The sequence below is a fragment of the Rhodococcus sp. IEGM 1379 genome (assembly GCF_030056815.1).
Classification (GTDB): Bacteria; Actinomycetota; Actinomycetes; order Mycobacteriales; family Mycobacteriaceae; genus Rhodococcus_F.
This window is the reverse complement of sequence record NZ_JASHKR010000012.1, coordinates 1-57,367: the sequence shown is the minus strand read 5'-3', so window position 1 is coordinate 57,367 and position 57,367 is coordinate 1. Positions and strand designations below refer to the sequence as shown.

The following is a 57,367-nucleotide window of genomic DNA, read 5'->3' as shown; positions in this document are numbered from 1 at the left end:
ACCAGGCCTCGAAGAACTCGCGTTGAGTGATCACTTTCCAGACTTTGTCGGGAGACTGGGGGACGGCTAGTCGAAAACTGAGCGCCACCCGACCGTCGTACGTCAGGCTGATAATGCCGTTGTCCATCGGTGCCTCCACTTGTGTTGGAACCCGTGAGGTTGACACCATCGTGCCATTTTTGCGGCGTGTAGGGAATAACTGCAGGTCAGATCGTTACTTGGTGGTGGGTTGTAACGATTCGCTGTCTGCGTTGTCCTCATCGATCACGGGTAGCTGCGGTCCCATCCCAGGTGTCGGCAGATTTGATCGAACGAGTCCCGAGAGGGTCGTTGATACGGCGAGACATTTGGCTCTAAGGGCACTGCATCGACATACAGCGTGGTCGCGAATCGGCCGTCGGACAGATAGCACGCGGTCTTGCCGGTAGTGCTTTCCGCTTGACGCTGGAGTGCGTCGACCGCCGCACCGCACCACCGAGGTTCTTTCGGCGCCAGAAGTGCTTCTTCGCGTTCGCGCCTGCGAGTTTCTTTCACCACTTCGACCGGAATCGTTCCGCCCAGCTGGTCCTTGGGGATTCCAGTAGTCGGGTCGAGTGGTGCTACCGCCGGCCGTGGTTGGTCGGGGTCCATCCCGAGCGCGATGGGTGGCCACTGCAGCGGCCCGGGCACGGAAACGCCTGCCTCAGTCGCTCTCTCAGTGCTCTGCCGGTCAAGTTCCGCTGTTGCCTCGCAAGAGAGGGCGTGAACACGCTGCGGGACAACTGGGGCGTCCGGGACACCTGAGACGGTTAGCGCGTCGGGCGTCATGCTGTCACTCGGTGTAGCGCTACTGGCTCCGGAGAACAGGATGGCCGAGGCGCCCACCGCAGCTACTGTCGCTGTCACGACGCTGGCCGTTCCGCGATGTGTACGCATGGGACGAGACGCTACCGAGTTTTCGCACATCCGCCGGGGTTTCCAGCCGCATTCGTACTTTTGGTGGATGCCGGCGGTTCACCACGTAATGGACGTCATCCGCCCGCAAAGAAGATGTCTACGACGAGTTGATCCGGCAACTCGGTTCCTGTCGCCCGAAATTCGGGACGTGCGGCGGCCGTGCCGATGAAGGACTGGACGATAGAACTGCTCACCGATGCAGTCTCGACTGCCATGATGGTGCCGTCCTGTGCAGTGATCGGTGGAAATGGTTGCGGCGCTGTAACTCCCATGAGGTCGATCTGGATGATGGATCGGCCGCCCACATCGACTACTTTGCTGTCGCCGCCGCGAACGGCTTCGCTCACGTACTCGACTTTCCATGCCACAGTGCCGTTTCCGTCGAGTTGGTACGTCACCCGAGAGCTGTCGTACAGGTGTTCGGTAGTCACACCAGTGACTTCGGCGAGTGGACTGGGTGAGTTTGTGTCGGTGTCGGTTGAGGGCGTATCGACAGGCGGAAGAGTGATGCTGGGAGGTCCCGCTATCGCAGGATTCCCGACCTGAATTGTTCCGGTTTCGGTTTCTGCATTGCCGGAGTTGTCAACTGTCGAAGTACTGGATTCGGCAGGTGATTCGGGATTGGACTGGCACCCGACAAGTGCCGTGAAGCACAAGAGTGTTCCACCGAACGCGATCAGCCGACGGTGCCGCATCAACCGAATCTAGCGTCTGCTGGTCTCCGTGTACGGAATTTGCCGAATCATATCGGCGGCAGCCACGTCCTTGTAGCCGTGACAAGCGCGCAGACTCCGATATTCAGAGTCGGTTCGATAACGGGCGCGTAGTGCGGCGAGTGATTCGACGGCACGGTCCGTAGGGCGGGATCGGTCATGTCGCCGGTGGTGAACAGGGATGGATCGGTGCCGCCGAGTAGCCAGTATGACAATTGCGCACCCGAACTGGTCGCGAGAATGCCGACGTCCTCGCTGCCGGCGCCTGCCCCCGGATCGAGAATGTTCTCTTCGCCGAGCCAGACGGCAAAAGCGTCGAGGGTTTTGCCTAGTGCAGTCGGGTCGTTCACCACGATCGGGAATCGCTCGATCTCCGTGATGGTGGGCTCCTCCGGGGCTCCGGCCGTCGCGGCTTCGCCTCGCACGATGCGATCCACACTTTTCAGGATGCGTTCGCGGACGGCTGAGTCGTAGCTGCGGATATTCAGCTGCAGTTCGGCTTCGCCGGGAATGACGTTGGCCGCGTCGCCCGCATGGATGGAACCGACGGTGAGGACAGCGATTGCCGTGCTGGGGACTTCCCTGGAGATGACTGTCTGCAGGCGCATAACGGTTTCCGCCGCCATCACCACCGGATCGACGGAGTTCTCGGGCATAGACCCGTGAGCACCCTTTCCCACCAGGCGTATGCGCAACGAGTCCGACCCTGCGTATGAGGGGCCGGCGTGTCCGGCGATCTTCCCGGCAGGCAACGGCGCGACGTGCTGGCCGAGCACGACGTCGGGTTTCGGAAACTTGTCGAAGAGCCCATCGTCGACCATCGCTTGCGCACCGGCGCCGAGTTCTTCAGCTGGCTGGAAGACGAGAAGCAGGGTGCCAGACCAACTGGCGGTGTCTTGGCTGAGGATCTGGGCGGCACCTAGCAGGCACGTCGTGTGTAGGTCGTGGCCGCAGGCGTGAGCGAGCGGAACGGTTTTTCCGTTCTGGTCGGTGCCTGTGACGGTGCTGGCGTAGTCGAGGCCGGTTTCTTCCTTGACTGGAAGGGCGTCCATGTCTGCGCGCAAAAGCACGGTCGGACCTGATCCGTTCTTCAAGATGCCGACGACTCCGGTCTTCCCGATTCCGGTGGTGACGGCGAATCCCAGCGCCTTCAGGCGTTTGGCCACGATGTCAGCGGTGCGGTGTTCCTGGAACCCGAGTTCCGGATGGCTGTGGAGGTCCTTGTACAGATCGGTGAGTGTCGGATCTACGGTGATGTTCTCGTGCGCGGCATCGGACATGAGCATCCTTTCGATCGAGTGATCCGGACGAACCGGATCATTCCGACGTTAACAGGGAGTGGCTGTCGGTGCCTGCGGTCAGCTTCGCACTTCGTGGACTGCGATCATCGATGACCGTGAACTTCCGCGCTGTTGTGTCAACCGGTGGCGAGGAATACGTCAATGATCAATTGGTCCGACGACTCGGTTACTGATGCACGGGATCGATCCCGATATTAACGAAGTTCCGGTGATGGATGCGTGCGGCCACGACATGCACGTGGTTGCACTGCTGGGGGCAGTCCAGGTTCTCATCGGGAGCGTTGCTTGGTGATCCGGCGCTCTCGAGGTTCTGTTCCAGCCGGCTGAGGAGCTCGGCTCGGGTGCCACAGCGATGGTCTCTCGCGAGATTGCAGGCAACGACACCGCAGTAGTCACCGTCGGTCAGTTTCACGCGGGTACCAAGACGAACAACATCATTTCCGACCAGGCGGAGTTCGCGCTGAGTATTCGGACCGTCAACACCGATGTTCGGACTCGTGTCATGGATGCGATTCACCGGATCGTCCTAGCTGATTTTCAGGCTTCCGGCGCTGAGCGTGATCCGGAACTGATTGCGCAGGAGTCGTTTCCGGTGTTGATCAATGACATCGCGGCCGGTGCGCGGGTATTGGATGCGTTCAACGGAGCATCCGGAGATGGCGCAGTGATCGATCCGGGTCCCGTCGCTGGCAGTGAAGATATCGGAATCTTGGCTGACGCCGCCGGAGTGCCGTTGATGTACTGGCTTCTTGGCTGACGCCGCCGGAGTGCCGTTGATGTACTGGCTTCTTGGTGGCGCTGATGCGCAGACATACAGGGCAGCGGAGGAGAAGGGAACTGTCGATGTGGACATTCCATCGAATCATTCGGCCCGATTTGGGCCGGTGATTCAGCCGACTTTGGACAATGGGATCACAGTGCTGACGACTGCGGCCTTGGCGTGACTACCCCGGGTCAAGCAGTGTGGGACACAGCGATGTCCTGAGCTCAAAGCAAACTGCCGCCGGCATCGGCTTTCCACACCTCGATCAAATATCGTTCAGGGACAGTGGGATTGCTGACGCCGACATTCCCGATTCGGCCACTGATGTAGATGCGAAAGTGATAGCGCCCAGGACCGTCAACCGTGACGGGGTCGGTGAACGGATTCTCCGATGAGGGACCGCCACCCGGCCAAATGTAGGTCTCGCCTTCGGGAGAATCGATCGTGGCCTCGTAGAACTCTTCCCAGTCGGTATGTCGACGGGGAGGTGGACCGGTCAGTGATATCGCTCGAATCGAGGCCTCGCCGAACTGATTTCGGGTCAAAATGGCGATGGTGTCTTCGCTGACAGCCGGTATCGAGGTTCCGTCGGGATTTGTCATGACTTCCGGCCAGTCGGGAACGTCGTCCTCCATGATCACGATCAGACCCGCTACCTCGACGGTTGCTTCGTGGAATCGGACTGGCTTGACGCTGTCGTATTGACTGGTGGGCATTGGCTTTGTTGTTGTGGGCACGCGGGGTGCAGCTCGCAAATCGACGTTGGCGGCAGTGATTGCCATAGCAAGTCTGGTCGCCAATTCTTCGATGGTCACCAGCGGATTTCGGATTCCTTCGAGGGATAGGACACGCGTGTCGATTCTAAGTCGAAGGATCCGATCATCTTCAGCGTCAGGATCATCGAGTGCTCTGCGGCCGGCTTTCGCGACGGCCAGGCATGCGTCGTCGAGGGAGTATTCAATTCCGGCCTGAGTGCCGATGAGTCCGGAACTCGGATCGGAACGGGTTACTTCCCAGTGGATCACGCGAAGGAATCCGAAGTGCAGGCAATCAGCGAAGTGCGTTGCATAAATCGAACATAACGTCCGATGATCGTGGACGTGGCCGAACGTCGACAGTGTGTCGGTGCCGCCTTTCGGCGGCTGACGCAAATGGTGCCCTCGGTGAGACTCGAACTCACACTGGACGGGTTTTGAATCCGTACTTCCTGGGAAAAGCAATCGATCTACCTGCATATATCGAGGAAAATTGATCAGTTTTGAACCGTGCTGCGGACTGTAGCGGACTGGAAATGTATACCCAATGGGGGTATCGAATCATGGACGTGTCAGTCGGCATTGCGAAGGAATGCGGTGACATCAAGTTCAGTTCGGGTTAGGTCGATCAGCTTGTCGAACGCTGCGTCGTTGTCCTTCATGGAGGTGTCACGTACTGATTTGAAGTCAGTATCCGGCGAAGGGAGTGCCAACGATCGTCGTAGTGACTGGTTTGCCTCTTCGAGAGCCTCCAAGAGGACTGGATTTGTAATAACCGATTTTGCACGAGAAATTTCCGTCACTGTCGAGACGAAATCACTGACGAAATTTCCATATGGAACTGGAGTCGCAGTCCCTTCATGTGCATCAAAGTAGCTCATTCGCAACACCTGGTACTTGTCGATAATCGCAAGTAGTTGGTCACGTTGCGTCGTTGCATGCTGGACAAGTATCTCTCGCCGAAGCCGGGATTCAGCTGCCATTCGATCTGCTTCGGACTCTTTGCGCGAGTGTCGCAGTGTCAGCACCACACCGCCGACTGTGCCGAGAACGCTGACGATACCTGTCACTGATGCCAATACGATGCCCCACGCGGGTGTCCAGTACATCCCGTACTCGTACAGGAGTCAGCGAATCCAGTCAACGTAGACACTGATTCCTGCATCACTGTGAGACCGTACGGACACGAACAGGGCAGCGGTGTGTTCCAACTACCCTGTTCGTTTTCAATCGCTTAGAAACGAATTACGTTTTGCGAACTGGCTCGTACTCAGGGAACTTCGTCGTTTCATCGAGTGATTCGGTGCTGGCGAACCTGACTCGGTAGACCTTCGCGTACACATGACGCAGACCTAGGTACGCCCGGTACCGCCCACATCCTGCATCTTTGATCTGCTGTACTACGTCTTCGAGTTCTGCGAAGAGTCCATCTAACTCATCTGATCTTGTTTGTGTCATATTCTTGCTTTCATACTAAACTGGCTGCATGCAACCTTAGCGCGATCAAAGTCGCGTGTAACTATTATCATTCAAAGTGAGCGGTAATAGCAAATTCGTGATTAATGGGAAGTCTGGCTAGGGTGATTTACGGACAGTTCAAATTTTTGCACGGTAACTGGGAAAACATATTCTGGGTACTTCTGTAAGAGTTCAGAATATGTTTCATAGCTACGCGATTCCCATCTGCCGGCCGATTCAGGTACGTTGTATCTCTCGACACGTTCGACAGTCATATATGAATGCACATCATATTTAGGTAGCCTGTTGACCCGTTGCCGAAGCGATTTTGGCATCTTCTCCGAATCTTCCGATGACTGTATCCATTGCATCAAATCGTTGAACGTCTTAAGTTGAGTCTTCTTGAGATTTAGAAAATAGTCTTCGATGGTCGTCAGATATTCAACGGAAGTAGTTTCTGTTGGAAACCCGTATTCGTTGCCTTTCAAGACTAGCTCGACTTCACGATCTGGCGAGTTTCTATACTTCTTGGTTTGCTGGTGTTCGTGAAGATCATTCAGCTTCCATTCAAGTCGATTTGCGTACCATCGTGGATTCTTTCCTGGGTGTTCCCTCAGGAATTCTGCATATTTTTCGTTTGCCCAACTCATATGATCGCAGACTACTGAATATGGCAACCTTCGACCTAGTAGGCGTTTTCTAAACAGATTCATCGTCAGGTTGTAGTCGGTTTCTTTACGGACTCCCACGATTGTGCATGCAGAAGAGTTTTCTTCTTCTATGTCCTCAAAAAGTGTGCCGTTTATGGCACTTTTCCCTTTATATATAGTAGATGAGGGGGAAATATCTATATTTTCAACTACTGCATCCCTGAATCTGATGAAGCTGTTGTTCTCTGTTCGATAGTCAGACTCTCTGCATGCATCACGATCTGCAAATGGGATATGAGGATGAACGAATGCAAGGAATCTGTTCAACCATTCTGTTTCCTCGGATTCAGACTGAGGTAGGTCGCTCAGATGTTCGTCGTATGCAGCAGTGATGAAGTTTGCAAAGTTCTTATCCCGCTTACTGTCACGTGGTTCATCGACAGTGTATGAAAATCCGTATGCAATTCGAATGTCACTTACGTATTCCTGAATTTTGTTGATCGCTCTTGTCGAGCTGTAGGAATCTTCATCGCCCCAGCTCCATTCTTGATCGTCGTGGTCTATCGGGGTAGCTGTGTCCTCGAACTCGTAATCATCGAATTCATCAACATCCGGTTCGGAAGCTCGTTTATCCTCAGCCGGGTACTCAGCTTCATCCTGATATTCAGAATCCCATCCATCAGAAATGCAGCTACGACTCCATTCAGGAATCGGGCTTGTAGAGTAGGCAGTACCATTTATCAGTCTGTTGTTGACGTGATTCAGTGCATTGTCAATCCAGTAGCAGTAGAAGGTGTCATCCGAGTATGCAAGCAACGCATCTTCAATCAGCTGGGGAACGTCATAAGTCGCTTCAACGATGAGTTCTGCAAGTGAATCTTTCATTTCGAGCAGATCATCAGAGTGATCATTATATAAATCTCTATCCGACTTCTTTAGTCGGTTGAATATTGCATTCAAGTATTGAATCTTGTTCATTATTTCTCCTATTAGTGTAATGAAAAGACCGTACTCAGCTGACAATCTGAATACGGTCTTTCCGGTTTCTCTACACTAATAGAAAATATGCGGGTAAGATTGCTCCAATCGTTGTCAGACGAGTCGAATCCTTCGTCTTCTATTATGCCAGATATGACGATATATCGCAACTTTAGCTGGTTAGGAAACAAAGATATAGATCAATATTTTACTAACGAATTCGGCCAGGTAGAGAATGGTTAGCAAAGCTACGAATAATCGTTGTACCTCGTTTTGTAACACATCGGTTGCGGCCCTCGATACCCTCGCAAACGGGGCAACATCAACTGAGGGGGAGCAGTGGCAGAAGGTACTTGCAGCGCATGCGAGGCAGAGGGCTTCGTGCAGTTCAACGGGGTATGCAGGAAGTGCAACAACAAGCCTGGACGGGTAGTCCTGGGGATTCTCGGGTTGCCGCTGATCCTGGCGGTATTTGGTGCAATCGTCTGGCTGGTGAATACCTACGGTGACGCAGTGCTGGATGCAATGGGAACTCTTGCAGTAGTAATCATCGTAATTCTGGTGATACTAGTTCCATTCGTTATCGCTGCACTACTGTTCAAGGCAGCAAAGTAATACGTGCTCACACATTTTATGAATATCTGAGTTTAGAAGAAGATTTCATGCTAGCCTCAGCGGGCCAGGCAAACCAACTACAGAAAATGGTGCAACATGTTCGATACCGTTCTCCAATCAATCATGCTTCCAATCCTGTATCCCTTTGGTCTCCTCCTGGGATTCATCATGAATATCGGCTTCGGACTGTATTCGTAGATTCTTAGCCAAAGGAGCGAGTATGTGGCTCTGCTAAAGATTCTTTAAGATGCAGCATGTTATAATAAGAATGCACGAAATCCTACCCAAACGAATACCCCCGATAACTAGAACAGTTGTCGGGGGTATTCGTTTGTATGGATATATAATTTGACTGATACAACATTCTGAGACGACGGAAGATGAGCGTTATCCCATATAGAATTATATCATAAAAGGTGATATAATTTAGGTACTCATTATTTTTATAGCCCTTTCCGAAAATACCTCAGTTTCTTGTAGGATGCTGAGGTATTTTTGTGTGCAGATGCGGCCGGTAGGGTTGATTATCTACCCCATTAGTCTAAAAGAAATATAAAGCAATACATGATAGAATATAAGTGAGTCACTAAATTATAGCGACTCAGGAACTAGTATGAATAAAGAACTCAAATATACAGTAAACGAAAACAAGTGTTGGATATATGCAGGTGCCAAAGACCGATCAGGTTACGGCATTATCAAGCATGCAGGAAAGACGGTAAAAGCGCATAGATACAACTTCGAACTGCATAAAGGTGAAATCTTGCCCGGTCTGGTCATACGCCATACATGCAACAACCCTAGTTGTATCAACCCAAAACACTTACTGCAAGGAACGCAAAAGCAGAACATGCAAGACAAGGCAGAATCGAAGAAAATATTCTGCACCAACAAGCATGAACTGAACCACTCGAACAGCTACATATTCAATAATAGAAGAATATGCAGAATCTGTAGATCAACGAATGAAGTGTAGTAGGTATTGGCTTCGGCCGCCTGCACTTAATCGAGTTTGATTTTCAATACACAACCACAGAAAGGAATGAAATTGGTTGGCTAAATATACTTATGATGAAAGAAAGAAAGCAGCTGAAATGGCTGGTGACATCGGCATTGCTGCAACGATGCGAGAGTGTCAGTACCCGAAGTCCTGGGCAACGCTACGAGACTGGTGCAACGAGTTCGGCGTGGAAATCGTGCTCGATGAGCTGAAATCCAAAGCAGCTCAGTACAACTCGTTCTACGAAGAGACTGAACTGCGCATCGTTCAGCAGGAAATCATTGCTCGTAGCCGTGACCTGATGGAGTCACCGACGCTGACACCTGCCGAGATAGACAAGTTGGCAGCAGCGATCAAGAAGGCAACCGACAGCATTCAGATGCTCAGAGGCAAGGCAACGAGTCGAACAGCAGTTGAGGACACCACGGATGCTGATGCATTGAAGTTGTTCGATCAGTACAGAGCGGATGCCGATGGAACTCGCTGAGGTACTGCGATCAGTTCCGCGTGGTCTGTTGGCAACTTCGGCGGGCAGAAGGCTGATCACCAAAGACGATCCGATGTTGTTCGCTGTCATCTACCTGCTGGATCACTTGAAGTTCGAGGATGAGCAACCGTCACTGTCTGAGTTCCATGTAGCTCTGGCAGAGTACGGCAAGTCCTGGACGGCAGAATCGGCCGGCAAAGACTGCTTCATTGCACCACGCAGTGCAGGCAAGACAACTTGGTTGTTCCTGATCCTGACACTCTGGGCAGCAGCGCACGGACATTTGAAGTTCATTGCAGCGTTCAGTGACTCGGCAGCTCAGGCAACGCAGCACTTGCAGACGTTCAAGCATGAACTCGACAGCAACGAGTTGCTTCGCAAGGACTATCCAGAGCTGTGCAAGCCGATGATGGGCAACAACGTCAAGCGTCACATTGCACAGTCGAACGAGCAGATTCAACAAGCGAACGGGTTTGCCTTCGTTGCCAAAGGTATCGACGCTAAGTCTCTCGGTATGAAGATCGGTAACCGTAGACCTGATCTGATTCTGCTTGACGATATCGAACCACCTGAGGCGAACTACTCGGCAAGTGAAGCTGTAAAGCGTCTGGGAACAATATTGAATAGTGTTTTTCCGCTGAGTATCAAAGCTCGAATTGCAATCGTCGGTACGACAACGATGTCCAACAGCATCATCGATCAGCTTCGCAAGGTCGGTGAAGCACGATTCGCATGGCAGTTGTCAGCAGATCGAAGAATGCAAACAAAGCCTGGTACAGAACGTGCCGATAATACCTATTATGTAAACCTAGATAAGGGTATCCTAAGTGAGTTTTCTGATGAAGATGCAGCCTCTGGTGACCGTAGAGACGTTGAGGGTATGTCGGCGGTAGGGGAGCTTCAATCTTCTATCAACTCCATTAGCGTTGAAGGTAGACCAGAATCAGCAGATTCGTTGAATGAAGCATACAGCGAGAGCATACACAGATCGGTTGAGGTGAAATTCGATCCTATTGATAGGGAAATTGAATCTGTTAGCAACTCTGTGAAGATAGGGAAGCAGGGCGAATCAGACCTTAGCTTGACAGTCCAGCAGCAGTCTGGATCGGAGTCGGAGCAGAAAAGCGATGTTAAATCAAGTTCTGAAAATATCGCTACATCGACACGATTAAGCTGTGTATCAAATTTTGATAATTCAAAATCACCAGCATCCAGGTATGCAAAAGAACTAGAAAAACTGATCGGTAAGTCTCAACCAGCACTGCAAGAGTTCGATCAGCAGCATGTAGTCGAACCGTCAGACTTCTACGAGTCACTTGACCAGGCGTTACGTTGGGTCATTGACGAACAGATCAACGTTCACTACTTCCCTGCAATCATGGTCGATTCTGCTGGTACAGAGCGTTCGTTGTGGCCTGAGTTCTGGTCCCTGGATTATCTAAATGGCATCAGGCATACCCGAAATTTCTATATGAACTATCTGAACAAGCCTACAAGTCTCGATGCTGCATATTGGTCTGAGTCAGATATTCCAGTCGCACAGCTCGATAGCTACAGGTACACAATGATTAGTGTTGATCCGGCTGTGAAGACAAAAGCGTCGAACGACTACACAGGAATTGTAGTTATTTCTTTCGGTGAAAATGGAAAATGCTACGTACGCCATGCAGAACAGTTACGTATTGTATCTACCGACTTGAAGCAGAAGGTTACCGATCTGATCGAGAAGTTTGATGCACGTCTGGTTTATTGCGAAGTGAATCAGGGCGGTGACCTTTGGCGTTCCGTCTTCGACGGTATACCGGCAAAGTTCAAGTCGGTACATCAGACGGAGAAGAAAGAACTACGTGCAGCACGAGCGTTGGACTACTACAAGAAGAATCTAGTCTTCCATACAAAGAACTTCGCTGATCTGGAAGAGCAGATGTTTGCATTTCCAAAGGTTCCACATGACGATATTCTTGATGCGTTATCTTCTGGTGTTCACTATTTTCTAGGAAACAGCCGGAAGTCAACTGCACGCAAGCGAAGTTACCTATAAAAATGTTATTATCAATACAAAGAAAAGGAGATTTATAGCAGAGATATGAATTTAGATGACCAGTTGGTTGAGTACAACCTCGAGAACGATCTGGCTTTAGCCGTCCAGACGATTCTCGACCGACAACAAGAGTACGAAAAGGCTGAAAAGTATTACAAAGGTGAAGTTGATGAGATATTCGCATCACCTTCGGTTCGCAGAGCACTGAGCAAGATCGGTTCGGACTTCCGCATCAACTTCGCTGCAATGCCCGTCGATGCCGTTGCAGCACGTCTCGAGATTGACGCTGTGAAAGCTGTATCCGCTGAGGGTGCAGACGTGCTCGATGCAGCGTTCGAGGACGCAGAGCTGGAACTAGAGCTGAAACTCACCTTCAAGAACGCTCTGATGTTCGGTGATGCCTACATTTTCGTGTGGCCTGACAGCTCAGGGACAGTGCAGGCGCATTACAACAGTCCGAAAGGCGCTGTGGTTCTTTATGATCCAGAGAATCCGCGTGTCGCAGCAGTGGCAGCGAAGGTCTGGGTTGTGCAGGTAGCGGGGGAGACTAGACACAGAGTCAACCTGTACTACGCAGATGCGATCTACAAGTTCATCAGCACAGCGCCACGTCTACCGATGACAGTGCAAGCAACGGACTTCGTTCCAGTCCTCGATGCAGACACAGACGAAGCCGGGTATGCGCGGAACCCGTATGGACAGATCCCGATCTTCCACGTTGCAACAGATCGTCCGTTCGGCACTCCCGAGCATAAAGCTGCATACGGACCCCAGGACATCATCAACAAGCTGGTCATCACTCAAATGGCATCAGTGGAGCACTACGGGTTTCCAACGCGTTACGTGCTCTCTGAGAACCACGCGAACGTAGCCAACGACTTTGACGATGACGACGATTCCGCAGACCTGTCGGGTAACCCTGGTGATCTGTGGATGCTGACGAATACCAAGCAAGTCGGACAGTTCGATGCAGCGAAGCCGGATACCTATCTGGCTCCATACAAGGAATACATCAGAACTATGGCAAGTGTGACGAGCACTCCGCTGCACTACTTCGAGAACACCCAGACGAACGTCTCCGGTGAGGCTCTACGTGCCAGCGAAGCAGCTCTGATCAAGAAGGTACGAGACAGACAACTGTCATTCGGTACTGCCATTCGATCAATGTTCGTGTTCATCTTGAAGCTGCACGGAATCACGTCAGACGTGCAGTTGCACTGGGCACAGCCCGAGTCGATTGACGATAAAGAACGATGGGAAATTGCGTACAAGAAGGTCCAAGCCGGCCTACCTGTTAAGCAGATGTTGATTGAACAGGGTTACGACTCTCAGATCGTAGAAAGCTGGGATCTGCCGGTACTGAATCCGCAGACCAGCCAGTTAGAACAAAATACAGAAAATGAAGGAGAAATAGCAGCATGACAGAACAAAATATCGAACAGGTAGAAGCTCAGTTGGACGCAGAGATTGAACAGGTGCGTGCAGCGTTGAAGAATGCAAACAATGAATCTGCAAGTCATCGTCATATGGTGAAGGACTTGCAAGGTCAAGTATCCGAACTGAGTGCAATAGCCGAACGTGTGAAGACTCAGTTTATGAATTCACAGATGAATCTTATTCTCGAACGCAACGGCATCACTAACCCGAAGGTGGCTAAATTGATTGACCACGAAGGTCTGTCAATTGACGACAATGGAGATTTGACAGGGGCAGTCGAGCAGATTGACAAGCTCAGAGAAGAGTTTCCTGAGCTGTTCGCGGTACAGCCGAAAATTCCAAGTGTGGATGCAGCGGATAAAGTTGCCCCTAAAGCATTCAAATCAAGCGCCGAGAAGTTACTCAAGAGCGCGAAATAGAAATATCCTATATAATAGGATAAACGGATTGAGATAATCCATCGAGTCAACAGTCGAGATGATTGGAGGTTCTAATTAAACTAAAAGAAAAGGATTGATTAAAATAGTAGCAATTAATGCAAATGCATGGATTCCTGAAGAGTTCGGCTCAGAGGTAATCGCAGCATCGGAACAAAATAGCGCCGTTGAAGCATACGGACGCAAGGTTAATATGAATACCGATACGTACAAGGTTCCACGTATCGGGGAATCCGCAGTATCAGTTATCGGAAAGTCTCAACCATACCCAGAAGACCCGGCAAATCTGGACACCGTATTGCTTGATACTGTCAAGTTCGGTGGGCAGAATGTGATTGCCGAAGAAGACTTGGCTGATGCCAATGTGGACGTTATCTCTGCATTGCAGAAGTCTTGGGCACTGAGCTATGCAAAGACATTCGATAACGCTTGTCTTGGCACAACAGCAGTAGGAAACGGTACAACCGTACCATTTACTTCGGTGTACAAGGAAGTTAGTGCTGGGGCAGCAGCTCACAAGATCGCTACTGCTGGTGCAGTGACCTACGATAAGGTTTCACAGACCTTCGGTAAGGTTGAGCAGGGTGGATACTTTTCCGATAGCGATATGATCGTTATTGCTCACACCAGCATGAAGGAATCGTTACGCGGTCTCGTTGACGTCAATGGCAGACCACTGTTCATCGAGCAGGTATCGGCAACACAGCCAGCAACTCTGTTCGGCTACGCATTGCAGTTCTCTGACGGAGCGAAGACAAGTGCAACGAATCAGCAGAACCCAAACGGTAATGCACTGTTGATTGTTGGCAATCGCCAGCATTTGATCGTTGGCCAGCGTGCGCCGATTGAATCAAAGCTGAGTATTGAGGCTGGTTGGAGCACTGACGAACCACACTTGAAGATGCGCGCACGTAGAGCCTTTGCTGTCGGTAGAGCAAAAGCCTTCGGCATCCTCGAAGTAACAACTTCCTAATTAGGTGACAGGGTGCGTCGATAGTGGCGCACCCTGTCTTCTATGACAGAACAATTCGAGTTCAATGTAGTCCTGCCGACAATCAACGAACTCTCAGTACAGCTAGGCAACTCGGCGCATGAAGTGCAGCTGCTTGCATTCGTCTATGAGGCGAAGATTGCGAAAGCAGTATGAAGAACTTCTACGTAGGTCAACGACCAGCAGAATCAGTACTGTTCAAAACAGTGGACGAACGAAGATTTACGAAAAGAATTCTCGGTACCTACCAGCAAGCGCAGGTATTTATTCGCAGACCTGATGGAACTCTATATTCCGAAGGTTCTGCAATGATCGTGTCGAATCCGGTAAATGGAGTGATCTACGAGTTTGGCATTACATCGCCGTTCACAGTAGCGGGGGAGTATTCGATTCAAATCAAGCTCACAAGACGTACAGGTGAGTTCGACTACACAGACCCGATATTTCTCGATGTGTTCGAGGCGTACGGATGAAAGGAATGATGAACAATTTTAGCTACAACAAGTGACGTATTCGATCTGACAGGAATAACAGTTAATTCCAGTCAGATCAGACAGGCTCAGGCGATAGTCGAACTATGCGCCGGTAGACCTGAATCGTTAGTTACAAAAGATATAGATAAGCAGTGGATGAAGTATGCCGTTTGCTGGCAGTCTGCATATATCGACAACACTGAGGTATTTCAGCAAGCGAACGTGCAGCAGGTAAAACAGGACAACTCGACTGTGACGTTCGGAGACAGAGTTTTTGCAGTCTCTCCATTAGTTGTTGAGGCTGTGAAACGACTCAGTTGGTACAACAGTAGAAAAATCAATCTGAAAGGGTTCAACTTCGAGGCTTCGAAGATGCCTGAATGGTGGCTGTGGTAATGCAACTGATGCCAAAGACATATCCAAGTCTGATTGATGTCTACACGCAGTCTGTACGTATCGATCCCAGGACGAACGAGACGATACGTGAGTGGAACTACCTGGATCCTGAAACAGTGCGATGCAATGTCGTCGCACTCAAGCCGAAAGAAACGTTGGAAATATTCGGCAAGCTGTACGAGAACAAGAAGTTTATCAAGATCGAGACTGCAACGAAGTTCGATCTGTCACAGCAGGCCGGTAACATCAGATCGCGACGCAGCGCACCATACTTTCAGCCTTACGACGATCCCTACGTGTTCAACATCAGCAACGTGAACACGCAGATAGATCAGCTAGGCAACATCGTCTGCTTCGAGCTGTACTTGGAGTACTTTCGTACGATGTCTGAAATTGCTCGGTAAACTCGATATCTGGCTAGCCTTCATCGGGACTTCCAAGTAATGATCCTGATTGGTGTAGCCTTTTTTCCGCACTAGATTCGATTTTCCGTAACAGGCTCTTACAGATATTATCAGCCAGAGTCTGCATTCTTGTTGTAGTGTTGGTTCCTGTGTTCGGGAAGCAATCTTCCATGCGGAGTCGAATGTATCCGATCCTGCTGCGCTGATCGGTGTGCGTTGTGGGCGTTGCTATGAGGGCAAACGGAAATCTGTCTGCGCCATTTCTTGCTGTTCCGATTGCCAGATTGACTGAGGCTGATATATCGGTCTGTTTTTCGTCTTTTCTTATATATATACCCCTTGCTACTGGCTGCGAAAAGCTATATGGGAGTCTGTCGTACGGCAGTTTTGTGCCATCTTCTGTGACGTACTCACCATTTGTCGCGCTACTCATATCGTATGTTTCGTTGAGATGGTAAGAGGTATATTCTGTTTTGTCAAAGATTAGTGCACCGTTGCTATTGTCTGTCAGTGACTGAATTTTTTGATCTACCTCCGATACGAACTCGCTCATAACTCTGCCAATAATCTCCTTGACATTTGCAAACTCAACTCCTGCGTGGTCATCAACCAGCTGCATTAGTTTGGAAAGGTGATTTTCGCTAGTGGGTCCTCGGTTGGACTCGATGCTCTGAGCAAGTTCTGCAAGTGTTGCAGCAATTCGGTCGGTGATATTTTGGATCAGTTGTCCGTAGTCCTTGTTTTCTACTGCTTCAAGTGCCTGAAGGTAAGTTTGCTTACGATCAGAATAGACAACAAGCGGAACGCGGTAGGTCTGCATTAGTATCATCGAGGCAACTATTCGGGAGACTCGGCCGTTTCCGTCCTCAAAAGGATGAATTTGTGAAATACAGTAGTGAACGTATGCCGATCTAGTAATTGGCGGAATATGTTCGTATATCGGGGACCGAAGTTGTTCGCAGAATTTATCCATTTCTGCTTGTACGCTATCAGGGGGGCAATAGGGGTGAATTCTTCCTGATCTTGTCTGAACAAAATTGGTATCTGTCTTGAATTCCCCGTGGCGTAGTGCCTTTGTTCCCCTCTGGTTCTTTCCACCAACGCTCCTTGTGACCTCAAAAGTTTTCTGAGAATCACACGCGATTGCATGTAAATCTCGAATAAAATTCAAAGTGATTGGACGATTAGAATCAACCCAGTCTGTTGCATAGTTAAGGGCCTTCACGAGGTCTTCGAATGAGCGGCGTTCCGCTGTGTTTTCGTCCTCGCCCAGAATTGACTCCCAACCCTCGGCTTCGGTCGCAATAGTTCGACTTTCTCCGGTTTTGAGTTTGTATAGATCCTCAAGAGCGCCTGATTCTGCGGCTGATTCTCTGAGGACGCGTCTTATGATTGATACCTGCTGGTCGGAATTGAGTTGGTCGAAATGATAGTTGAAATACGCGTAATCGATGTCAAGTTGGGACGAATCGACTTGAATCTCTGCCCACTCAGCTAGTGGCATGATCGGACGGTACGGCTCAGGATCATTCGCAGACATAGATGGACTGTACACAGTTGATCGTGATCGGCCTGTTGGTTGTTCGTAGTTGCTGTGTCACAGCAGGTTTGACCAAATCAGATTCTCGAGTATGTTCGCCCGATGACTGCTGTGAAGCGCAATCGTCGTTCAGGTGTTGCAGATCGTTGGAAGAACCGAGACGGATCGAAGTCTGTTCGTCACGGTCAGGGCAAACGTTGGTTGGCTCGTTACGTCAACGATGAAGGGGAGGAGGTCACTGCAAGCTTCGACTTGAAGGATGACGCTCAGGCGTTTCTCGATGAGCAGGTGTCAGACCTTGTGACAGGTAGGTATGTCAACAAGCGTCGTGCTAGTCGAACTGTCGGTTCGTTGGCTGAGGAGTGGATAGCTCACAAGCAACATTTGAAGCCGAAAACCGTTGCAGGATATAGAAGTTTGCTCGATACGCAGGTGCTGACGAAGTTCAAAGATCGAGCAGTTGGAGATATGACGTTCAGCGTTGTCCGCAACTGGGTGTTGGAGCTGCAAACTGCAACCGACGACCACAAAGCGCTGTCAGCTTCCCGCGTGATCCAGGCATATCAGGTACTCAAAGGCGTACTCGATGACGCGGTGAAGCTACGGCTGATTCCATCAAATCCCTGTTCAGGGGTTCAATTGCCACGCAAGCAAGAGTCCGAACGTCGGTATCTCACACATCAACAGGTTGAAGCTCTGGCAGCTCAATCAGCAGGTCTCAAGCCGATGGTTCTGGTGCTTGCCTACTGCGGTCTGAGGTTCGGTGAAGCAGCAGCATTGAAGGTCAAGCAGGTTGATGTCAAGAACAACCGTCTGAACGTGCTGTCATCGGTGACGTTCGTATCCGGCACCGGCTTCGTGGAAGGCACTACGAAGGGCGGTGAGTCTCGTAGCGTCCCGGTGCCTCAGTTCCTCTCAGAAGTCCTCAAGACGCACACCAAGGGGATGAGTTCAGATGCACTGGTGTTCGGTGGCAAAGAGGGTTGGCTGACACCGGGTGAGTTCCGATGGAAGTTCGATCCCGCAGCGACAGCGGCAGACTTGCACGGACTGGTTCCACATGAGCTACGTCACACTGCTGCATCGTTGGCAATCAAGTCAGGTGCGAATGTCAAAGTCGTTCAACGGATGCTGGGGCACAAGAGTGCAACGCTGACATTGGATCGATACGGACATCTGTTCCCTGATGAGCTTGATGCTTTGGCTACTCGGCTTGATCAAGATCGGATCAAAGCGCTAGCGGACTAGTCCGAGTTTTCAGATGAACTGCGGACTACTGCGGACTGAGTTCCTAGTACCCCATTGGGGTATAAGCCTAAAAACTTGCTCTAGCCTGCACCTTTCGGTGCCCTCGGTGAGACTCGAACTCACACTGGACGGGTTTTGAATCCGTTTCCTCTGCCAATTGGGATACGAGGGCTTGTTGCGATGACTACATTAGAAGATGCGATTTCAAAGTCAAACACCGGTACCCTCTTTATGTTCGCGTCTCGTGTCGGGGCGGTTCGACAGAGGAGGATGGTGGCCATGAATTCGCCACAGCCGCAAGGTAATCAGAGCGCGCCGCGTCGTGTTGTTGTTGCCGAGGACGAAGCGTTGATCCGCATGGACCTGGTCGAGATGCTCCGCGAAGAGGGTTACGACGTTGTCGGCGAAGCCGGTGACGGTCAGGTTGCGGTGGAGTTGGCGGAAGCACTCCGGCCGGACTTGGTGATCATGGACGTGAAGATGCCCAGGCGGGACGGGATCGACGCCGCTTCGGAGATCGCGGCCAAACGAATTGCTCCTGTTGTCATTCTCACAGCGTTCAGTCAGCGTGAATTGGTGGAGCGGGCTCGCGACGCCGGCGCGATGGCGTATCTGGTCAAGCCTTTCTCCATCACCGATCTGATGCCGGCAGTCGAACTGGCGGTCAGCAGGTTCCGTGAGGTGACGGCGCTCGAGCGTGAAATCGTCGACCTGTCGGATCGTTTGGAGGCTCGTAAAATCATCGAACGGGCCAAGAGTGTGTTGATGGTTCGTCAGGCGCTCACCGAACCGGAGGCGTTCAAGTGGATTCAGCGTGCTGCGATGGACAGGCGGTCCACGATGAAGGCCGTCGCCGAGGTGGTTCTCGAGACGCTCAGCGGCGAGCCGAACGCCTGAGCTGGGTAAACCTGGTCGGGGGTATCGATGTCAGTAGGGATCCCTAGACTGATCAACCGTGAGCCCCGCAACCGCAACTCCGTCCAGTACCTCCGCCGTCGCAATCGGATCGGGGGAAGAACGTCCGCTCCTGATGCTTCTCGACGGGCATTCCCTGGCTTTCCGTGCGTTTTACGCATTGCCGGCGGACAACTTCAAGACGCATAGCGGCCAGGCAACCAATGCGGTGTACGGCTTCACGTCGATGCTCATCAACCTTCTTCGCGACGAGAAGCCGACGCATCTCGCGGCTGCCTTCGACGTTTCCCGTCAGACGTTCCGCGCGGAGCTGTTCCCTGAGTACAAGGCTCAGCGTGCCAAGGCTCCGGACGAGTTCAAGGGCCAGATCGACATCACCAAGGACGTCCTGGGCGCTCTGGGTATCCCCGTCATGGCGGAAGAAGGTTTCGAGGCCGATGACGTCATCGCCACGCTGACCACTCAAGCCGAGGCCCTCGGGTATCGCGTACTGGTAGTCACCGGAGACCGGGACGCACTGCAGTTGGTCACCGAGAATGTCACGGTTCTCTACCCCAAGAAGGGTGTCTCGGAGCTCACCCGCTTCACCCCGGAGGCCGTCGAAGAAAAGTACAACCTCACGCCGGCGCAGTACCCGGATTTTGCGGCGCTGCGCGGAGACCCGAGTGACAACCTCCCCGGCATCCCCGGCGTCGGCGAAAAGACGGCCACCAAGTGGATCCGTGAATACGGCGATCTCCAGGGATTGGTCGACAACGTCGACAAGGTTCGTGGCAAGGTCGGCGATTCGTTGCGCGAGAACATCGCAAACGTGTTGCTCAACCGTCAGCTCACCGAGATGGTTCGCGACGTTCCGCTGCCGTACACGCCAGAGCAGTTGATTCTGTCGCCGTGGGACCGCGAGAAGATTCATGCACTCTTCGACGACCTCGAGTTCAAGGTTCTCCGTGACAGACTCTTTGCGACGCTGTCGTCGTCCGAACCCGAAGCCGAAGAGGGCTTCGAGGTCAGCGGTGACGCTCTCGAGCCAGGCTCGGTTGAGGCGTGGCTCGACGCGCACGCCCGCACCGGGGAACGCCACGGCGTAACAGTTATCGGCACTCGGACGCCGTATGCCGGTGACACCACTGCTCTTGCGATTGCGGCATCGGACGGGGAGTGCGCATATATCTCGACAACGTCTGCCACTCCGGAAGACGAAGCAGCTCTGGGTGATTGGCTTGCGGATGCAGGTCAGCCCAAGGCGATTCACGAAGCCAAGTGGGCCATCCATGCCCTCCGTGGCCGTGGATGGACACTCGGTGGACTCACCAGCGACACCGCTCTTGCCGCGTACCTTGTACGCCCGGGGCAGCGCAGCTTCAACCTCGATGACCTCTCGCTCCGATACCTCAAGCGTGAACTGCGGGCAGAAACGTCGGGGCAGGAACAGCTTTCGCTGCTCGACGACACCGATCAGTTGGATGCGGAAGCCGCTGAGACGGCGATGCTCAGCGCTCAGGCCGTTCTTGATCTGGCGCGCGCCCTCGACACCGAACTCGAATCGATCGAATCGAAGTCGCTTCTCTCCGACATGGAGTTGCCGTTGACGGTGGAACTCGCCAAGATCGAGGCCACCGGAATCGCCGTCGACAGTGCGCACTTGCATGATCTGCAGAGCCGGTTCGCTTCGCTGGTCGCAGCCGCTGCCGACTCCGCGTACGCGGTGATCGACAAGCAGATCAACCTCGGTTCGCCGAAGCAGTTGCAGGTCGTGTTGTTCGAGGAACTCGACATGCCCAAGACCAAGAAGACCAAGACCGGATACACCACCGACGCCGAGGCGTTGCAGGGCCTGTTCGACAAGACCGGACACCCGTTCCTCGAGCATTTGCTTGCACACCGCGACGCGACGCGGATGAAGGTGACAGTGGATGGTCTGCTCAAGGCTGTCGCCGACGACGGTCGCATCCACACCACGTTCAATCAGACTGTTGCCGCAACGGGGCGCCTGTCGTCCACCGATCCGAACCTGCAGAACATCCCCGTCCGCAATGACGCCGGCCGGGAAATTCGCGACGGTTTCGTAGTTGGCCAGGGATTCGATGTCCTACTGACCGCCGATTACAGCCAGATCGAAATGCGCATCATGGCGCACGTGTCCGGTGACGAAGGGCTGATCGAGGCCTTCAACACCGGCGAGGATCTTCACAGTTTTGTCGGTTCACGCGCGTTCGGTGTTCCCATCGAAGAGGTCACGCCGGAACTGCGTCGTCGGGTCAAGGCGATGTCGTACGGGCTCGCCTACGGGCTGAGCGCCTACGGCTTGGCGTCGCAGCTCAAGATCTCCACCGAAGAAGCGAAACAGCAGATGGATGCGTACTTTGCGCGATTCGGCGGAGTCCGTGACTACCTCCATGCCGTGGTCGAGCAGGCTCGCAAGGACGGTTACACGTCGACGCTGTACGGCCGCCGTCGCTACTTGCCGGACCTCAACAGTGACAACCGTCAGCGTCGGGAAGTCGCTGAACGTGCGGCACTCAATGCGCCAATCCAAGGCACTGCCGCGGACATCATCAAGGTTGCGATGATCAACGTGCAGAAGGCTCTCGAGGAGGCAGGGCTGAAGTCGCGGATGCTGCTGCAGGTTCACGACGAATTGGTGCTCGAAGTGGTGGAGTCGGAACTCGAGCAGGTCACGGCTCTGGTCAAGGACAAGATGTCCACCGCAATCGAGTTGTCGGTCCCACTCGACGTGTCGGTGGGAGCGGGACGCAGCTGGGACAGCGCAGCTCACTGAGCTGCAAACAAAACAAGGCGCGGCGGAAATCGAATTCGATTTCCGCCGCGCCTTAGTTCGTGGGGTGGACTACACGGCAGGAGCGTTCTGGGCGGCGATTTCCTTGCGGACCTCATCCATGTCGAGTGCCTTGATCTGAGTGATCAGATCCTCGAGTGCGGGAGCAGGCAGTGCGCCCGCCTGGTTGAACACCAAGATGCCTTCGCGGAACGCCATGATGGTCGGGATCGAGCGGATGTTGGCTGCTGCCGCAATACCCTGCTCGGCTTCGGTGTCCACCTTTCCGTGAACGACGTCGGCATGCTTCTCGGCCGAGGCTTCGAAGGTGGGGGCGAACTGGCGGCACGGGCCGCACCAAGAAGCCCAGAAGTCCACGAGTACGACATCGCTGCCGTTGATCGTTTCGTCGAAGTTCTGCTGGGTGAGTGTCTGGGTGGCCACAGGGGTCCTTTCCATAGTTCGGGCTGTTGGAGTGTGCAACGCCCCGGGACCCGTCATTCTTCCCTGCCCCGTCGCGGGCCATTGCAGTGCTTGCTCTCAGACAGGCGCAGAGCGCAATCCCGGCAACGGCCGAATTACCCGGATAGGTACCTACGTGTACCCGTCCGACGCCATGTTGCGGCGCTTTTACCTGCAGAAGGCTGATCAAAAGCGCTTGACTGCGCCAGTTCATGCCTCCTCGTAGGCCTCGGAGACGTACATCGCATGTCGGATTCCAGTTTCGAAAGCGCAACAAGAAATAGGTATGTCCCGGGTCATTCGGCCGAAGCCACGAGAGCAATCGGACGAAAGAGTTGTGGACATCACCGACTCGATCCGAGCCGGAACACCCCGAAAGGAAATCCACAGCACCATGTCGAACCGCAAGTCCACACGAACCACCACGCTGACCCGCACCGTCCGAGGCGCCGTTGTTGTTGCGGCACTGACTGCCGGGGCCTTTGTCTCGGCCACCGCCGGTGCGAGCGCCCAACCGCTTTCGGTCCCGGGGATCGACTTCACGATCCCCGGTCAGTCGAATCCGATTCAGACTCAGAACGTCGCATTCTCCACTTCCACAGCCGGAAATCGTGCGCTGGCCGCTGCCGAGTCCAAGATCGGGTCGCCCTACGTGTGGGGAGCAACTGGACCGAGCTCCTTCGATTGCTCGGGTCTGACCCAGTGGGCCTATGGGCAGGCCGGAGTTTCGATCCCGCGTACGACGTACGCCCAGGAGTCCGGTGGCGTCCCGGTATCGCGAGCAGATCTGCGACCGGGCGACCTGGTGCTCTTCTACGGTGCTGACCATATCGGCATCTACGCCGGCAACGGCCAGGTAGTCCACGCGCCCACGAGCGGTCAGTCCGTCACGCGTACGTCGCTCGACTCGATGCCATTCCACGCTGCCGTCCGGTACTGACGGACAGGGATTGAACTAAGGCGCAGTCAATGATAGAAAGTCGACGTCTCACAATTCTGCACTGTGCCGGGTGTGGCAGGCTCCTGGCTCCGATGACAGGATCCTGCCCTGAATGTGGAGGCGTGCGATTCGAGGTGGTGCCCTGCTGTGGGAAGGGCACCATTGTTTCCTGCCGTATGTCTGTTGAAGGTGTTAGTGCACAAGGTGATTCGAAGATCCAGTACATCGCTATCGTAGAACTGGACGAGGGCCCGTGGTTGTACACACTGATCGATTGTGCGCTGCATTCGATCCCGGTCATTTGCTCACGAGTGATGTTCGGGTTCAAGGTGCCAGGGGACAGGCTTCCGCACTTCTCTCTCGCGTGATCATTATCTTGACTGCGAGTTTTGTGCTTGCTCGACGACCCAGCCGGCTATTTGAGCACGCGACGTGAACCCGAGTTTGGTCAGGATATGTTCGACGTGTCCTTGTGCGGTGCGCTGAGAAATCACCAATTTGGTAGCGATCGCTTTGTTCGTCAGTCCGGTGGCGACCAGGTCCGCGACCTCACTCTCACGTTTAGTCAAGCTCGCAGCGTTATGGGGCGGTGGACTTGCGACGAATTGATCTTCATCCAACGCCAATGCCGTCGCGTCCGCGGTTTTCAGCTTCGCGCCTTTCTTGAACTCCGTCTCGAATACTCGATGACCGAGCCCGAGACGGGTCTGTCGCACACATTCTTCATGGTTGACAGTCATACCGAGAACGCTGATCGCCGGACTGTCGATTTCGTGCAACAGGGTCTCCGCTGCGCCCATCAAAGCTGCGGCGTGCCGGTAGCGATTAGCATCGGCCGCGATCCACGCCAGAACTTCGAGGCACCAAGCCGAGCCGAACGGATCATCCACGTGTCGGGCAAGTTGTAGGCCCTTCTTCAGAATGGATTCTGCCCGAGTGGGATCGCCCACCTTCCACAGTGTCAGCCCCAAGTTCCAGCAAGACCGTCCCCGGTAGACGTACTCGCCGAGCGGTTCGGTTATCGCGAGGGCCTTCTCGTAGCTCTCGATGGCGCGGGTGAAATCACCGGTCAAGTGGTAGGCCATTCCGAGGTGGTTCAACGCCCAGACCCGACGGAGTGGGTTATTCTCCCGCTGGATGACATCGGATGCGCTTTCCATGTTGGTGACTGCACGATCCGGATGGCCACTGGTCAGGGCGAGCACTCCGTCAGCGTATGAAGCGAGGGCATCGGCATCCGAACTTCCCAGAGCGTCGGCAGTCGTGCGCACGTCCTCGAGGAGGGCGGTACCCGCCGAAATGTCGCCCTGCATCGCAGCAATCCGACTAGCGGCATAGAGCACCTCCAACCTAATTGTCGTTGGGCGTTCGTACTCGCATCCCAGGATGCGGTCGAACCAGTGCCGCGCTTCGCTGAACAACCCGCGGGAGAACCAGAACGGAAACACTGCGCCCGCTATCCGAAGTCCAGCTTCCGTTTCGTCCGAACCAGGTTCAGTGATGCAAAACTCCATGGCTTCGTGCAGATTCAGCTGCTCGCGCCCGATCCGAGCGATCCATTCCAGCTGCCGAGGACCGATCCACTCGTTCGCTGCCTGCGACGCCAGTCCTTCGAACCATTCTCGATGCCGACGCCGCAACTGCGTGGCTTCACCGGAGTCGGTCAGCTTCTCTCCACCGTATTCCCGCAGAGTCTCGAGGAATCGGTATCGCACCACGGATGTCGGCTCTTCGCGGATGAGGATCGACTTGTCGATCAGCGACGCCAGCGCATCCAATACGTCCGCCGACGTCAGGTCCGTGGCGCAGATTCCCTCCAAAGAGTCCAACTCGAAGCCACCCGCGAATACCGACAACCGCGCCCACAACTTCTGTTCGAGAGGTGTGCACAGTTCGTAACTCCAGTCCACGCACAACCGCAGCGTCTGCTGACGTGACGGTGCAGTGCGGTTGCCACCGGTCAGAAGTTGATACCGATCGGTGAGATGTTCGAGGATCTGCGTGGTGGACATCGAACGCAACCGCGCCGCCGCCAACTCGATGGGAAGTGGCAGACCGTCGAGGCGATGGCAGATTCGGGTCACCGAGATCCGGTTGTCCTCGGTGACCTTGAAGTTCGGCACTGCTGCGCAGGCGCGTTCGCTGAACAACGTCACGGCGTCGTAGCCCGACAGACTCAGTAGTGACGGAGGCTTCTCCGGATCGGGCACGGCCAAGGGAGCGAGTCGCAGGACCGTTTCTCCTCCGACACCCAGCGGCTCCCGGCTTGTCGCCAGAATTCGCAGCTCGGGGCAGGCCCGCAGCAGCGACTCGGTGACCGCTGCGATGGCATCCAGCATCTGCTCACAGTTGTCCAGTACCAGCAGGATTCGACGAGAGCTGAGGTGCTCGATCAACATTTCCAATATTGGACGCACAGACAAGTGCCGCAGTCCGAGCGTGATAGCCACTTCTTCGGCCACAAGAGAATCGTCTCGGAATTCGCTGAGTTCAACCAACCAGATACCGTCGGGAAATGCCCGCCCGGAATTCCTGGCAACCTGCAATGCGAGTCTTGTTTTGCCGACGCCACCGACCCCGGCGAGTGTCACCAACCTGGACGTGGACAGTACTTTCTTCGTATCCGCCAGCTCTCGGCGCCGTCCGACGAAACTGGTCAGATCCAGAGGTATTTGCCCAGTCTGACCTTGTTTGCGTCCCGACCTGTTACTGGATCCGATCGAATCCGGGGCGTTGACTTCGGCGTTCAAGGCCATCTTGTCTACCAGCCATCCGCGATTGCGCTGGGCTTCTCGAAGTTGCTCACCGAATTCTGCAGCGCTGGCGGGACGATCACTGGGACGTTCGGACATTGCCCTTTCGAGAATCATCCGCACGTCGTCGGGGACACCTGGCACGTTCAAGTCCGGGACCCGTCGACCGATGACGGAGGAAAGGAGCGTGGCACCGAGACTGTAGATGTCTGCGGAGACCTCCGATGTTTCACCGTGCAGAACTTCAGGTGCTGTGAAGGCTGGGGAAGCGGTAATGATGCCCCTGGCAGTTTCGAAGGCATTTCCGCTGTCGGAGATTTTGCTGGCGGCGAATCCCGTTGTCAGATGGGCGATTCCGAAATCGGCTAGTTCTGGTTCGCCGTAGTCGGTCAGCAGAATGTTTGCAGGTTTCACGTCCCGATGGATGATGCCCAGGCGGTGTGCAGTCTCCAGAGCGCCCGCCACCTTGACACCGAGTCGAAGTACCGCGCCGCAATCGAGCGGATTACCGCTGAGGGTCCGGGCTGCCAGTGAACCCTGCGGGTGGTAGGGCATCACGATGTACGGCCGACCACTGCTAATCGCGCCGACAGAGAGGACATGGACAATGTTCGGGTGCCCTGTCAGCCGGCCCATAGCCCGCTGCTCACGGAGGAATCGAGCGAGGTTCTCGCTGTCGAAGTCGCCGGTCAGTACTTTGACGGCCACAATTCGGTCAAGGGAGCTCTGTAGGCAACGGTAGACGACACCGAACCCGCCCCGACCAATCTCCTGGGCGTCCTCGAACCCGGCGGCCGCCAGTTCTGCGCTGATGGTGGGGACAGCGTCGCGCTGTGTGGGAGGTAGATCAGTATCGACCATCAGCTGCTTCGATCCTGTGCAGCACCAAGTGACAACCAGCGATGCACGTCTCTTCTCGGCGTTTGTTCCAAGGATAACGCGGCCTGTCGATTGTGTTGAAAGTCCTCGCGAGACGGCCATGCCCAGTGGATATCAGTCAGGGGGAAAATGGTCGATCAGGGTTGATCAGTTGTAGTGGCTCGTCACGACGGCGGCGTCAATAGCCATTCCTCCTTCTGATCACCGTCCCAACGCCTGATCGGACCGCACTCGCCGGCTATCACCGCGCTCCCGAGTAGCGATACCGCATAGCCCAATTGTTCAGGGGTAATTCGCCGCGCCACAGTCACATGTGGCGTCCATGAACCGGGTTTGATGTGCGCAGAAATGCCGCTCGATCCTGTAGTGGCTTCGAAGACATCGCGTTGAAGTCGCAGAAGTGCTCGCGACGGAATAACCGAACGAGCCAACACAAACTGCTTGCCACCGAAAACGATGTAACCGCCCAGTCGAACCTCGAAGGACGGCGCCGTGAACCGTCTGACCAGGATTTCATCGACGTCCGCTGGAATGCTGTGGGCAGCGAACAGTGTGATGTGTGGACGATTGGATGCGCTGTGACGACTGGCTTGATTGGGTAGTTCGGCATCTGCGAGCGCAGTCCACAGCGAGCGAATCGCAGATTCGCTCGACGCGTCGAGCAACAACTCCACCGACTGGACCATCGTGAGCAATGATTACCCGATGACAGGTGCGAGCGCAATCACTTCTCCGACACTGCGACTGGGACTCATGCACGGCGACGGAATAGGCCACGAGATTGTCCCCGTGGCGCGGCAGATCGTCGACGCGGCAATGTCCGCGGTTCACGCGCCACCCGTGGACTGGGTGGAACTTCCGCTCGGACGGGAAGCGATCGAGACACACGGGACGCCGATTCCCGACAAGACTGTCGTAGCTCTCGAACAGCTACCCGGATGGATTCTCGGACCCCACGACAGTGCGTCGTACCCGAGCGAGTTTCGTGGACAGCTCACGCCAGGCGGTGTGATTCGCAAGAAATTCGAGCTCTTCGCGAATATCCGACCCGCGTTCGCATTCGAGGGAGTGAAGGCTGTCGTCCCGAAGATGGATCTGGTCATCGTCCGCGAGAACACCGAAGGGCTGTATGCCGACCGCAACATGGCGGTGGGCAGCGGAGAGTTCATGCCGACGCCGGATCTCGCTCTGGCCGTCGGCGTCTTCACACGAGCGGCATGCGAGCGAATTGCTCGGACCGCATTCACGCTGGCGACGCGTCGACGCAATCACGTCACCATCGTGCACAAGGCGAATGTCCTGACGCTTACCACCGGACTTTTCCGGGACGCCTGTATGAGCGTCGCTACCGAATTTCCACACGTCGTGGTCGACGACCAGCACGTCGACGCCATGGCCGCACTGCTCGTCCGCCGCGGCCGAGACTTCGACGTCGTCGTCACGGAGAACATGTTCGGAGACATACTGTCCGACCTGACCGGAGAACTGTCCGGCTCACTCGGCAGCGCGCCGTCGATCAATGCCTCGGAAACCAAGGTTATGGCTCAAGCCGCACACGGTGCCGCGCCGGATATCGCGGGAAAGAACCGGGCCAACCCCACCGCGTTGTTGCTGTCGAGCGCGATGATGCTCGACTGGCTCGGCGAAACACACGGAGACAGTGCGCTCACACTTGCGGCGAGCCGCATCACGAACGCCGTTCGAGGCACCATCGCCGCGGGAACGGCGACAGCTGATCTAGGCGGATTGGCCTCGACCAGTCAATTCGCCGAAGCGGTGTACGCACGCACAGTTCGTCGCTGATTCTGTGATCGCCTTGCCGGAGATTTCGCCGAATCGGTGCTGGAGTAACTCCTGCCGTAACCTACCGTTCTATCGAATTTCGAATGAACGTTGCTCGGTGCGGCGATCGACGAGTGGAGAGCAGAGTCGTGGTCGGTGAAAACGCGCAGGTGCAAGTGGTTCACAAGGTTCGTCGCCGGGGAGTGCGCGCAGACATAGTGCGACTCCTCTTGGTCGGGGTGATTGTCGCTCTCTGCGGTGGATGCGTCGTCAACGACGAAGGGTTGGTGCCGGAGGGGCCGGCGATCAGTGTGCAGAAAGTCCCCGAGATCGCGGCGCTCCTGCCACCCAAGGTCGCAGAATCCGGGAAGCTTCAGATCGGCGTCAACATCCCGTACGCACCCAACGAATTCAAGGATGCGTCCGGAAACATCGTCGGATTCGACGTCGACGTGATGGATGCAGTCGCTGCCGTACTCGGTGTCGAGGCCGTCTTCAATCAGGCAGATTTCGACAAGATCATTCCTGCAATTCAGGCCGGTACCTACGACGCTGGGATGTCCTCGTTCACCGACTCCAAGGAGCGGGAGAAGACCGTCGATTTCGTTACCTACTACAGTGCCGGAATTCAATGGGCACAGAGGCCGGACAACCCGGTTGACCCGAACAACGCCTGCGGGTTGCGAGTTGCGGTGCAAACCACCACGACGGAAGACATCGACGAGGTTCCGGCCAAGAGCGCAGCGTGTGTTGCCGCCGGCAAGCCACCGATCGACAAGGTCAAATACGACAGTCAGGACGACGCGGCCAACGCCCTCATCCTTGGACGTGTCGACGCGCTGTCCGCCGACTCACCGGTCACCGGATACGCAATCAAGCGCAGCAAGGGCCGGATGGAAGCGGCAGGTGCTCCGTTCGAATCTGCGCCGTACGGCTGGCCGATCGTCAAGGGATCAGGTTTGGGCCCTGCTCTGCAGCAGGCCATGCAGTATCTGATCGACACCGGGGTCTATCTGCAAATCGCCCAGAAGTGGAGCGTCGAGGCAGGCGTGATCGAGGTTTCGAAGATCAACGGTGCGGAGAGCTGATGAACAATCAGCAGCCACAACGACTATGGACAAGCCCAGTATCAAACGGGGAGAGGCGTCAACGATGACAACAACGGGCAGTGCGGACCCCGAAAGTCGGCAACCCGCACCCATCAAGGCGATCCCGCTCCGCCGGCCAGGGCGATGGATAGCGGCAATCGTTGTACTGGTCCTTTTTGGACTTTTTCTCTATGGCGCAGCGACCAACGAAGCGTTTGCGTGGGGCACCTATCGTCAGTACCTGTTCGACGCGCGCATTACCGAGGGCGCATGGAACACCATCAAATTGACGGTTCTGGCGATGGTCTTGGCCATCGTTCTCGGCGTAGTTCTAGCAGTGATGCGGTTGTCGCCCAACCCTGTTCTCAGATCCGCAGCCTGGGCGTACCTGTGGGTTTTCCGTGGCACGCCGGTCTACGTTCAGTTGGTGTTCTGGGGACTTTTCCCTTCGATCTACAAGAGCCTCGATCTCGGAATTCCGTTTGTGCATCAGTTCGTGCACATCGAACTGCAAGGTTTCCAAGCTGCTTTTCTCTTCGCAGTCATCGGTCTAGGTTTGAACGAAGCCGCCTACATGTCCGAAATTGTCCGCGCCGGAGTCAGTTCGGTCAACGAAGGCCAGACGGAGGCGTCGGTCGCGCTGGGTATGACGTGGGGCCAGACCATGCGTCGCACGATTCTGCCGCAGGCGATGCGTGTCATCATCCCGCCCACGGGCAACGAGTTGATCAGCATGCTCAAGACGACGTCGCTCGTGTCGGCGGTGACTTTCACGGGGGAGATCTACGGGCGTTCCCGAGATATTTCGGGTGCCAATTTCGAGCCGATTCCGTTGCTGATGGTCGCGTCGACCTGGTATCTCGCAATCACGAGTGTGTTGATGATCGGTCAGTACTACGTCGAGCGTCATTACTCGAAGGGCGCTACACGGGCGCTTACCACTCGCCAGCTTCAGGCACTTGCCGACGCACAAGGTAAAGAGACGGTTGTGGAGACACTTCCGGATGTTCCCGGAGGAGAGCGCAAATGACACCGATGGTGAAAGCAGAGCAGGTCTGCAAGAACTTCGGCGCGCTCGAGGTCCTCAAAGGCATTTCACTCGAAATTGATCGCGGACAGGTTCTCTGTCTCGTCGGTCCCTCCGGCTCGGGTAAGTCGACGTTCCTTCGATGCATCAATCACCTCGAGGAGGTCAACGCCGGCCGTCTTTATGTCGACGGTGATCTGGTCGGTTACTCCGAGAAGAATGGCAAGCTCTACGAACTGCACCCGCGGGCGGCGGCCAAACAGCGCCGCGATATCGGCATGGTGTTCCAGCATTTCAACTTGTTCCCGCATCGGACGGCTCTCGAGAACATCATCGAAGCGCCCACTCAGGTGAAGAGGATCAGCAAAAAGAAGGCCGTCGAGCGCGCCAAGGATCTGCTCGATCAGGTGGGCTTGAGTGCCAAGGCCAATGCGTACCCGGCGCAGTTGTCCGGTGGGCAGCAACAGCGAGTCGCTATCGCACGCGCTCTGGCGATGGACCCGAAGCTGATGTTGTTCGACGAGCCGACGTCAGCGCTCGACCCGGAACTGGTCGGTGAGGTACTCGCGGTAATGAAGCAACTCGCCAAGGATGGCATGACGATGGTCGTCGTCACCCACGAGATGGGTTTTGCGCGCGAGGTTGCCGATCAACTGGTGTTCATGGACGGCGGCGTCGTCGTCGAATCGGGAGAACCACGCGAGCTACTTGCCAATCCGAAGCAAGATCGCACCAAGGCGTTCCTGTCGAATCTGCTGTAACCGTCAGGGTTTGACGGCGCTGAAAATTGCAGTACCCGGAAAGAGTTGGCCGCGAAGGGGACTCCACTGTCCCCATTCGCGGTCCAACCATTCCGGCCACTCCGGTTCGATGATGTCCTGAACCTGCAGTCCGGCGGCTACCAATTCGCGTACGCGGTCGCCGATTGTGCGGTGGTGCTCGACGTACGTTGGGACGCCGTTGTCGTCGACCTCGACGTAGGGCGTGCGATCGAAGTAGGGGAGTGTTGCGGTCAAGCCTTTGGGGCCGGGATCGTCGGGGAAGATCCAGCGGATCGGGTGGTTGACCGCGAAGACCCACTTTCCTCCCGGCCGCAGGACACGTGCGACCTCATTCATTACCTGCTGGGAATCGGCCACGAAGGGGACTGCGCCGAACGCCGAGCAGACGATGTCGAAACTCTCGTCGGCAAACGGCAGCAGTTCCGCGCTCGCCTGGATCAGAGGGACGCGTGGGCCGCCGGTGTTCATCGCATCGATTCCGCGTGCGAGCATCCCCATCGAGATATCGAGTCCGACCGCACGGGCGCCGTGGCCGGCCAGCCATCGTGCACAGGGGGCAGATCCGCAGCCCACTTCGAGAATGTCCTTGTCGACGATGTCGCCCAGAAGGTGATGGTCGCCCTCGTGCAGTCCCTCCGGGCACCAGACGAATTCGCCTTCGGCGCTGTTCACGCCCAGAAACTCGCCGTGTGTCCGGTGGTAATCCTCGGCGTCGGCGTCCCACCATGCGCGGCTCGCACGGTCGCTCGTATCGGAGTCGACCCGAACCCGCCCGACACCACTGGTACCGAGGATGGAATTGGCAGCGGCGTGGCGATCGTCAGACATATCGAACAGACTAGAGCGCGTACGGCGGCGACAGAGTACCCGGGTTTGCCTGGTCACACAGCCGACGCGTAGTCTTACCCACGCGAGTGTCTGTCATTCTGCCGATTGTCTGTACGGGGCCTTTCACAAGGTTGCGGATTGGTATGAACGAGAGGTCTCGTGGTGCGCCGTTCGGGCGCGGAATGTGTTTCGGTTTCCGGTTGTTACCTTTTGGGTGCAACTGGGTACTGCGTTTTCGCGCCTAAATGTTGCATCTCGTCCGACAAAATCCATCAACCGACCACAACTCGTCCGGAGCAATTCAACATATGCCCTCCACAACCAATACCTCGCCGCAGGTAGCCATTAACGATATTGGCTCTGCCGAGGACTTCCTCGCCGCCATTGACGCCACGATCAAGTACTTCAACGATGGTGACATCGTCGAGGGAACCATCGTCAAGGTCGACCGCGACGAGGTTCTGCTCGACATCGGTTACAAGACCGAAGGCGTCATCCCTTCTCGTGAGCTCTCCATCAAGCACGACGTCGACCCCAACGAGGTCGTCTCCGTGGGAGATGCGGTTGAGGCTCTCGTCCTCACCAAGGAGGACAAAGAAGGTCGACTGATCCTGTCGAAGAAGCGCGCTCAGTACGAGCGTGCCTGGGGCACCATCGAGGAGCTCAAGGAGAAGGACGAGGCCGTTAAGGGCACCGTCATCGAGGTCGTCAAGGGCGGCCTCATCCTTGACATCGGTCTTCGTGGCTTCCTCCCCGCTTCGCTCGTCGAGATGCGTCGCGTCCGCGATCTCCAGCCGTACGTCGGCAAGGAGATCGAGGCCAAGATCATCGAGCTCGACAAGAACCGCAACAACGTGGTTCTGTCGCGTCGCGCATGGCTCGAGCAGACACAGTCTGAGGTCCGCAGCGAATTCCTGCACCAGCTCCAGAAGGGCCAGGTCCGCAAGGGCGTCGTGTCCTCCATCGTCAACTTCGGTGCATTCGTGGACCTGGGCGGCGTAGACGGCCTGGTTCACGTTTCCGAGCTGTCTTGGAAGCACATCGATCACCCGTCCGAGGTTGTCGAGGTCGGCACCGAGGTCACCGTCGAGGTTCTCGACGTCGATCTGGACCGCGAGCGCGTTTCCCTGTCGCTCAAGGCAACGCAGGAAGATCCGTGGCGCCAGTTCGCTCGCACCCACGCGATCGGCCAGATTGTGCCCGGCAAGGTCACGAAGCTCGTTCCGTTCGGTGCATTCGTGCGCGTCGAAGAGGGAATCGAAGGCCTCGTTCACATCTCGGAGCTGGCAGAACGCCACGTCGAGGTTCCGGACCAGGTTGTTGGTGTCGGCGACGACGCACTCGTCAAGGTCATCGACATCGACCTCGAACGTCGTCGTATCTCGCTGTCGCTGAAGCAGGCCAACGAGGATTACAACGCCGAGTTCGATCCGTCCAAGTACGGCATGGCCGACTCGTACGACGAGCAGGGCAACTACATCTTCCCTGAGGGCTTCGATCCCGAGACCAACGAATGGCTCGAGGGCTTCGACAAGCAGCGCGAAGAGTGGGAAAACCGCTACGCCGAGGCTGAGCGTCGCCACAAGATGCACACCACTCAGATGGAGAAGACCGCTGCAGACGAGGCCGCTGAAGCTGCCACCGCTGCCGCAGGCTACTCCTCGGAGACAGCATCTGCTGACGACGAAGAGGCTCCGGCCGCTGAAGGCTCCGCTCCGGCTGAGTCCGCTGGCGGATCGCTTGCAAGCGATGCACAGCTCGCCGCACTTCGTGAGAAGCTGTCGGGCAACGCATAAGGATTACCGCTTGATCTGATCAAGCGAGATCTTGAGAGAACCCCGCTCCTGCATTTGCAGGAGCGGGGTTCTTTTTTGTTGCCATAGCCAATACTCCAGTGCTCTGGGCACATCGTTCTGCAAGTTGATCCATTCCCCGTTCATGCGAACTCACGACCGCCGATCTGGCGACCGATCGCGACATTCCTCGTGGTGTCAGCGGCAATGTCGCCGCTTCTCGCACTGGTGCAGGATCGTTGCGGTCTAGGTCCGGAGACTCTGCGGCTGACCCAGTTCTCGACGCTGGTCGGAGCAGTGGTCGTAATGGCCTCTTGGAGGGGTCGATTGGTTCTGCTCCCAGTGGCACGCAGCGGCTTCTTGGTGCCGATCGTCAGTGGTGCCGGCGCGGCGGTCGGCGTGCTCGTCGGTATCTGGGCAGTAGACCGATTGACGTCGCAGCATTGGGTTGTACTCGACGTGGCTACACTTCCGAACTCGATCGCAGTGGTCTTGGTTGCGTCGTCGCTCGGCGCGGCCGCGGAGGAAATCGGTTGGCGGGGTATTGTCCAGCCGCTAATCGAAACCCGGACCGGTGCGATCCGAGCGATGATCGGAACTGGTTTCTTGTTCGGCGTCGGAGCCACAGCGATGTCGGTCATCTTCGGGACGTTGAGTGCCGGTAGAACTATCTTCGGTCGAGCGGTCGCCGCCACGATGGCCCACTGGTTTGTCAGTAGCGGTCTGTTGCTGTTCTTTTCGGATGGTGACTCGTCGGCGGTGTGAATGGCTCAGTTGGCCGCAGCATCGGTGATCGTCGCCGGATGCTGTGCGTACCGCATGGGTGCCAGTATGCGGAGGCAAGTGAAATCAACCAGTTCGATCTCGACGTGAAGACAAGAAAAAAATAGGCTACCAGTCTGTTCAGGCTGGTGGCCTACCGGTGGAGCTGGGTGGAGCTGTGAGATTTTGGGGGTCAGGAGATAGTTGCCGGAGCCGGTACCCAGTACGTCGCAGTAGCTTCTGCAGTGCGCTTGCGCATCGACGCGAAGCTGTGACGACCCTGGCTCACGAGGACGGTGAACCACGTCCGGCGATGTTCCGCCAATGCGAAGGCGACCTCGGGGTATTCGATGCAGTGCACGCCGTTCGGCATTCCGAGGCGGTGCTGACCGAGATGGTCGCGATCTGCTCGCATGGCGTCCACTTTCTCGAGAAGGTACAGGGCGTTCGCTAGAACTTAACCACACGGATTGCGATAATTGTGGTATTTGGGTCTCGAGGGTGTGGCGTGTTCAATATCAGGACTCCTTCTCGCACATGGTCACTGCGGGTGAGAGACTGTCGGTTGTGTTGAGACTTGGCCTCACTGGAGGCATCGGAGCCGGCAAGTCGACTGTGTCGAAAATTCTCACCGAACTGGGAGCAGTGATCGTTGATGCCGACCTGATCGCCCGGGAAGTCGTAGAACCCGGCAGTCCGGGGTTGGCAGCGTTGGCGCAGGCATTCGGTGACGGAATCCTGGCCGACGACGGCAGTCTCGATCGGCCGGCGTTGGCGGCGTTGGCGTTTGCCGACGACACTTCCCGTGGCACGCTCAACTCCATCCTTCATCCGCTGATCGGAAACCGGACAGCCGAGCAGATTTCTGCCGCGCCTTCGGATTCCGTACTGGTGCAAGATATTCCGCTGTTGGTTGAAGCGGGCATGGCCCCGGCATTCAATCTCGTCATCATCGTGTACGTCGATGCCGAAGAGCGGGTGCGACGGTTGGTCGGCTCACGGGGGATGCCTGAGGCGGATGCCCGCGCTCGCATCGCGGCGCAGGCGAACGACGATCAGCGTCGCATCGTTGCGGACGTGTGGCTCGACAACAGCGGGGATCCGGGGGCACTCGACGCCGTTGTCCGTGAGTTGTGGGCAACGCGAATCGCGCCCTTCGAGGAAAACCTGCGCACTGGCTCGGTGGTTCGAGCTCTCCCCGAATTGAGCCCGGCGGATCCGTCGTGGCCCGCTCAGGCCGGTCGGCTGATCAACCGGTTGGCGCTCCTCTGCGGAGACCGCGCGCTGCGTATCGATCACATCGGTTCCACGGCCGTTCCGAAACTTGATGCCAAGGATGTGATCGACATCCAGATCACGGTCGAACACCTGGGAATTGCCGACCAACTTGCCGAGGACCTTGCGGCCGGGGGATTCCCGCGCATCGAGCACATCGTCGCTGATGACCCGAAGCCCGCTTACCTCGGCGGCGAAACGGATCCTGCTGTGTGGGCCAAGCGGATTCACGGCGGCGCAGATCCGGGTCGGCGGGTGAACATCCATCTTCGAGTCGAGGGTTGGCCGGGTCAACAGTTCGCCATCCTGTTCCGGGACTGGCTGCGGGCAGACAGTGCAGCTCGCGACGAGTACTCGTCGTTGAAGGTCCTCGCAGCCTCACAGGCAGCCGGAATCGACGATTACGACAAGGCGATGGACGCCTATCTCGCGGTCAAGACACCGTGGTTCGACACGGCGTTTCATCGGGCCTGGGACTGGGCTGGGAAGTCGGGTTGGAAAGCGTAAGGCTCACCGCCAGGTGATGGGCATGCCCACCGACGTGAGCCACGCGCCGAGATCGTGATCGTGCGCGGCGATTCCGTCGATGGTGCTGGCCGCTGTCAGCATGGCGCGTTCGGAGGTCTTGGGGTCGAGGATTCCAGCGGCATGGGCTTCGAGGAGTTCGTCGACGTCGAGTAGTTCCGTACTGCGCCCGGTCTGCACGATCAGATCGAGGTAGTGGTCTTCGGATGTCCAGGCCCGCTCGCCGCGGGTGAAGTCACCGATGTCGATGTAGTGATCCTGGTCGCGTTTGTGGCCGGGGTTGAAATGGAAGATCGACGCGCGGATCCCGAGGTCGGGGAGTAGCCAGGACTCCAGATAGTGGAACTGTGGGTGGTCCGCGTGCCTAGCCATATAGAGGCCCCACGGTTCTTCGCGATACTGCTCGACCTGGCGAACGAAGCCCTTGGGGTCGATGTTGGTTCGCGCCACCAGATCGAATGTTTCGACCTTCGGCGGGTGGATGTGGGGGCGCTCTTCGCTCATATCGCAAGAACCTACCGTCGAACTGCTCGCCTGCAACTACACATGCTGTCGGTGGGTGCGTTTACCCTGGTTTCATGGCGTTTGCTTCCGAACATCCCGTCCTCGCGCATTCCGAGTTCCGCCCGATCGGCGACATCGAGCGTTCCGATGCGCGTTTCGAGGTTGTCAGTGAATACGAGCCGGCCGGCGATCAGCCGGCCGCTATCGCCGAACTCGAGAAACGGATCAAGGCCGGCGAGAAAGATGTTGTCCTGCTCGGTGCGACGGGTACCGGTAAGTCTGCGACGACGGCCTGGCTGATCGAGAAGCTGCAGCGTCCGGCTTTGGTGATGGCACCCAACAAGACGCTGGCCGCTCAGTTGGCCAACGAGCTTCGAGAGATGCTGCCCAACAATGCTGTCGAGTATTTCGTCTCGTACTACGACTACTACCAACCTGAGGCGTACATCGCTCAAACCGATACGTATATCGAGAAGGATTCCTCGGTCAACGACGACGTCGAGCGTCTGCGGCATTCGGCGACGTCGAGCCTGTTGTCGCGGCGTGACGTCGTCGTGGTGGCGTCCGTGTCCTGTATCTACGGTCTCGGTACACCGCAGTCCTACTTGGATCGCTCGATCCAGCTCGATGTCGGTGTCGAGGTTCCGCGTGATGCTTTCCTGCGCCTACTCGTCGACGTTCAGTACAACCGCAATGACGTCGCATTCACCCGCGGATCGTTCCGGGTTCGCGGTGACACCGTCGAGATCATTCCGTCCTACGAAGAACTGGCTGTTCGTATCGAGTTCTTCGGCGACGAGATCGAGGCTTTGTACTATCTCCATCCGCTGACCGGGGACATCGTCCGCAAGGTCGATACTGTTCGGATCTTCCCGGCCACCCACTACGTAGCTGGTCCGGAGCGGTTAGAGCGTGCGACCAAGGACATTGAGGCGGAACTCGAAGAACGTCTCGCAGAGTTGGAAGGCAAGGGCAAACTGCTCGAGGCCCAGCGTCTCCGGATGCGTACGCAATACGACCTCGAAATGATCAAGCAGGTCGGATTCTGCTCTGGCATCGAGAACTACTCGCGGCACATCGATGGCCGTGGACCGGGCACCGCGCCGGCGACACTCATCGATTACTTCCCGGAGGACTTCCTCTTGGTCATCGACGAGTCGCACGTGACGGTTCCGCAGATCGGGGCCATGTACGAGGGCGACATGTCGCGTAAGCGGAACTTGGTGGAGTTCGGCTTCCGCCTGCCGTCGGCAACCGACAACCGGCCGCTTACCTGGGAGGAGTTCAGCCAACGGATCGGTCAGACGGTCTATCTGTCGGCAACTCCCGGAAAGTACGAGCTCGGTCAGACGGGCGGCGAGTTTGTCGAGCAGGTCATTCGGCCTACGGGTCTGGTGGACCCGGAGGTCATCGTCAAGCCGACCAAAGGCCAGATCGACGACCTGGTGCACGAGATTCGTGAGCGGGCGGCCAAGAACGAACGCGTCCTCGTCACGACACTGACCAAGAAGATGTCGGAAGACCTCACCGACTACCTGCTCGAACTCGGCATCCGTGTTCGGTACCTGCACTCCGATATCGACACGTTGCGCCGCGTCGAACTTCTGCGGCAGTTGCGGCTGGGGGAGTACGACGTCCTGATCGGCATCAACCTGCTCCGAGAAGGCCTGGACCTGCCCGAGGTGTCCCTGGTCGCAATCTTGGACGCAGACAAGGAAGGGTTCCTCCGTAGCTCCACCAGCCTTATCCAGACCATCGGCCGCGCGGCTCGTAACGTGTCCGGTCAAGTCCACATGTATGCCGACAAGATCACCGCGTCCATGGCTCAGGCAATCGAAGAGACCGAACGCCGCCGGGAAAAGCAGGTCGCATACAACAAGAAGATGGGTGTGGATCCGCAGCCATTGAGGAAGAAGATCGCGGACATCCTCGATCAGGTTTACGAGGAAGCTGAAGACACTGCAGCTTCGATCGATATCGGCGGTTCCGGTCGCAACGCGACCCGCGGACGGAGAGCGCAGGGCGAGGCAGGTCGTGCTGTCAGTGCGGGTGTGTACGAAGGTCGCGATACCAAGTCGATGCCGCGAGCCGAATTGGCAGATCTGGTCAAGGAACTCACCGATCAGATGATGAACGCTGCCCGCGATTTGCAGTTTGAGTTGGCCGGCCGTTTGCGTGACGAGATCTCGGATTTGAAGAAGGAACTCCGAGGCATGGACGCAGCCGGATTGAAGTAGACCGCCTGACGAGGTGAACCGTAGCTTCCCGCTACGGTTTACGTATGGACGCACAGACTGCAGGTAAGACCGGCCGTACTCTCGAGCTTCTTCATTCGTTGGCCTACTTCGTTCCCGAGACGGAGCAGGAATTGGTTGCTGCCGGTCTCGAGCCTGGCCGGATGATCTACTTCGCCGGCCGTTCGGCGCCCATGGGAACTCCACCCGCCACCGTTGTGACGTCGACGTTCTACAACTTCAATCCGGAACTGATCGGCAGCGTCATTCCGAGGGCGTGGGAACTGGCGAAGCCGTCGGACATCGTTGCAGCGCGCTACCGCGCGATCGATGCCGCGTACGTGCGACTGTTGGGTGCTGACGTGACCGGGTCATCCGACATGGCGGAGGCCGCTGAGTTGGTGTCGATCGCAGCACACAACATCCCTGGCGTCGAGGGTCGTCCGCTGTACGCCGGGTGGGCATCGGTCGAGTGGCCCACGGCCCCACATGTCGCTTTCTGGCATGCGTTGACCTTGCTGCGTGAGTACCGCGGAGATGGTCATATCGCGGCCCTGCAGACTGCCGGTCTGGACGGTTTGGACGCTCTGATCACGCACACTGCAACCGGAATCGGTTTCCAGAAGAAGTTTGCGCAGACGCGCCGGGGTTGGTCGCAGGAACAATGGAACGAGGCCGTCGAAAGCTTGAAAGATCGTGAACTATTGGACCGCGCGACTGGCGAGTTGACCGAGGACGGTCAGGATCTGCGTGACATCGTGGAGGATCTGACAGACGATCTGGCGTATGCACCGTGGGATGCCTTGGGGGAGTCGGGGGCGAAGCGGCTACTCGAAATCGCTGCGCCGTGGCGCGCTGCGTTGGTTGAACAAGAAGTATTTCCTACGGCCTTGTTCGGCCCGCGGTTCGGAGAAATGCGCTGACCTGCTATCTTTGAAAGATTCTTGATGTTACTTCACATCACATTCACTGTTGATTTGTGGTGTGTACGGCAATTGACACAATCGTCGCCACAACCCCGCTAATGTCAGCGCAGCGGTTGTCGAGTTGGTGCAGATTCTGCGTCAGCCGGTATCAGCTGTTCTGACCATCCCTTAAACATGGAGGAATGAATGAGTGCCTACCGGACCGTTGTCGTAGGAACCGATGGCTCCGAGTCGTCACTGAAAGCGGTGGACCGAGCTGCGAGCATCGCAGGCGACGCCGGTGCACAGCTCGTGATCGCGTGTGCGTACTACCCGTCCGACCCGAAGGACGTCAGTGCCGCAGCAGACGTACTCGGCAACGAGGCATACCAGGTCACCGGATCGGCGCCTACATACGAAATTCTTCGAACCGCACGCGAGCGCGCGCATGCCGCCGGAGCGCAGAACATCGTCGAACGCGCAGTGGTCGGCGCCCCGGTCGAATCGCTGCTGGCGCTGCTCGACGAGGTCGAGGGTGACCTTCTGGTCATCGGAAACCGCGGACTGAACACTTTGACCGGTCGTCTTCTCGGGTCGGTCCCGTCTGACGCTGCTCGCAAGGCAACGTCAGACGTTCTGATCGTTCACACCGTTCGCTGATCGCTCAGGAGTAGTCGGCTTCAGCAGTAGTCGGCCTCAGCCGCATCAACAATCACCGCAGCCAGTCGATCGGCGTCAGGCGGGATTGTGGGTGCGGCTGAGTTGTCGGTGGGGATGGCCGTGTCCTGAAGTTGTGACGGATTGCCCGTCGCTCCGTTGTGGGCCATGGGCCTCACGTTCGCAATGATCGTCGCCCGGTCGGTACCGGCACGCAGCTGTCGACAGATTCCGTCGCCGAGTGCCTGAAGAGTGTCGTTGGGAAGCTGTGACTCGCCGCCACCGGCGAGTATGGCGTCCCGGAGTCGGTGGATGCTGGCGGCTTGAGGTGATGTGGCTGGTGTAGTGGTGGCTACCGCACCGTCGCCGGGTGCCGCGGTGACCGAGGACTGAGCTTCGCTACAGCCGACCAGTATCGATCCGCAGAGGCCGATCAGTACGGCGCCGCCGAGGGCGCGTGTGCGAGGCCGTGCGAGCACTTGACGGGTGCGGGTCGAGACCGGAGCTGCCACGAGTGGGATTTCCTTCAGTAGAAGCGACATGAGCGAACGTACTCCCCCGCCGTCAGGCTACGGGCACGAACGCTGCCTCGGAGACGTCGTCGAGCACCGCCGGAAGCGATTCGACATGGATGATGCCCAGTCGCTGGGTTGCGCGAGTCAACGCGACGTACAGGTCGTTCATGCCGCGTGGGGATTCATCGAGAATATTCGCCGGTTCGACGATGAACACGGTGTCGAATTCGAGACCCTTGACGTCCTTGACGGACAAGACACTGACCGAGTCGCTGGCCAGGCCGGCTAGGGTTTTCACCATGTCGTGGCCGGCGATCACGGCAGTGAGACCGGCGTGTGACTCGTGCTCGATGCAGTGGCGCACCGTCGCTTCGAGATTCTCAGCCGTTGTCTTCAGTGCCCAGGGTGCAAAACCGCTGTCTCTGACCGAGCGCGGTACTGCTTGCGACGGGTCGATTTCCTCGAGAACCCGGTGCGCGACATCCATGATTTCCGACGGGGTTCGGTAGTTCACCGTCAACTGGGTGAGCTTCCAGCGCTTCGCGACGTACGGCTCGAGAATCGTCTGCCAGGACGAAGTGCCGGCGGGATCACCGGTCTGAGCTGTATCGCCGACCAGCGTCATCCACCGGTTCGGTATGCGGCGCATCAACATTCGCCACGCCATCGCGGACAATTCTTGTGCCTCGTCGACGATGACGTGACCGTACGTCCAGGTGCGATCTCCCGCAGCACGTTCCGCGGTGGTCTGGTGTTGTCCGAGATCGTGGCGCTGTGCGAGCTGGCTGGCATCGATCAGGTCATAGGCCATCAGGATCTCGGGGTCCAGTTCGTCTTCGAGATCCTGCGGGGCCGAACCTGTCAGAATATCGAGTGCGCCCTGTGCATCCGCGATCTGCGCACGCCATTGTCGCCCAGCACGTTCACGTTCCGCTGCGTCGTCGACGCCGAGAATTTCAGCCAGTTCATCAAGAAGTGGTGCATCGGCAGCACTGAATCCGGGGCCGACGCTCTGCAACAGTTCGGCGCGCTGGTCGTCGTCAAGGTGGGGTGCAGCTTTTGCCAACCGTGTCGGTGACGTCCAGAGTTCGGCCAGAATCTGCTGCGGTGAAAGCTCGGGCCACAGTTTGCTGATTGCGGCCATGATGTCGGGGTCTTCGCGCATTTCGTCGCGGATGTCGGCGATGTCGTCTCGGCTCAGAAGCGAGCCGCCATCGACAAGGTTGCCGCCGATAATCGCTGCCATCTGGAGGGCCAGAGCCTCGATGACTGCAGACACAAAGATTGGTCTCGCCAAGTTGTGCGGGCGCCGGGACGAGCGTGCTCGTCCCCGAGCCTTGGTGACAACCTGTCGATCCAATTTCAGATCGTAGGTGTCGAATCGAAGGATGATCGGCTTCGACGGTACTTCCTGGCGATCACGGACGGCGTTCTTGAGGACTTCGAGGATGTCGAGAGACCCCTTGATCTCGCCGGCCTTCAGCGAATCGACCCGGGTTGCACGAACTCCCGGATACAGATCGCCGATGGTGGAGAGGAGGACGCCAGTCTCGCCGAGGGAGGGGAGCACCTGGCTGATGTAGTCGAGGAACGTTGCGTTGGGGCCGATGATGAGAACGCCGGCCTTCGCCAACTGTTTGCGGTAGGTGTAGAGCAGGAATGCGGCGCGATGGAGTGCGACAGCAGTCTTGCCCGTTCCGGGGCCGCCCTGAACAACCAGCACACTTTTGTGCTCCGAGCGGATGATCGTGTCCTGCTCGGTCTGGATCGTCTCGACGATGTCGTTCATCTGGCCGGTGCGGGCTGCATTCAGCGCGTCGAGGAGTGCACTCTCGCCGGCAACACCGTCGGATTCACTCACCACTCCGGCAGCTCGCGCTGCATCGAGGTCCAGGTACTCGTCGTTGACTCCGGTGACCTTGCGGCTCCGGCTCCGGATATGGCGTCGCCGCTTCACGCCCTCCGGTGCTGCCGGAGTCGCCAGGTAGAACGGGCGCGCCATCGGTGCACGCCAGTCGAGAAGGAGGGTTTCGTAATCGTTATCGGTGTCCAGGATTCCCAGGCGTCCGACATAGCGGAGTTCGTCGTCGAAATCGATTCTGCCGAAACACAGTCCGTTCTCGGCAGCGTCGTACTTGGCCAGATCCTCGGTATACATCGCGTTGAAAGATTCGCGTTCACTGCGAGCCTGGGGTGTTCCACCGGTCTCGAGCAAGACGGTGCTCAAGCGCGATTTGGCATGCTTCCGAAGATCGTCGAGACGGGAGTACAGCATCGTCACGTAGTGCTGCTCGAGCTGTTGCTCGGTCGGTGACGGGTCCGCGTCGGGCAAGGGATCTCCTAGGCTTGGTGAATAGAACTTCACGCACCGCAAAAGTGCCAAGACAGTCTAGTTCGCTCAGATGAATTGCCGTATACAAGCAGGTCAGGCCACCCGAAGGTGGCCTGACCACATGCGCAGCGGTGTCAGTGCGTCAATTCATCGCGCTTCTCGCGGGCCTTCGCAAGAGCAATTTCAGCACGCTTGCGGGCACGCCTACCGAGAACCTCGGACTGCTCGGAGGCCGACTCCGCCCACTCGTTGCTCTTCTCGAGCGCGAGTTCGGCGAACTCAGCACTTCGCTTGCTTGCCAGCTCAGCGATGACGGAGCTCCGTTCCTTCGCTGTTTCCGCCAATTCGGATCCTCGCTTCTGTGCGATCTCGAGAAGCTCGGGTCCTCGCTTCTGTGCGATCTCGAGAAGCTCGGGTCCTCGCTCTTTTGCCGCGTCGAGCCAGTCGCCGCCATGTACTTTCGCAGATTCGGCCAGTTCGGAGCCGCGTTCCGACGCGAGTGCCAGGGCATGTTCGAGGCGGTCGCCGGTGTGATCGCTCTGCGCTGCAATCACGGGCAAAGCAGCTGAAATTGTCGCTTGCGCCTTCTTCGCCGCGCGTCGACCGCGCCAACCGAGCGACGGCTTGCCTTCGGTGTCTACGGACGCGATCATCAATCCGCCGAGCAGACTGAGGTTCTTGACGAAGTTGGTGCGTTGCATTGCGCGGATCGACGGGTCGGACTCATTCCAGAAATCATGGCCGGCGAGAGTCGTCGGAATCAGGCTTCCGGCCAGTGCCAACGACGCGACACGAGGCGCCTTCCCGCTTGCCAGCAACACTCCGCCGCCAATCTGTACGACGGCGTTGAGCTTGACCAAGGTCTCGGGGTCGGCGGGCAGTTTCTGTGTCACTGCGCCGGGCAGAGTTTCGACGGATTTGTCGATCAACGGAGTCGCCTTCACCGCTCGTTGAGCGGGATTTCGGAGCGCGTCGATTCCACCGACGATGAAGATGGTGGAGAGCAGCGGACGAGCAATTCGGCGTACCAGCATGTTCAAGCCTTCCGACGTAGGTCTTTTCCACCCTAGCGATTCGGACAAAGTTCGGGGTGGTTCCGACCCGGTGTGCACCGTGGTCGTCTCTGACTTCGTGCCGGCGTTGTGCAAGCGGGAACGCCGCTGGTGGAGGATTTTCGGCGGACGGCAGTTTTGGGGCAAAATGCGCGGATGTTCACCGTTGATTTGTGTCGACAACCGTTCGGTGAATGGTTGTTCGAATTGTGCGCAATGGCGTTTATTGATGAAGCAGGCAACTGCGTAAATGGCCAATTAATGAGATTTTATGGACATAATAACAATAAATGACTGAACAGATATACGTCCCATAAACGACGTAAATGACTTCGGTTGACGCACCGAATAATGCCCCATCGCGTGCCTCGTTATCGAACTGTGACTATGGTGATTGGTGTGAGTCTCATTAAATCAACTCTTGCGATCGCCCTCGTATCGGCTGTTACGTCACTTACGGCCGGTGGTTCACTTGATTCCGAATTGCCCATTTTTCCGCCAGTTGCGCCGCCATCCGCGCCACCAGGTGAGTCCCCTCCCACGCCACCTACCTGTATCTCCAGCGGCGTCGGTATTGCCGCCGGAGGACCTCTCAATACGCTTCCGCGCGCAGAGCTCGATACAGAATTGGCTGCAATGAAAGATGCCGGCACATCCTGGGTGCGTTTCGATATCGACTGGTCCGCAATCGAGAACATCAAGGGGCAGCAGCACTGGGACGTTACTGATCAGGTCGTGGAACGTGCTCGCGCTCACGGCTTGAACATTCTGGGCGTCGTTGCCTACACGCCGCAATGGGCGCGTGTCGCCGGTGCGGCAAATACTCACGGCTATCCGGCCGACATCAATGTGTTTGCACTGTTCGCACAGCAAGCCGCGCAACGCTATTCGACGAGCATAGGCTCGTGGGAGATTTGGAACGAGCCGAACCTGACGCAGTTCTTCTTGCCCAAGCCGAACGCGAATATCTACGCGTCGATGCTGAAAGCAGTGTCCGCGAGCATCCGGGCAGTCCAACCGGGCGCGAAGATCATCAGTGGAGGGTTGTCGCCGGCGCTGGACAACGGATCCGATATATCTCCGGTGACGTACTTGAACAGTCTGTATGCTGCCGGCGCCAAATCGTCGTTCGATGTGTTCGGAATACATCCGTACAGCTGGCCGGATCTGCCTTCGGATGCGTCTACTGCGAATTGGAACACTTTCTATCGCGTGCGCCTGATGCGGGACACCATGGTGCGTAACGGTGACGGTGGAAAGAAGATCTGGGCGACAGAATTCGGTGCACCTACCGGATCGAGTCACACCGCTGTCAGTGATCAGTTGCAAGCGACAATCATCGCCGACGGGTTCTCCCAGGCGAAAGCGCTCGGGTATATTGAGCGCCTATTTGTTTACAGCATGCGCGACCGCGGAATCAATACTTCCGACAAGGAACAGAATTTTGGTTTGATGACGATTAATTACCGCCCGAAACCTGCTCTGGCTGTGGTGAAAAAAGCGGCCGACGCGTGCGCCTGACCAACGGCATAGTCGGCCGGAGTCGCAGTTAGCGTTCGAACACTCGGAACCGAGCAGTGGTCGATAATCTATCGCGGCATTGCTCGGTTCCCATTCTTGGTTGCCAGCAACGGTTACGATGCAGGCCAGGTGAATGGGGGTCGTCGACGGCGCGGATTGTGCCGCTCTGGGGTGCCAAGAAAGTGGCAGACCGAAACAAAGAGACTTTCGTGCGACTGGAGGGTCAGCGCGAAGATGCGGAGGCCCGCTCTACGAATGCGCAGACTGCTTGGGATGCGGCTATGCCCGTGCCTTCAGCGGCTTTCTGGATCCCTTTGCGGAAGTTTTCTCCCGACTTCAGAACGTCGAGATGGACGACTTGCCCACGGTCGATGCTGTGCGCGAGTTGACGGGTGTTGATGTCGAGCTTCGCAAGGTCGGGGTCAAAGCGGTTGAAGGTCTGAGAGTGTGATTGAGAACGGTCAGGTTCGGGCGAGTCGACTGGTCATGGTGGCGATGAGAACCATCGCTTCGTGGTATTCGGGCTTGGCCTCGTAGTCGTAGACGCCGCGGCGATATTTGTTGAGCCAAGTGAAGGTCTGTTCTACCGCCCAAACTCGGGCTTGACGGGGAATCCGGTACTACCGGGTGTGCGTTTGATGATGTCGATCTGCAGGGCCAGAACACTTTTTGCCCCGTCGAGAAGGCGTCCCGAGTAGCCGCTATCCGCCAACACCAGTTGGATCGTGGAGAACATTCCTGCGCAGTTCGGCGAGCAGTCGGTGCCCGGCGTCACGATCCTGAATCGAGGCCGCGGTCACCACGACTGTCATTGACAGAGCGGTCACGTTCATTGCGATGTGGCGTTTCACGCCGGTCGTTCGCTTCCCGCCGTCCCGACCGGCGGAAACTTCGCCGGCAGTTTCCGTGACGAGATTGCGTTCGTCGAACGCCGCAGATCCGGCTGCGAACGTGTGAGTTGATTACACTGAAAGTGTCTTTCCGTATGTGATGACGTCAGAATCTCGATTCTTCCACTACGGGAGGCGCTTTCGTCATGCACGCGCCGATACCCGTTGACCGCCGCCGAATGGCGCCACGATATGAGCGACCGCTTCATAATTTAGATCGAGATCACGGCAACGACGACAGTCCTGGCCTGAAAGGTGACTATTCCAGCGGTGTCCCATGGCAGCCTGTCCGGAACCAACTGCGCTGCTACATGTTTCAAATAACCTGACAGTGCCGTTTCGGGTGTACGGCGGATCGCATTCGGTTCCGTCTCGATCGATTTCTCCTCGTGTGCGTCGTAGGCCTCTGCAATAATCCTTCCGAGAATTAGCTGATGAGTTGCAGGCTGGTAAATTTCGATGGTCGCAGCCGTTTACGGGTAGGAACAGCGAGTTGGCAGAGCATGCGTTGGTCGAGAGAGGCTCGGCAGACGACGGGACTTCGACATGGACACCGATCGTCGGGCACGACGGCTACGAATGCACGGTGATCGACGGCCGGATCGCTGTCCGGAACAAGGGCAAAGTCCTGCGATCGATACCGTCTCGGGTCAAGGACTCCGACGAGGTGCTCGACCTCGGCCGACTGCTCGACTGGCTGGAGGTGCACCGGCTACGGCTGGACCACGGAATGCCTCGAACGATTCGGCGTCGCACCCTCGCAGGTATTGCACGAATGGAACACCATCGTTCACGTCACCGACTACGAAGGCGACCCGCACCGGGGACCGTTGACCTACGACGAAATCCAAGCGCTCTTCGACGCCGTCGATTGCAGAGGTTGCATCGTGGGCGGTGGCAACCGAGGTGATCAAAACCGGCAGGGAGCAGTTGGCCTAATCCTTTGGGGCAGAGAGACATTGTGGAGGAAATTTCCCACCGGCTCGGAAACCTCGAGCTTCCGCAGCAGCAATGTCATGTCTTCGAGTGACCACGTGGCTGGTGCCGCCGTCACCGCGGCGGTGGTCTCTGCGGTAGTCGAGATTGCGTTGGCACGTGTGCGCAGTGGATCTTTCGCCGGCGTGCCCGGGGCCGAGGTAGCCGCTCACGCCACGAAGGCTGGAGTATCCGCTGCAGTGATAGCCATTGGAGCGCAGTCTATTTCGCTCGGTATGCAGCAAGCAGGCCTTGGTCGACGGTGGCAGTGGTGTCAGCGGCGCGTTGGCGCACAGTTCGCTTCCATTTGCACTCATGCGCGGAGCCTGGTCGGTCGCGGGTGCCGGGCACGGGTGGGCGACCGCAAAATTGGATCCGGGAGAAGCGGCATTGGTAGCCACTGAATCAGTTGCGCGGACAACAGCTTTGTGGGCTTGCAGCATGGTTGGTCTGACCGTAATTCCCGTCCCCGCTGCCGGTGCGATGATCGGCGGGCTTGTCGGTCAGTTCGGGGCCACGATGATGGTTCAAGGAGTGCGTCTCGCAGTCACAGCACGGGATGACCAAGAGAAATGGGATTTGGCCTACGGTCTGTTGCTGGACCAAACCGAGGTGATCAAGAATCAGACCTTCGAGGAGTTGAAACAGCTCGAAACGATCTCTGCCGAGTATCGGACCGACTTCACGACCAACGTTCTGCCGGCATTGGAACGATTGCAGTGCGGTTTCTGGACCGAGGTCCCCGAACAGGTGCTCGGGGACCTCGCCGCACTGACAGTCACTTATGCGGGAACTCCGCTCGTCACTACGCTGGCGGAGTTCGACACGTTCATGGGTAGTTCCGAGAACGTGCTCACTCTCAAACTGAAGTAGATCGTCACCAACCGCGTGCGCGCCACTCCGGTAGGTGCGGACGCTCGACGCCGAGAGTCGTGTCTTTGCCGTGGCCGGGGTAGACGATAGCGGTGTCGTCGTAGCGCCCGAAGAGCTTTGTTTCGACGTCGTCGAGCAGTGAGGTGAATTTCTCGGGGTCGGGTGTCTTCCCAACTCCTCCGGGGAAGAGTGAGTCTCCGGTGAAGATGTGAACCTGGCCGGAAGGTTCGGTCAGCGCGAGCGCGATCGATCCGGGGGTGTGGCCGGACAGATGGATGACGTCGAGAGCCAGATTGCCGACGGTCACCGTGTCACCGTCCCCGAGGAGTACATCCGGTGTAACTGGGAGTACTCCGGCGTCGAGGGGATGCGCCGCCGTCGGAACCTGGGTTGCGGCGTGGACGTCCTTCAGAGCCAACCAGTGATCGCCGTGCTGATGGGTGGTGACGATGGAATCGAAGACTGGTGCCTCCTGCTCGATCAACGCAACGATCTTCTCGGCTTCGTTGGCCGCGTCGATCAGCACTGACTTCCCGGTAGCGGAACAGACCACGAGGTAGGTGTTGTTGTCCATGGGGCCGACAGACATCTTTGTGATGGTTGCGCCGTCGAGAGTGCGGCGTTGAGGCGCAGAATCGGGGGAGAGCTGACCGGTGTAGGAGTTGTCGATCACGATGGGCAGATTCGTCATGAAAGGCACGCTACCTTCGAATAGGAGCAGGTAGAACGCTGGGTTCACACTGGAGACGGAAACGTGTCGGTGGCTCGGCTTAACATGGCCTGGTTCGAGGACTCGCTTCGGTTGGTTGCTCGGGACTTCACTGGTGGGACATCCCCAGATGAATGACGATGAAGGGAATTGGTGTGGCGGATCGCCTGATCGTGCGGGGTGCGCGTGAGCACAATCTGAGGGGAGTCGATCTCGATCTCCCGCGAGACAGCTTGATCGTCTTCACTGGGCTGTCGGGTTCCGGTAAGTCCAGCCTCGCGTTCGACACGATCTTCGCCGAAGGACAGCGACGCTACGTCGAGTCGCTCTCGGCGTATGCGCGTCAGTTCTTGGGGCAGATGGATAAACCTGATGTCGATTTCATCGAGGGTTTGTCGCCGGCTGTGTCGATCGATCAGAAGTCGACCAACCGAAACCCACGATCAACCGTGGGCACCATCACCGAGGTCTACGACTACCTCCGACTTCTCTATGCACGGGCAGGTTCTGCGCATTGCCCCGCCTGTGGCGAGAAGATCGCGCGTCAGACGCCTCAGCAGATCGTCGACCAGGTCCTCGAGATGGAAGAGGGCATCAAGTTCCAGGTTCTCGCTCCGGTTGTGCGTACTCGCAAGGGTGAGTTCGTCGACCTCTTCGATCAGCTGAACGCGCAGGGTTACTCGCGTATTCGTGTTGATGGCGTCGTACATTCTCTGGCTGATCCGCCCAAGCTGAAGAAGCAGGAAAAGCACGACATCGAGGTCGTTGTCGACCGCCTGCAGGTCAAGGCGAGTTCCAAGCAGCGCCTTACCGACTCGGTCGAAACTGCGCTTCGTCTTGCCGAGGGCATCGTTGTTCTCGATTTTGTCGACCGCGAAGAAAATGCTCCCGATCGGGAACGACGGTTCTCCGAGAAGTTGGCGTGCCCCAACGGTCACGCATTGGCTATCGACGATCTGGAACCGCGTTCGTTCTCGTTCAACTCGCCGTACGGCGCCTGCCCCGAGTGCACCGGTCTCGGTATCCGCAAGGAAGTTGATCCCGAACTGGTTGTGCCCGATGCGGAACTGAGCCTCCAGGACGGGGCTATCGCGCCGTGGTCGATGGGTCAGAGTTCCGAGTACTTCGGACGCTTGCTGTCCGGCTTGGGCGACATCCTCGGCTTCGACATGAAGACGCCGTGGAACAAGCTTCCGGCCAAGGCGCGCAAGGCAATTCTCGAAGGCAGTGAAGAACAGGTTCACGTCAAGTACAAAAACCGGTACGGCCGTACACGTTCTTACTACGCGGAGTTCGAAGGCGTCATGCCATTCCTGCATCGCAGGCTCGAGCAGACCGAATCCGACCAGATGAAGGAACGCTACGACGGCTACATGCGAGACACTCCGTGTCCCGCCTGTGGTGGTGCGCGTCTACGCCCCGAGATCCTGTCGGTGACCATCGCTGCCGGCGCATTCGGCAGCAAGTCCATCGCGGAGGTTTGTGAACTCTCGATCTCCGATTGCGCAGATTTCTTGAACAGCCTCACGCTCGGGTCTCGTGAAGAGGCAATCGCAGGTCAGGTGCTCAAGGAAGTTCAGGCTCGCCTCGGATTCCTCCTCGATGTCGGCCTCGAATACCTCTCGCTCTCGCGTGCTGCCGGCACCTTGTCCGGCGGTGAGGCCCAGCGAATCCGTCTCGCAACGCAGATCGGGTCCGGTCTCGTCGGGGTTCTCTACGTGCTCGACGAGCCGTCCATCGGTTTGCATCAGCGCGACAACCGTCGACTGATCGAAACACTGACCAGGCTCCGAGACCTCGGCAATACACTGATCGTCGTCGAGCACGACGAAGACACCATCCGTACTTCCGACTGGGTTGTCGACATCGGACCGTACGCCGGCGAGCACGGTGGCAAGGTCGTCCACAGTGGACCCTACAAAGAACTGCTCACGTGCGAGGAGTCCATCACCGGCGCGTACCTCTCCGGACGAAAGTTCATCGAGGTGCCCGAGGTTCGCCGTCCGGTCGACCGCAAGCGTCAGGTCACGGTTGTCGGCGCCCGCGAGCACAACCTCGACGGCATCGACGTGAGTTTCCCCTTGGGCGTTCTCACTGCGGTCACGGGTGTTTCCGGCTCGGGTAAATCCACACTGGTCAACGACATCCTGGCCACGGTTATGGCGAACAAGCTCAACGGTGCTCGCCAGGTGCCGGGCCGTCACACCCGCATCAACGGTCTTGATCAGCTGGACAAGTTGGTCCAGGTCGATCAGTCGCCGATCGGTCGCACTCCGCGGTCCAACGCGGCTACATACACGGGTGTTTTCGACAAGATTCGCACTCTGTTCGCGGCCACCACCGAAGCGAAGGTGCGCGGGTATCAGCCAGGGCGCTTCTCGTTCAACGTCAAGGGCGGTCGCTGCGAGGCATGTTCCGGCGACGGAACGCTCAAGATCGAGATGAACTTCCTGCCCGACGTGTACGTGCCGTGCGAGGTCTGCCACGGGGCTCGCTACAACCGCGAGACCCTCGAGGTTCACTACAAGGGCAAGTCCATCGCCGAGGTTCTGGATATGCCCATCGAAGAGGCCGCAGAGTTCTTCCAGCCGGTCACCTCGATCCACCGCTACCTCAAGACTCTCGTGGACGTCGGCCTCGGTTACGTCCGTTTGGGTCAGCCGGCGCCGACGCTGTCCGGTGGCGAAGCTCAGCGCGTCAAGCTGGCGGCCGAGCTTCAGAAACGCTCCACCGGACGCACCGTGTACATCCTCGACGAGCCGACGACGGGCCTGCATTTCGAGGACATCCGCAAGCTGCTGATCGTCATCAACGGCTTGGTCGACAAGGGCAACAGCGTCATCGTGATCGAGCACAATCTCGACGTGATCAAGACATCGGACTGGGTTGTCGACATGGGTCCGGAAGGCGGATCGGGTGGCGGAACCGTTGTGGCAGAAGGAACTCCGGAAGAGATTGCCGCCGTTCCTGAAAGCTACACCGGCAAGTTCCTCAGTGAAGTCCTGTCGGCCCAGCACACTCCGGTCAAGGCTAAAGCTGTTGCGAAGAAGCGCGCGGTCAAGGCTGTTGCACCCAAGAAAGCTGCACCACGTAAGAAGGCAGCTTCGGTGGGATAGGTAGTTGGTAATCAGTGATGCCGGGTCGGAATTTTCCGACCCGGCATCACTGCTTTCTCGAGGTTCTACACATCCACGGCATCGAGAATTGCTTCAGCCAATTCTTTCGGACGTGACCACATCGGCCAGTGACCGGTCGGAAGATCGACATACGTCACCGGGAGCTTCGTCAATTCGACGGCGAGTGGAAATCCGCCATCCGCCATCTGGGCAATGACGTCGGAGGGAAAGCTGCTGCAGATCACTGTCGTAGGGACGTCGTAGCGTCGAGGATCGGTCAGCGTGATCTGGTCACGGGCGGGGCCCGCAGGTTCAGGAACGGCTCTACTGCGAAACGCAGCTAATGCAGGCTCGTTCAGTCCTTCGAGGCTGCTCCCGTCGGCTTCCAATTCTGCCCACGACGGAAGAGGAAGTTCGACAATATCGTCGGTGAGGTCGGGTCGTAATGCTGTGCCGTCAGGGATGGGGCCGCTGTCGACGTAGACGATGCGGGCGATGCGATCAGGCAGACGGTCGGTAGCGGCGTAGCCAACCGGACCCGTGCCACTATGCACGACGAGCATAGTTCGCTCGTCGGACTCCGAGACGGCGTCGACAACCGTCTGCACGTGGCTGTCGAGGGTCACCGATGTGCGCGGAGAATGCACAGCTTCGAGGCCGGGCAGTGTCAGTGCCGTTACTCGGATGTCGGTGCGCTCGAGGTGGGGGAGGACTGCATCCCAGGCCCAACTGCCGAGCCAGAATCCGGGAACGAGAACGATGTGAGTTTTCATGAACTCACTCTGCAACGAGATCGGTGACAACTGCGTGTCACTGATTTTGTCACCCTTTGATAAAGAAGTTTGAGACAATCGACAACGTGAATCGGGCGGCCAGATTGCATGCACTTCTCGAGGAGTTACGTCGTCGTGGCGACAGGGGAAGCAGTGCGTCGCGATTAGCGGAGCAGTTCGGTGTCACCTCCCGCACCGTCAAGCGCGATGTCGAGATTCTGATGCAGTCGGGCGCGGCTATCGAGGGTCGATCGGGACCTGGCGGTGGATATCGACTGATCGGCCGCGTGACTCTGCCTCCGGTGAATTTCACTGTTCCGCAAGCAGTTTCAATCGCGCTGGCTCTGACTGCAGTTGGCGATGCGCCGTTCGCCAATGACGGACGTGCGGCGCTGGCCAAGTTGTTGGACGTCATGGATCCAGACAGTCGGGCACGCGTCGAGGAGCTCAGCGGCAGAGTTTGGATCCGAAATGACGAGAGTGTTTCGGCCGATTCCGGCTCGAATCGACGGGTCGTCGAGCAGGCGTTGGAACATAAGTTCGTGGTGTCGCTGCAGTACGTCGACGGTGACGGTGCCGAGTCGAGGCGCGCGGTCGAACCGCATCTGCTTGCCCAGACCCATGGTCGGTGGTTTCTCATCGGTTGGTGCCGCGCTAGGGATGCGGTGCGGTGGTTCCGGCTTGATCGGATCCGGACGGCGACTCTGACCAGCCAGAAGTTCGTGGCTCGGGAGTCATCAGCTTTCGGGCAGCCTCCGGATGCCGCAAGATCTGCCGCTGAACTCGGTTGAGGTTCGGATTGGACCGACGAATCAGCGAGTCGGGCAATTGCATGCGCGCACCGGTACTTTTGGCGCACGTGGGGAGACATGTCTGGTCATTGTTGGGGGCGGTCGGCTGGGCAGGCTCGTGGTGAACTCGGTACGTCGGATGGACATTTTCCCGGCCTGAATCAGTTAGCGTGCACACCAAGGAACGGTCACACTGACGACGCCGCGGGGCGTCGGAACGGGGAGTGAGTGATGAAACTCGCAGGTGTAGGTATTTGGAGTTCGCAACTGCGCTACGGCGATTTTGTCGAGTCCGCCGAGGCGGCTGCCGAACTCGAGGAGTTGGGATACTCGGCGCTGTGGATACCCGATGTCGGAGGGAAGGTTTTTGATGCCGTCGAAAACCTCTTGCACGTGACCGAACGTGTAGTGGTGGCAACCGGCATTCTCAACCTCTGGATGCACGAGCCGGCGGATGTAGCCCGGAGTTACCACGAATGTGTCGCCGAGTACGGTGATCGCCTCATCCTCGGCATCGGCGTGAGTCACGCACCTCTCGTCGACGCTGGCGAACCAGGCCGTTACAAGAAGCCACTCGCTGCGACACAGGCGTACCTCGATGCGCTCGATGCTACCGAGCAGCCGGTTCCGGTACAGGCCCGAGTGCTCGCTGCATTGGGTCCGAAGATGCTGCACCTATCCGCAACCCGCGCCAACGGGTCGCATCCGTACCTGGTCACGCCAGCCTTTACCGCCCAGGCCAGAGCCGCGCTCGGTGACGGTCCGTTGTTGCTTCCGGAGCAGACTGCGATCCTGACTACCGACGCCGACCAGGCACGCGCCATCGGAACAGAATGGCTACGCAACTACCTGTTGCTGCCCAACTACGCCAACAACCTGTTGCGGTCGGGATTCGCTCGAGAAGACCTGGACTCGGTCAGCGATCGACTCTTCGACGCGATCATTGTCTGGGGCGACGAGGAGACAATTCTTCGCAGGGTGCATGAGCATTTGGATGCCGGCGCAGACCACGTGTGCTTACAAGTGCTCGATTCCGACCCGCAGACATATCCCCGTGAGCAGTGGCGCCGGATCGCCGCAGCTTTGAAACAGTGAGCCTGTCGCAGACGTAGGTGATTCAGGTGCTCATGCTCTGCGCTGCTGAAACGGATGCCGTGATGAGCTCGGTCAATACCGCGCGGTCTACATCGCTGAGCCGCTTGATGTAGAGGCATCCTTTGCCTACTTTGTGTTTGCCCAGACGTTCGAGGGTGTCGGTGTAATCGTCGAAGTTCAAGGACAGATACAGCGTCAGGGCGGTGGATCTGGGGGAGAATCCGATCAGCGCGGTGTCGCCTTCGTGGCCACTTGCATATTTGTAGTGGCGAGCGCCGAATCCGATGATGCTGGTGCCCCAGAGAACGGCAGGTTCGCCGGTCGCTGCCGACAGCATGGAGATCAACTCCACGCTGTCGGCGCGTTTGACCGGATCGGCAACACGCTCGACGAAGGCAGCGACGTCGTCGTTCGACGGCTGAGTCTTGTTTGCGGTTGCCATGTGTTATCTCGTTTCCGGCTCAGTACACCGGTCCGGTGAACTTCTCGCCGGGGCCCTTGCCCGGCTCGTCCGGGTGCAACGACGCTTCACGGAAGGCGCGCTGCAGTGCCTGCAGGCCTTCGCGGATAGGGCCGGCGTGGGGGCCCAGGTACTCGACAGAAGCTGTGACCAAGCCTGCCAGTGCAGTGATGACGCGTCGTGCCTCGTCCAAGTCCAGGTACGGGCTGGATGACGGATCTGCGTCGGAAAGTCCGAGCTTTTCTGCTGCGGAGCTCATCAACATCACTGCGGCGCGGCTGATGACCTCGACTGCGGGAACCTCGGAGAGTTCGCGGACGTCAGGGTTCGCGTCGGTGTTCTGATCTACATCGAAGTTCTCACTCATGTCTGCAAGGATTCCATCATCGCGGCGAGTACTTCAATCGGGCCTGCTCTTGCTCAGAGGCGATTAGTTTGATCGCCGATGGCCTGCTACTCTTGTTGCAACGACCGCCTCCGAATTGTTCGGGGGCAGCAAGTGGAGTCCGACTCCCACCTCTGCGCGGCAGGTAAAACTGCAGTTCAGTGGTCCCGGTCACCTGATATTGAAGGATTCATTCTTCGTCAGGTTCCTCGTTCAGTCGAGGAGATAGGTTTTGGCGTGAGCTGGAGTTTATTTGATCGGTCGACATCGGACCCCGCAGGTGAGAAATCATCCTAGCGGGGTTTTTTGTTGGGATGCGGGCGGTACGGGCTGCGTGCGGTCATGAAGACCGCACCGTTCAACCTAGGAG

The 57,367-nt window shown here is 57.1% G+C and carries 52 protein-coding genes, 1 tRNA gene and 3 pseudogenes (1 of these 56 cut by a window edge); 32 read left to right on the top strand and 24 right to left on the bottom strand.

The features are described 5' to 3' along the window. From QM600_RS09735 to QM600_RS09720, 4 genes are all read right to left on the bottom strand, one after another. Positions 1–127 carry the 5' end (the start) of an SRPBCC domain-containing protein gene (locus tag QM600_RS09735; protein WP_283261256.1) on the bottom strand. It extends 377 nt beyond the left edge of the window, so only the first 127 of its 504 coding nucleotides appear in the window; its start codon is at positions 125–127; the stop codon falls past the left edge of the window. 137 nt (positions 128–264) lie between these two features. Further along, positions 265–915 carry a hypothetical protein gene (locus QM600_RS09730; RefSeq protein WP_283261255.1) on the bottom strand — a complete coding sequence of 217 codons (651 nt, stop codon included), beginning with the start codon at positions 913–915 and terminating at the stop codon, positions 265–267. 95 nt (positions 916–1,010) lie between these two features. Then, positions 1,011–1,367, bottom strand: a complete 357-nt coding sequence (locus QM600_RS09725) for an AMIN-like domain-containing (lipo)protein (RefSeq protein ID WP_283261254.1) — start codon at positions 1,365–1,367, stop codon at positions 1,011–1,013. Between the two features lie 311 nt (positions 1,368–1,678). Then, positions 1,679–2,929 carry an amidohydrolase gene (locus QM600_RS09720; RefSeq protein WP_283261253.1) on the bottom strand — a complete coding sequence of 417 codons (1,251 nt, stop codon included), beginning with the start codon at positions 2,927–2,929 and terminating at the stop codon, positions 1,679–1,681. A 68-nt stretch (positions 2,930–2,997) separates the two neighbouring features. Between QM600_RS09720 and QM600_RS09715 the strand changes: the two genes are divergently transcribed. Beyond that, entirely contained in the window at positions 2,998–3,123 is a 126-nt protein-coding gene (locus tag QM600_RS09715) for a hypothetical protein (protein WP_283261252.1), read from the top strand. A gap of 134 nt (positions 3,124–3,257) precedes the next feature. Further along, positions 3,258–3,707 (top strand): annotated as a pseudogene (locus QM600_RS09710) (hypothetical protein); the annotation flags it as partial. A 230-nt stretch (positions 3,708–3,937) separates the two neighbouring features. On the opposite strand, the gene QM600_RS09705 reads toward QM600_RS09710, so the two are convergent. The 3 genes from QM600_RS09705 to QM600_RS09695 form a co-directional block, all read right to left on the bottom strand. Further along, positions 3,938–4,864, bottom strand: a complete 927-nt coding sequence (locus QM600_RS09705; protein WP_283261250.1) for a hypothetical protein — start codon at positions 4,862–4,864, stop codon at positions 3,938–3,940. A gap of 176 nt (positions 4,865–5,040) precedes the next feature. Continuing rightward, entirely contained in the window at positions 5,041–5,577 is a 537-nt protein-coding gene (locus tag QM600_RS09700; RefSeq protein ID WP_283261249.1) for a hypothetical protein, read from the bottom strand. 450 nt (positions 5,578–6,027) lie between these two features. Further along, complete coding sequence (locus QM600_RS09695; protein WP_283261248.1) at positions 6,028–7,554, bottom strand: hypothetical protein; 1,527 nt, start codon at positions 7,552–7,554, stop codon at positions 6,028–6,030. Between the two features lie 339 nt (positions 7,555–7,893). Between QM600_RS09695 and QM600_RS09690 the strand changes: the two genes are divergently transcribed. The 10 genes from QM600_RS09690 (at position 7,894) to QM600_RS09650 (ending at position 15,835) form a co-directional block, all read left to right on the top strand. Beyond that, entirely contained in the window at positions 7,894–8,169 is a 276-nt protein-coding gene (locus tag QM600_RS09690) for a hypothetical protein (RefSeq protein ID WP_283261247.1), read from the top strand. A gap of 613 nt (positions 8,170–8,782) precedes the next feature. Then, positions 8,783–9,145 (top strand): HNH endonuclease, encoded by a 363-nt coding sequence (locus QM600_RS29815; RefSeq protein ID WP_502942923.1) that lies wholly within the window; start codon positions 8,783–8,785, stop codon positions 9,143–9,145. Positions 9,146–9,221: 76 nt separating this feature from the next. After that, entirely contained in the window at positions 9,222–9,656 is a 435-nt protein-coding gene (locus QM600_RS09685; protein WP_283261246.1) for a hypothetical protein, read from the top strand. Continuing rightward, positions 9,643–11,697, top strand: coding sequence for a phage terminase large subunit family protein (locus tag QM600_RS09680; RefSeq protein ID WP_283261245.1), 2,055 nt, complete (start codon positions 9,643–9,645; stop codon positions 11,695–11,697). The genes QM600_RS09685 and QM600_RS09680 overlap by 14 nt, the downstream gene beginning before the upstream one ends. A gap of 45 nt (positions 11,698–11,742) precedes the next feature. Further along, complete coding sequence (locus tag QM600_RS09675; protein ID WP_283261244.1) at positions 11,743–13,119, top strand: phage portal protein; 1,377 nt, start codon at positions 11,743–11,745, stop codon at positions 13,117–13,119. Then, positions 13,116–13,553, top strand: a complete 438-nt coding sequence (locus tag QM600_RS09670) for a phage scaffolding protein (RefSeq protein WP_283261243.1) — start codon at positions 13,116–13,118, stop codon at positions 13,551–13,553. The genes QM600_RS09675 and QM600_RS09670 overlap by 4 nt, the downstream gene beginning before the upstream one ends. Positions 13,554–13,647: 94 nt before the next feature. Then, on the top strand, positions 13,648–14,544 hold the full coding sequence (locus tag QM600_RS09665; protein ID WP_283261242.1) for a phage major capsid protein: 897 nt from the start codon (positions 13,648–13,650) through the stop codon (positions 14,542–14,544). Between the two features lie 42 nt (positions 14,545–14,586). Continuing rightward, entirely contained in the window at positions 14,587–14,718 is a 132-nt protein-coding gene (locus QM600_RS09660) for a hypothetical protein (RefSeq protein WP_283261241.1), read from the top strand. A 50-nt stretch (positions 14,719–14,768) separates the two neighbouring features. Further along, positions 14,769–15,035, top strand: coding sequence for a hypothetical protein (locus tag QM600_RS09655; RefSeq protein WP_283261240.1), 267 nt, complete (start codon positions 14,769–14,771; stop codon positions 15,033–15,035). A gap of 380 nt (positions 15,036–15,415) precedes the next feature. Beyond that, positions 15,416–15,835, top strand: a complete 420-nt coding sequence (locus QM600_RS09650; protein ID WP_283261239.1) for a hypothetical protein — start codon at positions 15,416–15,418, stop codon at positions 15,833–15,835. Between the two features lie 13 nt (positions 15,836–15,848). Here QM600_RS09650 and QM600_RS09645 read toward each other — a convergent pair whose 3' ends face one another. Further along, entirely contained in the window at positions 15,849–17,375 is a 1,527-nt protein-coding gene (locus QM600_RS09645; protein ID WP_283261238.1) for a Fic family protein, read from the bottom strand. Positions 17,376–17,477: 102 nt separating this feature from the next. Between QM600_RS09645 and QM600_RS09640 the strand changes: the two genes are divergently transcribed. Continuing rightward, on the top strand, positions 17,478–18,623 hold the full coding sequence (locus QM600_RS09640) for a tyrosine-type recombinase/integrase (protein WP_283261237.1): 1,146 nt from the start codon (positions 17,478–17,480) through the stop codon (positions 18,621–18,623). Positions 18,624–18,721: 98 nt separating this feature from the next. Here the strand turns inward: QM600_RS09640 and QM600_RS09635 are convergent. Then, positions 18,722–18,795 (bottom strand) — tRNA-Leu (locus QM600_RS09635). A gap of 98 nt (positions 18,796–18,893) precedes the next feature. Here QM600_RS09635 and QM600_RS09630 point away from each other — a divergent pair. Further along, positions 18,894–19,520: an ANTAR domain-containing response regulator gene (locus QM600_RS09630; protein ID WP_283261236.1), complete on the top strand. Its 627-nt coding sequence runs from the start codon at positions 18,894–18,896 to the stop codon at positions 19,518–19,520. 58 nt (positions 19,521–19,578) lie between these two features. After that, positions 19,579–22,317: a DNA polymerase I gene (polA, locus tag QM600_RS09625; RefSeq protein ID WP_283261235.1), complete on the top strand. Its 2,739-nt coding sequence runs from the start codon at positions 19,579–19,581 to the stop codon at positions 22,315–22,317. Between the two features lie 69 nt (positions 22,318–22,386). Here the strand turns inward: polA and trxA are convergent, their stop codons facing one another. Then, positions 22,387–22,758, bottom strand: coding sequence for a thioredoxin (trxA, locus tag QM600_RS09620; RefSeq protein ID WP_283261234.1), 372 nt, complete (start codon positions 22,756–22,758; stop codon positions 22,387–22,389). 412 nt (positions 22,759–23,170) lie between these two features. Here trxA and QM600_RS09615 point away from each other — a divergent pair, with 412 nt between their 5' ends. Then, a complete protein-coding gene (locus QM600_RS09615; RefSeq protein ID WP_283261315.1) occupies positions 23,171–23,716 on the top strand; it encodes a C40 family peptidase in 546 nt (181 codons plus the stop codon). A gap of 371 nt (positions 23,717–24,087) precedes the next feature. Here QM600_RS09615 and QM600_RS09610 read toward each other — a convergent pair whose 3' ends face one another. After that, positions 24,088–27,330 carry a protein kinase domain-containing protein gene (locus QM600_RS09610; protein ID WP_283261232.1) on the bottom strand — a complete coding sequence of 1,081 codons (3,243 nt, stop codon included), beginning with the start codon at positions 27,328–27,330 and terminating at the stop codon, positions 24,088–24,090. 182 nt (positions 27,331–27,512) lie between these two features. Then, the gene (locus tag QM600_RS09605) at positions 27,513–28,034 is read right to left on the bottom strand and encodes a 2'-5' RNA ligase family protein (RefSeq protein WP_283261231.1); all 522 of its coding nucleotides are present in this window, start codon (positions 28,032–28,034) and stop codon (positions 27,513–27,515) included. Positions 28,035–28,053: 19 nt separating this feature from the next. On the opposite strand from QM600_RS09605, the gene QM600_RS09600 reads away from it, so the two are divergent. The 4 genes from QM600_RS09600 to QM600_RS09585 all read left to right on the top strand — a co-directional run bounded on the left by QM600_RS09600 (position 28,054) and on the right by QM600_RS09585 (position 32,006). Further along, positions 28,054–29,151, top strand: coding sequence for an isocitrate/isopropylmalate dehydrogenase family protein (locus QM600_RS09600; RefSeq protein WP_283261230.1), 1,098 nt, complete (start codon positions 28,054–28,056; stop codon positions 29,149–29,151). A 194-nt stretch (positions 29,152–29,345) separates the two neighbouring features. After that, positions 29,346–30,218 (top strand): ABC transporter substrate-binding protein, encoded by an 873-nt coding sequence (locus QM600_RS09595; RefSeq protein ID WP_502942926.1) that lies wholly within the window; start codon positions 29,346–29,348, stop codon positions 30,216–30,218. 64 nt (positions 30,219–30,282) lie between these two features. Beyond that, on the top strand, positions 30,283–31,248 hold the full coding sequence (locus QM600_RS09590; protein ID WP_283261229.1) for an amino acid ABC transporter permease: 966 nt from the start codon (positions 30,283–30,285) through the stop codon (positions 31,246–31,248). After that, entirely contained in the window at positions 31,245–32,006 is a 762-nt protein-coding gene (locus tag QM600_RS09585) for an amino acid ABC transporter ATP-binding protein (RefSeq protein WP_283261228.1), read from the top strand. Before QM600_RS09590 ends, QM600_RS09585 begins: the two co-directional genes overlap by 4 nt. A 3-nt stretch (positions 32,007–32,009) precedes the next feature. Here the strand turns inward: QM600_RS09585 and QM600_RS09580 are convergent, their stop codons facing one another. After that, positions 32,010–32,855 carry a class I SAM-dependent methyltransferase gene (locus tag QM600_RS09580; protein ID WP_283261227.1) on the bottom strand — a complete coding sequence of 282 codons (846 nt, stop codon included), beginning with the start codon at positions 32,853–32,855 and terminating at the stop codon, positions 32,010–32,012. Positions 32,856–33,163: 308 nt separating this feature from the next. On the opposite strand from QM600_RS09580, the gene rpsA reads away from it, so the two are divergent. Beyond that, positions 33,164–34,651 (top strand): 30S ribosomal protein S1, encoded by a 1,488-nt coding sequence (gene rpsA, locus QM600_RS09575; RefSeq protein WP_283261226.1) that lies wholly within the window; start codon positions 33,164–33,166, stop codon positions 34,649–34,651. 204 nt (positions 34,652–34,855) lie between these two features. Beyond that, positions 34,856–35,413 carry a CPBP family intramembrane glutamic endopeptidase gene (locus QM600_RS09570; protein WP_283261225.1) on the top strand — a complete coding sequence of 186 codons (558 nt, stop codon included), beginning with the start codon at positions 34,856–34,858 and terminating at the stop codon, positions 35,411–35,413. 190 nt (positions 35,414–35,603) lie between these two features. Here QM600_RS09570 and QM600_RS09565 read toward each other — a convergent pair whose 3' ends face one another. Beyond that, positions 35,604–35,825, bottom strand: coding sequence for a hypothetical protein (locus QM600_RS09565; protein ID WP_283261224.1), 222 nt, complete (start codon positions 35,823–35,825; stop codon positions 35,604–35,606). A gap of 152 nt (positions 35,826–35,977) precedes the next feature. On the opposite strand from QM600_RS09565, the gene coaE reads away from it, so the two are divergent. Beyond that, a complete protein-coding gene (gene coaE / locus QM600_RS09560; RefSeq protein ID WP_283261223.1) occupies positions 35,978–37,192 on the top strand; it encodes a dephospho-CoA kinase in 1,215 nt (404 codons plus the stop codon). A 3-nt stretch (positions 37,193–37,195) separates the two neighbouring features. On the opposite strand, the gene QM600_RS09555 is transcribed toward coaE, so the two are convergent. Beyond that, the gene (locus tag QM600_RS09555; RefSeq protein ID WP_283261222.1) at positions 37,196–37,714 is read right to left on the bottom strand and encodes a ribonuclease FAU-1 family protein; all 519 of its coding nucleotides are present in this window, start codon (positions 37,712–37,714) and stop codon (positions 37,196–37,198) included. Between the two features lie 74 nt (positions 37,715–37,788). On the opposite strand from QM600_RS09555, the gene uvrB reads away from it, so the two are divergent. The 3 genes from uvrB to QM600_RS09540 all read left to right on the top strand — a co-directional run bounded on the left by uvrB (position 37,789) and on the right by QM600_RS09540 (position 41,513). Next, positions 37,789–39,951: an excinuclease ABC subunit UvrB gene (gene uvrB, locus QM600_RS09550; RefSeq protein ID WP_283261221.1), complete on the top strand. Its 2,163-nt coding sequence runs from the start codon at positions 37,789–37,791 to the stop codon at positions 39,949–39,951. A gap of 44 nt (positions 39,952–39,995) precedes the next feature. Next, positions 39,996–40,871: an SCO6745 family protein gene (locus QM600_RS09545; protein ID WP_283261220.1), complete on the top strand. Its 876-nt coding sequence runs from the start codon at positions 39,996–39,998 to the stop codon at positions 40,869–40,871. Between the two features lie 189 nt (positions 40,872–41,060). Continuing rightward, positions 41,061–41,513: a universal stress protein gene (locus tag QM600_RS09540; protein ID WP_094273481.1), complete on the top strand. Its 453-nt coding sequence runs from the start codon at positions 41,061–41,063 to the stop codon at positions 41,511–41,513. 20 nt (positions 41,514–41,533) lie between these two features. Here the strand turns inward: QM600_RS09540 and QM600_RS09535 are convergent, their stop codons facing one another. From QM600_RS09535 to QM600_RS09525, 3 genes are all read right to left on the bottom strand, one after another. Then, positions 41,534–42,052 (bottom strand): hypothetical protein, encoded by a 519-nt coding sequence (locus QM600_RS09535; protein WP_283261219.1) that lies wholly within the window; start codon positions 42,050–42,052, stop codon positions 41,534–41,536. A gap of 22 nt (positions 42,053–42,074) precedes the next feature. Then, the gene (locus tag QM600_RS09530) at positions 42,075–44,357 is read right to left on the bottom strand and encodes a HelD family protein (protein WP_283261218.1); all 2,283 of its coding nucleotides are present in this window, start codon (positions 44,355–44,357) and stop codon (positions 42,075–42,077) included. A gap of 134 nt (positions 44,358–44,491) precedes the next feature. Continuing rightward, entirely contained in the window at positions 44,492–45,391 is a 900-nt protein-coding gene (locus QM600_RS09525) for a DoxX family protein (protein WP_283261217.1), read from the bottom strand. A 417-nt stretch (positions 45,392–45,808) separates the two neighbouring features. Between QM600_RS09525 and QM600_RS09520 the strand changes: the two genes are divergently transcribed. Continuing rightward, the gene (locus QM600_RS09520) at positions 45,809–46,930 is read left to right on the top strand and encodes a glycoside hydrolase 5 family protein (RefSeq protein WP_283261216.1); all 1,122 of its coding nucleotides are present in this window, start codon (positions 45,809–45,811) and stop codon (positions 46,928–46,930) included. A gap of 583 nt (positions 46,931–47,513) precedes the next feature. On the opposite strand, the gene QM600_RS09515 is transcribed toward QM600_RS09520, so the two are convergent. Together QM600_RS09515 and QM600_RS29810 are read right to left on the bottom strand one after the other, a co-directional pair. Further along, positions 47,514–47,705 (bottom strand): hypothetical protein, encoded by a 192-nt coding sequence (locus QM600_RS09515; protein ID WP_283261215.1) that lies wholly within the window; start codon positions 47,703–47,705, stop codon positions 47,514–47,516. Further along, positions 47,632–47,790 (bottom strand): annotated as a pseudogene (locus tag QM600_RS29810) (transposase); the annotation flags it as partial. The gene QM600_RS09515 and the pseudogene QM600_RS29810, both read right to left, overlap by 74 nt. Before the next feature lie 743 nt (positions 47,791–48,533). Here QM600_RS29810 and QM600_RS09510 point away from each other — a divergent pair. Beyond that, a pseudogene (locus QM600_RS09510) lies at positions 48,534–48,698 on the top strand (tyrosine-type recombinase/integrase); the annotation flags it as partial. 307 nt (positions 48,699–49,005) lie between these two features. Beyond that, entirely contained in the window at positions 49,006–49,668 is a 663-nt protein-coding gene (locus QM600_RS09505) for a hypothetical protein (protein ID WP_283261214.1), read from the top strand. Between the two features lie 4 nt (positions 49,669–49,672). Here the strand turns inward: QM600_RS09505 and QM600_RS09500 are convergent, their stop codons facing one another. Continuing rightward, positions 49,673–50,359, bottom strand: a complete 687-nt coding sequence (locus QM600_RS09500; RefSeq protein WP_283261213.1) for an MBL fold metallo-hydrolase — start codon at positions 50,357–50,359, stop codon at positions 49,673–49,675. A gap of 173 nt (positions 50,360–50,532) precedes the next feature. Here QM600_RS09500 and uvrA point away from each other — a divergent pair, with 173 nt between their 5' ends. Beyond that, positions 50,533–53,493, top strand: coding sequence for an excinuclease ABC subunit UvrA (uvrA, locus tag QM600_RS09495; protein ID WP_283261313.1), 2,961 nt, complete (start codon positions 50,533–50,535; stop codon positions 53,491–53,493). 65 nt (positions 53,494–53,558) lie between these two features. Here uvrA and QM600_RS09490 read toward each other — a convergent pair whose 3' ends face one another. Further along, entirely contained in the window at positions 53,559–54,266 is a 708-nt protein-coding gene (locus QM600_RS09490; RefSeq protein WP_283261212.1) for an alpha/beta fold hydrolase, read from the bottom strand. A gap of 86 nt (positions 54,267–54,352) precedes the next feature. Here QM600_RS09490 and QM600_RS09485 point away from each other — a divergent pair, with 86 nt between their 5' ends. Together QM600_RS09485 and QM600_RS09480 are read left to right on the top strand one after the other, a co-directional pair. Continuing rightward, positions 54,353–55,057: a helix-turn-helix transcriptional regulator gene (locus QM600_RS09485; RefSeq protein ID WP_283261211.1), complete on the top strand. Its 705-nt coding sequence runs from the start codon at positions 54,353–54,355 to the stop codon at positions 55,055–55,057. Between the two features lie 231 nt (positions 55,058–55,288). Next, positions 55,289–56,152: an LLM class F420-dependent oxidoreductase gene (locus QM600_RS09480; protein ID WP_283261210.1), complete on the top strand. Its 864-nt coding sequence runs from the start codon at positions 55,289–55,291 to the stop codon at positions 56,150–56,152. A 22-nt stretch (positions 56,153–56,174) separates the two neighbouring features. Here the strand turns inward: QM600_RS09480 and QM600_RS09475 are convergent, their stop codons facing one another. Together QM600_RS09475 and QM600_RS09470 are read right to left on the bottom strand one after the other, a co-directional pair. Beyond that, positions 56,175–56,594 (bottom strand): DUF1801 domain-containing protein, encoded by a 420-nt coding sequence (locus tag QM600_RS09475; RefSeq protein WP_283261209.1) that lies wholly within the window; start codon positions 56,592–56,594, stop codon positions 56,175–56,177. Between the two features lie 19 nt (positions 56,595–56,613). Continuing rightward, positions 56,614–56,979: a DUF1844 domain-containing protein gene (locus QM600_RS09470; RefSeq protein ID WP_283261208.1), complete on the bottom strand. Its 366-nt coding sequence runs from the start codon at positions 56,977–56,979 to the stop codon at positions 56,614–56,616. Between the last annotated feature and the right edge of the window lie 388 nt (positions 56,980–57,367).

What these genes read in the sequence shown, in the direction of transcription:
- QM600_RS09730 (WP_283261255.1), bottom strand. Translation starts at nt 915, where the DNA reads ATGCGTACACATCGCGGAACGGCCAGCGTCGTGACAGCGACAGTAGCT.
- QM600_RS09720 (WP_283261253.1), bottom strand. Translation starts at nt 2,929, where the DNA reads ATGTCCGATGCCGCGCACGAGAACATCACCGTAGATCCGACACTCACC.
- QM600_RS09700 (WP_283261249.1), bottom strand. Translation starts at nt 5,577, where the DNA reads ATGTACTGGACACCCGCGTGGGGCATCGTATTGGCATCAGTGACAGGT.
- QM600_RS09695 (WP_283261248.1), bottom strand. Translation starts at nt 7,554, where the DNA reads ATGAACAAGATTCAATACTTGAATGCAATATTCAACCGACTAAAGAAG.
- QM600_RS29815 (WP_502942923.1), top strand. Translation starts at nt 8,783, where the DNA reads ATGAATAAAGAACTCAAATATACAGTAAACGAAAACAAGTGTTGGATA.
- QM600_RS09680 (WP_283261245.1), top strand. Translation starts at nt 9,643, where the DNA reads ATGGAACTCGCTGAGGTACTGCGATCAGTTCCGCGTGGTCTGTTGGCA.
- QM600_RS09675 (WP_283261244.1), top strand. Translation starts at nt 11,743, where the DNA reads ATGAATTTAGATGACCAGTTGGTTGAGTACAACCTCGAGAACGATCTG.
- QM600_RS09670 (WP_283261243.1), top strand. Translation starts at nt 13,116, where the DNA reads ATGACAGAACAAAATATCGAACAGGTAGAAGCTCAGTTGGACGCAGAG.
- QM600_RS09660 (WP_283261241.1), top strand. Translation starts at nt 14,587, where the DNA reads ATGACAGAACAATTCGAGTTCAATGTAGTCCTGCCGACAATCAACGAA.
- QM600_RS09650 (WP_283261239.1), top strand. Translation starts at nt 15,416, where the DNA reads ATGGTGGCTGTGGTAATGCAACTGATGCCAAAGACATATCCAAGTCTG.
- QM600_RS09645 (WP_283261238.1), bottom strand. Translation starts at nt 17,375, where the DNA reads ATGTCTGCGAATGATCCTGAGCCGTACCGTCCGATCATGCCACTAGCT.
- QM600_RS09640 (WP_283261237.1), top strand. Translation starts at nt 17,478, where the DNA reads ATGACTGCTGTGAAGCGCAATCGTCGTTCAGGTGTTGCAGATCGTTGG.
- QM600_RS09630 (WP_283261236.1), top strand. Translation starts at nt 18,894, where the DNA reads ATGGTGGCCATGAATTCGCCACAGCCGCAAGGTAATCAGAGCGCGCCG.
- QM600_RS09615 (WP_283261315.1), top strand. Translation starts at nt 23,171, where the DNA reads ATGTCGAACCGCAAGTCCACACGAACCACCACGCTGACCCGCACCGTC.
- QM600_RS09610 (WP_283261232.1), bottom strand. Translation starts at nt 27,330, where the DNA reads ATGGTCGATACTGATCTACCTCCCACACAGCGCGACGCTGTCCCCACC.
- QM600_RS09605 (WP_283261231.1), bottom strand. Translation starts at nt 28,034, where the DNA reads ATGGTCCAGTCGGTGGAGTTGTTGCTCGACGCGTCGAGCGAATCTGCG.
- QM600_RS09600 (WP_283261230.1), top strand. Translation starts at nt 28,054, where the DNA reads ATGACAGGTGCGAGCGCAATCACTTCTCCGACACTGCGACTGGGACTC.
- QM600_RS09590 (WP_283261229.1), top strand. Translation starts at nt 30,283, where the DNA reads ATGACAACAACGGGCAGTGCGGACCCCGAAAGTCGGCAACCCGCACCC.
- QM600_RS09585 (WP_283261228.1), top strand. Translation starts at nt 31,245, where the DNA reads ATGACACCGATGGTGAAAGCAGAGCAGGTCTGCAAGAACTTCGGCGCG.
- QM600_RS09580 (WP_283261227.1), bottom strand. Translation starts at nt 32,855, where the DNA reads ATGTCTGACGATCGCCACGCCGCTGCCAATTCCATCCTCGGTACCAGT.
- rpsA (WP_283261226.1), top strand. Translation starts at nt 33,164, where the DNA reads ATGCCCTCCACAACCAATACCTCGCCGCAGGTAGCCATTAACGATATT.
- QM600_RS09570 (WP_283261225.1), top strand. Translation starts at nt 34,856, where the DNA reads ATGTCGCCGCTTCTCGCACTGGTGCAGGATCGTTGCGGTCTAGGTCCG.
- QM600_RS09565 (WP_283261224.1), bottom strand. Translation starts at nt 35,825, where the DNA reads ATGCGAGCAGATCGCGACCATCTCGGTCAGCACCGCCTCGGAATGCCG.
- QM600_RS09555 (WP_283261222.1), bottom strand. Translation starts at nt 37,714, where the DNA reads ATGAGCGAAGAGCGCCCCCACATCCACCCGCCGAAGGTCGAAACATTC.
- uvrB (WP_283261221.1), top strand. Translation starts at nt 37,789, where the DNA reads ATGGCGTTTGCTTCCGAACATCCCGTCCTCGCGCATTCCGAGTTCCGC.
- QM600_RS09545 (WP_283261220.1), top strand. Translation starts at nt 39,996, where the DNA reads ATGGACGCACAGACTGCAGGTAAGACCGGCCGTACTCTCGAGCTTCTT.
- QM600_RS09540 (WP_094273481.1), top strand. Translation starts at nt 41,061, where the DNA reads ATGAGTGCCTACCGGACCGTTGTCGTAGGAACCGATGGCTCCGAGTCG.
- QM600_RS09535 (WP_283261219.1), bottom strand. Translation starts at nt 42,052, where the DNA reads ATGTCGCTTCTACTGAAGGAAATCCCACTCGTGGCAGCTCCGGTCTCG.
- QM600_RS09525 (WP_283261217.1), bottom strand. Translation starts at nt 45,391, where the DNA reads ATGCTGGTACGCCGAATTGCTCGTCCGCTGCTCTCCACCATCTTCATC.
- QM600_RS09500 (WP_283261213.1), bottom strand. Translation starts at nt 50,359, where the DNA reads ATGACGAATCTGCCCATCGTGATCGACAACTCCTACACCGGTCAGCTC.
- QM600_RS09490 (WP_283261212.1), bottom strand. Translation starts at nt 54,266, where the DNA reads ATGAAAACTCACATCGTTCTCGTTCCCGGATTCTGGCTCGGCAGTTGG.
- QM600_RS09480 (WP_283261210.1), top strand. Translation starts at nt 55,289, where the DNA reads ATGAAACTCGCAGGTGTAGGTATTTGGAGTTCGCAACTGCGCTACGGC.
- QM600_RS09475 (WP_283261209.1), bottom strand. Translation starts at nt 56,594, where the DNA reads ATGGCAACCGCAAACAAGACTCAGCCGTCGAACGACGACGTCGCTGCC.
- QM600_RS09470 (WP_283261208.1), bottom strand. Translation starts at nt 56,979, where the DNA reads ATGAGTGAGAACTTCGATGTAGATCAGAACACCGACGCGAACCCTGAC.